A 57,671-nucleotide genomic window follows, 5' to 3' on the forward strand; every position below is an offset into this window, starting at 1 on the left:
TCCCTTAATTAAGGTTTCTAATTTCTCAATGATTTTGTTTTGGGTAGAGATGCGTTCGTCTATCAAATGCAATAAAGTGGCTATCTTTGTTTGTTCTTTTTTCTCCTTGGGTACATGATGATATGTTTGAAAAAAGTCCTGAACAGATATATTGAGTAGTCCATGATTTCGTGCGCCTTCTACTGCTATTTCAGAAACACTTTTGTGCCATTTAGGTGATTCAAAATATTGTAGAATAAAATCTGACTCAACATTATCTTGCGTTGCAAAACAAATATAAAGAGCTGATAATACCCCTTGTTCATAATTATCCAACCTTTTTATAGCACCCCACGGATAATCATTTGAATAACTTTTATTATAAGCAAATTCCCCTTTTTTCAACAAGTAATAGTTTGACATATCTGTGCTTGCTACAATCTTGTTGAAGAATGTAATTTGATCTACTAAACCATATTTAGCAGAAATCGTAAGAGGAAGTTTCGATAAGTTGTACTTATTTTTTCGCTTTACACGTTCTGTGAAATCCCCCAAACGTTTTTTCTCCCACTCTCCCTCAAATTCAGGAAATCTCAGATTTGGGACATTGAGGACTTTTTTATCTTTATTTTCTGCCATAGCCATTATTCTGTAATTTTCTTGATGAGTTCAGTTGCTGCAATGTCGTGCATGAGAGTAAAGCCGAACCACTTTTTACCCAAGTCCTTGATAGAAGCTCCAATATGATATACTTCGTCGTCAATAAGTAGGAAACGGTCATGTGCCTTGCTAAATTGTTTTATCTCAATGAATGGATATTGAGAGTTATGACGGTCGACATCCAACTTAAATTGGTTACTGATACGTTGTGTGTAAATAGTTGCTGTTACCCCATTCTCTCGTTTGTCAAGCAATGTAAGCACGGTGTCATCCACATAATTATCAATAAGTACAATTGAGTGTTTGGCTTTTCGTATCAAGTTAGATACGAAACGGTGTGCATCAAATACTTGACCATCATAGAATATACCTTGTATGGGTAGATTGTTCGCATTTAATCGTTTGAAAACCTCATCAATGCGTTTGTCTATCAGATTTTGGTGTTGCTTCATTTCCAACTGATGATACTCAATTGTTTCAAGCCGTTGGAACAATTGGGCATTGGAAGCTACAAAACGGCGCATGACAACAAAGGCATCCATAATCTTAATACTAACAGCAATAGCTATTTTACTATGAAGCACTGTAGAAAGCATGGATATACCTTGTTCTGTAAAGACATAGGGCATAACCGTGGAATGCTTCAACGTATTAAGGCGGTCGCAATTTGCGACCAGTTTATCAGTTTCTTCCTTTGTCAATTGGAAGCGAAAGCGTTCAGGGAATCGCTCAACGTTACGGCGTACTTGCTCATTAAGGCGTTTGGTTTCAACGCCATAGAGGATAGCCAAGTCTCGGTCAACCATCACTTGTTTACCTCTTATATTCATAATAAGCCGTGCAATATCATCCTGACTAGAATGTTGTTGCTCTATCGCCATAGGTAACTGGTCGCAATTTGCGACTGGTTCAGTTGATTGGCGTTCTGTATTTTCCTTATCTTTCGTCATAACTTCTTATTTTGACATTATAACTTGCGACTCCATATTTTACATTATCCCCAATTCTTTCAAATAACCTTCAATTTCTTTATCAAGGTCGGCACGCTTGGCTTCCAGATCCTTGATTTCCTTCATCACGGCATGAATGTCAATAGGTTCTTCCTCCTCGAAAGTATCAACGTAACGAGGAATGTTGAGGTTGTAATCGTTTTCGGCTATCTCCTCCAAGGTGGCAAGGTGGCTGTATTTCTCAATCTCCTTGCGATCACGGTAGCTCTCAACAATCTTCTGAATATGCTGTGGGCGCAGCTTGTTCTGTGTCTTTATCTTCTCAAAATCCTTGCTGGCATCAATGAAGAGAATACTGTCGTCTTCCTTACGGCATTTCTTAAACACCAGAATACAGGTAGGGATGCTTGTTCCATAGAAGATGTTGGCAGGCAGACCGATGATAGCATCCACATAGTTTTTCTTCTCAATGAGGAAGCGGCGGATTACTCCCTCAGCATTTCCACGGAAGAGAACACCATGAGGAGCAACGCAAGCCATAGTTCCACCCTCGTTTAAGTGATAAAGCATGTGGAGTATGAACGCATAATCAGCTGTCTTGCGTGGAGCAAGCCGTCCTGCCTTGCTGAAACGGTCATCATTGTTGAACTTATCAGCAGCACTCCACTCTGCAGAGAACGGAGGGTTGGCAACAACGGCATCAAACTGAGTGTCACCAAAAGCATCAGCTTCGAGTGTGTCGCCATTCTCAATACGGAAGTTGCTGAATTTGATGCCATGAAGGAGCATATTCATGCGGGCAAGATTGTAGGTCGTGGGATTCTTCTCCTGTCCGAATATCTCATTAGCATGCCCTATACCTGCTGCACGGAGCAGCAAAGAGCCACTACCACAGGTTGGATCATAAACATTGCGAAGGCGTGCATGGCCGAGGGTTACAATTTCAGCCAAGATACGGCTTACTTCCTGCGGAGTGTAAAACTCACCGGCTTTTTTTCCTGCACCGGCGGCAAACTGGCTAATCATATACTCATAGGCATCGCCAAGAATGTCAATCTCTTGTGAGGCCTCCACACCAAAGTCTATATCATCAAGGGCAAGAAGCACGTTGCTTACTAATGTGTTTTTATCGTCTGCAGTCTTGCCTAATTTGGGCGAAGCGAGGTCTATGTCTGAGAACAAACCGCCAAAGTCCTCTTCGCTATCTTGCCCAAGCGTGCTGTCCTCTATACGCTTCAAAGAACGCTCAAGTATCGGCAGAATATTTTCTTTCTTTTTAATACTCTCAATAACGGATGAGAACAAGAAGCTGGGTTCTATGAAATAGCCAATGTTTTCGATACATTCGGTCTTTACGCTCTCTTGTAGCTCTTCTATATCGGTATCTTTTTCCATTGTCCATAATTCTTTGAAGGTTACATCATCATCCACTAAGGCGTCATTGGCATGTTTTTCAATCTTCTCTGACAGATATTTATAAAAGATAAAGCCTAATGTGAAGTACATAAAGTCGCTTGCCGACATGTTTCCACGCAACTTATTGGCTACTTCCCAAAGCTGGTCACGCAATTTCTGTTGTAATTCTTCGCTCATATTATTGTTATTTCTTATTTTCTATTATTAAAATATCTCTCAATGCCACTTTGTATGATTGGGATTTTGTTATGTTATCAAATGGAAATTCTGACTTGCTGTGTATATGTGAAACATCAATTATACAATTCCATGAAGAAAATGTAGGTGCTTCTTCACTGGGGTCTAAGCATAAGATTTTCATAATTGCACCATTCTTATCACAAAATTCGTAGCCAACAGCAAGCATGGCGTGAGCTCCATCAGTAAACACAGTTGATATTATAACCGGTTTGTCCTCATCAAGCGTATCTGCAATGAGACCAATAAGTTTCTCCTTGTCTCGTGGATTTCTCCTTCTGACTCTTATCCCGAAACTTTGCTCGTTAATTTCTTTTCTAAGAGTTGAATAGGAATAGCCAGACCTTACCATTCCTTGCTCATCAAGAAAATGGCTTAAAAATTTTCCTTTGGGTGTTCTTCTGTCAGGCTTGTTGAATATATCCAAGTCTTCCTCGGTGACAGCACCAATGCACAACAGCGCCATAGACAAGGAATAAACAGCGCAAGCCCCATCCATATGTCCTTGACGTCTATGTAATATAACATATTTACCATTTGCATCCTTGACAAGTACACCTTTAGGACTTATCCGTATTGAATCTATTACTTTTATTGAACTCATATATGTTTTTAATTATTCCCAACTGAATGTTCGTATGATAGATTGCAAGCGGTCAAGTATCCTTGTCAATGTTTTGCGTCTTTTTATTAATCCTAAATGCTTTTCTTTCAACGCCTCTTGTATAATTTCTGGTTGTTCCTTTTGCAAGTAGTCATATTCAGACAAGTAATGATTGAGAACAGATACATCCAAGCCCTCTTCTTTTGCAAGTTTATCTACTGCGTTGTTCCGCTCAGTCGTGATGTAATTGTTCAATCGTTCTTCAAGGTCGCTTGTACCGTCAAACTTCTGTTTGCGTGCCATAAAGTTATCTCGGTCATCATCCACGTTCTGCTGTATAAAGCCATCAATTAGTTTTGCCTTGTTACGTAACTCAGCATCTTTAATCATCGTATCAATAATATACGTACGTTTTTCCTTATAATCTGCGCTGTAAGGATTAAGATCAGCGATCAGTTCAAGTATGTAAGTTACATTGATAATATCACTATGCAACAATTCTAAACAGAAATCAATATCATCAATACCTGACCCTGTTGAAGTTTCCGTGGACTCTGTATCTTCGTCAGGCGTTTGATTTTCTTCTGAAGGCTTACAGCTACCGGCAAATGTATCGTAAATATCAAGGTATTTGCTTCGGAAGTCCATAAATTGCTGCTCTGTCATACCAAGATCTGCAGCATCTTCTTCAAATTCATCGTAAACCTGAATCTCTGCATGTTTCTTAATGACATCACGGAATGCAAGGATAAACAGCTTTTTATCTTTCTCGCTCTGCAACAAATCTATGCTGCTGGGAGTTGGGTATTGTTCTAAGAAGTTTGTCGTAAGTTCCTGATAATTCTTCTTGACTTCATTAAAAGGCGGACGGACAATATCTTCAAGATTATTGCTGTTACTGAAAAGCTTGATAGAAGCATCCACATTGCTTTTCAAATCACGGAAGCAAACAATCTTGCCAAAACGTTTCTTTTCATTCAGTACACGGTTTGTACGACTGAATGCTTGTAATAATCCATGATAGTCCATATTCTTATCCACATAGAGTGTATTGAGTTTCTTGCTGTCAAAGCCTGTCAAGAACATGCCGACTACCAGACAAAGGTCAAGTGGCTTCATGTCTGTTTTCTTTTTCTTCATGCGAAGATTGATGTCATCATAATATGCACGGAAGTTTTCTGTAGTGAAACTTGTACCGAACATGTCATTATAGTCATCCATAATAGCCTGTAACTCATCTGCTTCGCCCGTGCTTTCACTCACATAGCTACCAGTATTCATACCTGTAAGGGCGTCGTCCTGACTGCTGTTAGATGCGTATGTAAACACGGCTCCTATTTTAATTTTGGGATCAAGACTCTTGAATATTTTATAATATCGAATAAGTGTTGGCACAGACTGCACGGCAAACAAAGCGTCAAACTCGCCATCAAATGTTGATTTATTGAAATTATTAAGGATAAATTTGGCAATTTCCGTCATACGGTTTTGGCTAGTATTATCTACATCGGCATTGCCATGATAATATTCTACGAGGAAACCAAGTACATTTTCATCTGCAATAGCATCCTTTATCAGATACTTGTGGAGGCAGTTGCCGAAGATTTCCTTTGTTGTATGACCATCCACAGCATTCTCAACGAAGATTGGCGTACCTGTAAATCCGAATATCTGTGTGTTGTCGAAAAACCTGACGATATTCTTATGGCAATCTCCGAAATGACTACGATGACACTCATCAAAAATCATCACGATACGAGAATGACGGATTTCTTCAATCTGCCTGCTATACCACTGCTTACTTACAGCGGCATTGAGCTTCTGGATTGTGGTGATGATAATTTTGGAATTACCATGAAGGCGCTTCACAAGTTCATCTGTGTTGTCGGTACTATCAACAGCACCTGGTTCAAATGCCTCATATTCGGATTGCGTCTGTGTGTCAAGGTCGTGTCTGTCAACTACAAACATAACCTTGTCCACATCGTCCAATTCGGCTACAAGCTGGGCAGCCTTAAATGAAGTCAGCGTTTTTCCCGCACCAGTTGTATGCCATATATAGCCATTGTTATTGGAATTTTTCACACGGTCAAGTAACTTCTCAACGGCATAGAACTGGTAAGGACGCAACACCATTAGGCATTTATCTCCTTCGTGCAGTACGATATACTTGCCTATTATTTTGCCTAACGTGCATTTATCAAAGAAGCTGGTGGCGAACTTTTCCAATTCATTGAAAGGTACATTAGCTGCATCTGTCCAATTGAACGTGAATTTGTAGCCACTATTCGGATTGTTGGCAAAATAACGCGTATTTACTCCGTTGGAGATAACAAACAGCTGCACATAGTCAAACAGTCCATGGAACGAGGTCTTATGATAACGTTGTATCTGGTTGTAAGCCTGTTTCAGCTCTACCCCTCTGCGCTTCAGCTCTATCTGAACCAAAGGTAAACCATTTATAAGTATTGTCACGTCATAACGACACTTCTTTCTTCCTTCAACAGTAATCTGATGGGAAACCTGAAACTCGTTCTGACACCAGTGGGTGCGGTTCAGGAATTCCACCCACAGGCGTTCTCCATCATCCAGTTCAAGTGGAAAGAGGTCACGAAGTTTCTTTGCCTTTTCAAAACGTGTGCCACCCTCAAGATAAATCAAGATTTTATCAAATTCGGCTTCGGTAAACTCGGTACGCCCAATCTCTTCCAGTCTCTTCCTGTTATGTTTCTCAAGTTGACTTTTGAAATTTGTCCGGAGATTTTTCTCTTCTTCAATCTGTACATATTCATAGTTCATTTGCTGAAGAGTAGCAATGAGTCCGTTCTCAAGAGCAGCTTCACTTTGTACTGGCATATTTATTCTTTAGTTATTATTTGTTTAACATATAAGGTTATTCTTCGGTTGACCTAAGTAATTCTCTCACATCAACCTTTAGCACCTTGGCGATTTCAAGAAGGTTCTCAAGGGACGGCTGCACTTTATTAGAGCACCACCGAGAAACGGTATTCTCTGTACGACCTATTTCATTCGCCAGCCATTTGCCAGACAATTGTTTTTCTGCCAAAACAGCTTTAATCCTATTTATCGCCTTTTTCTGTTGATTTATCATTGTATATTGCAGAGTAGGTAAGTACAAAGATACACTTTTAAGGTTGTTTCTCCAACCATATTTAAAAGTAATTGATTTTTCCGTATAAAATTCTTGTTTTAGAATTGTATTTCATCGAAAAACGATTATCTTTGCATTATATAAGGTTAAGTGTTCTTTGAGGCATTGCAGAATAAAGAGAGGGAAAGAAACTCGCTCGTTTCCATCTCGTAACCCATTTACCCTTTATTTATTCTTATTTTATTGACTATCTGAAAGATACAATATTTTTGAATCTTTTGCGGGCGTAATCGGTTGCGATAAGCATCTTCGCCTTTTCCTCACTCTCACTCAGTGGTGCACGTCCCAAGAGTGTGGCATTGCCCGTCTTGGCGAACTCCATCAGTTTGCCGATAAATTCTTCCTGTTCGGGCGTGGGCGGTATGTTGTGTAGTATCTCGTTCTTCTCTGGGCGGTCGATACCGATGTCCTTGGCAGTGCGAAAATCGCAAATCTCCGCATAAAAGTAATAGAAGCGAATGTAATCGGCTGATTACAAAAGGAAAGCATAAATAAGAATAATAAAAGGTGAACGACTTGGAAACGAGCGAGTTTCTTTCTCCTTCTTTCTTTTGCAATGCCTCAAAGAACTCTTTATTCTTGTTTGCAAAGATATAAATTTTTCACAAGAAGATATACGGATTTCAAGAAATTCATAGAAAACTTCACTATATGAAATTGGAAAAATTGGAAAAATTATGAAAATCAGAGAAAAAAGATGCTGAACAATTTGTTGTAAACAATTTGGTTTTATATATTTTCGTCATATTTTCCTGTAATATAAGAAAGATTTTTTGAAGACTTACCTGAGGATCTATTTGAAAGTCTAAAATAAAGACACTAAACACAATAGCTTATGAGAAACTATTACCTATCCTTATGTCTATTCCTGCTATCTTTCCCGCTATATGTGGAAGCCCAGTCGCCAGGTGGCGTTGACGGTGCGGAGCTCTGGCACATGACGGTACCCATGAACACGGATTTAACTGGCAATTACTTCTGGAGGGACTATGCCGGGGATACCGTGCGTTCACGAATCTTGGACAAACAGAGCGGTCGATATGGAAAGGAATTTATACAGTCCCAGCAGCATGTGCGCACGTTTAACTTCCGCCCTGCCCTTAACCTCTCCCAAGTAAATGCTCCCAAGGTTTCCCTGATGAAATACAGTTCATTGGGTCAGGCGACCGTTATCGGACTCTTTTGTCACAAACCTGCGGATGCCAAAAAGGATGCCGTGCTGTATACGTTGAGTGGTCGTCCCGGTAGCGGTGTCCTAATGTCCAAGGACAAAGCTGTTGGTGTCAGTGGCACGAGTACGTTGGATTACGGCAAAGAATACGGACAAGATCTTCTTTACGGTAGTGTGGACACCACAGCCACGGAAACATTTGAGGAAAGTGCCCTCAGGATAGTATCCTATATCAAAGCTAACAAGGCCGTGCGTTCTGTATGGGGTGAGAAATGTGGAGGTTTCTATTCTGTTGGTTCCACCTGTAACGGTCAGGATGTCAATCTCAAAAATGCTTTCAGCACCACCGATATTGGCAATAATATCTTTGATGGCTACAGCCCCGAAGCTATCGTATTCTCTCGCCATCTCACCAATACTGAGCGGCTTAGAATTGAAAGTTACCTTGGTTTAAAGTACGGCGTCACGCTGAAAGGTTCCTACCTTGATCCACGTGGCAATCTCATTTGGGATGCATCAGCTAATGCTGCATACCATCACCGCGTAACGGGCATCGCTCGTGAGGATGTTGAGTTGCTTTTCCAGCCCGTGTCAACGACCTCTTATGAGGAAACACCTCTGTATTCTTCCCTCCATGATACTTATTACAAGTCCAAGCCCTATAACCTTTCCTCCGAATCCCGCTTATTAGTTATCGGGCAGGAACATGGCAGTCCCATTCCGGACGGGTCCTATATGATTTGGCGTGACAATGGGGTTAACACCGCCATCGGCATACCTGAGAAATATTCCTCTTGGCATGTCATGAACCGAAAGTGGCTCACATCCACCAATATACACGAAACGGCTGACACGACGGCCGTATGGGGTGGCAGTGGGTTTTACTTTGAGCGCGACGGACATTTCACCTCGCTCCTACAAAATGACAAGGACATGACAGCCGTAGCATACAGCAAGCCCCTTGTCGGGACAGACGGAAGCATTTCCATGCTTTGCCCTTTCAGTCCTTTTGATGTGGGCTTCACGGACGAAGCGAAGAGCATCACGGTATACGGCTATCGCATAAGAGACGGAAAAGTATATTCCATCATCAAAGGCATTCCACAGACAGAAGCCCTATGTGCCATCAACGTAGGAGAAAGAATGATTATCCGCAAGACAGGCAATGCGCTCCATCTCATCATATCAGCCGAAGGCGATGTGAAGTATACTGTGGATATTCCTGAAAACGAAGTTAAGCGAATTGCTTTCATCCGTCCCATTGACAATGCCTATCGTCTGGAAATCAGAGACGTTCTCGCCAGTGGATTCGGTGTGACAGGTAATGTTATTGAGCTCGCCACGAATTTGCTGAAAGATAAGCAGTTCGTTAAAAACGCATCCAATGCCCTTTTGCTGATTGATGGCACGGGAAAGTGCGAATGGGATCCCGAGACGGTACGTGTTTATCGTTGCAGTGAACAGGATGCCAAGAGAGGTAAGTTTATCTTCCATAACGTATTCTTTGACACTGACGGTAACGGCAGTGATGTATTTACCTTCGGCTATCATGATGGCGTCTTCGCTCGTTTGACGCCAAAGCCAGCCAGCTGCATAGATAGTAAGCCACAGGCAGACGGCAGTATTGATGTGAAAGTTCTCTTCGGCAATCCATCCTATCGCTATGAGGTACGTGCTGAATCTGTTTCAGGTCTAGTTACAGACTCCCTTGTGCAATCGGGCTTGATGACTACTGATCACGCTACCATCAAAAAACTTCTTCCCGGTATCTACCACGTTGATGTCATTCAGACAGGAGGTACCGTGCTCACAGCCAACATGTCTGAAAATAAAGGAGAGTCATATGCTAACTCCCCCGGTAAGTTTCCTGAATCCACTTTCTCGTGGAGTGTCAGCGACATGACATCCGTCTATCATGCAGGTATGAGTTCAGTCATCAGGCTGGGCGGGCTTCCCGACTTCGGTTTCTCTGTGAACGGTTCCACAGTTACGGTCATTGTTAAAGGAAAAGTGGACGAACAAAAGCAGTTTACCGTTGCCAAAGGCGACGTACTGTCCCTAACATACAGTGGCAAGTACTTGGATTACCGTATCAACGGCAAGAGCGTCAATCAGTACAAAGGTTTACTTCTTTCCAGTTGGCATTTCAGTTCTATATTCAACGCCATTCTTCTTTGAGTAATCTCCTGGTCAACGACCAGCCGTGTCCAATACTGACGAAATCTTCGGATGTTTCTGTTGAAACTATTCTGCGCAGCTTATATGACAAGAAGGTAACTATCACCAGTGAGTGCGGAGGTTCGGTTGAATCCCAGCCGATGAAAAGAAGCAGCTGCGAAGATGGGATCGCTATTTCTGACGACAGCGCATTCAAGGTGACTGATAACGGTAATCATTCTTTTACTGCAAAACTTTCCATGAGTAGTTCTCATTCGGGCACATATATCACCTGTCCATTATCTAATTCGTAGGCTATTCCTATTTTTTTCCCTCTGGAACCATCGGCATTACTTTTATCGTTGGACGGTGTATAACGCTCTATTTTTTTACCTTTTTTGGTAATAATCTCCATATTTTCCTTACCTGGATTTTTTACCATCGTAAAATCCTGACTGCTGAACATCTCTGGCATCTTGTACCGTGTTACCAATGCCACCATGAGAGCCACGGCAAAGACCATAGACACGTCAAACAGATTGCCCACCACACTCATGGGATTAAAATCTTCATCGTTTGAAGATGATGCATAACGGCGACGTCTTCTCATACCCTCTCCTTGTTTTCTAAGATTAAATCTGCCAAGAACTCTAATTGCGTGCGCTGCTGCATGAACCAACGCCGCTTAACCTGCATTGTTATCATGCCTACGCCAGCCGAGAATAATCCTACGACGGTTGTGGCAAAAGCCACTTGCATATTGTACGCCATAGAAGCAATGTCGCCTGTTGACAATCCCACAAGAGCAGGTCCCATGGGAATAAGCGTTCCCATAAGTCCCAACTGTGGGCCTAATTTAGCCAACAAGGCAGGCGCGCCTATCTCTTTATTATAATCTATTTCAAATTGTGAAAGCAACCTCTCAATGTGTTGCTCGCTTCCTTTCGCATCTAATATGCGATGCGCGTAAACCAAAAGAGGCGACGTTCTTTGCGTAGGCAGCTGCTCTTTGAGACTGGGCAATCCATCGACGGTAAGAGTGTCGAAATGCTTTTCAATGACACGCACCGTATGTCGCATGCCAAGATACTGTCCGAAGAATGTCCCTAACAAAAGTAATGCTCGGATAAAGAGCAACAATAAAATTACGATGACAGGAATTAAAAGTCCTGTGGTAATCCAAAAAAGAAAATCTGAAATATAAGTCATATTTGTTTTTATTTAGTTTTCAATCAAGATGTTTTTACAATCATGTATTTATCAATGTCCTATTTTATTTTAATGTAACGTATCAATGCCCCTAAGAAAACGCCCAGTGCAAGCAACAAAGTCACTCCAGCCGTAGCGAACCAATTAACTGGCGAATTGCTATTTTGTGGCGTTGATACCCGAACCGTTGCCACGACGGCAATCATTGCCACGATTAAATTTGAAAGGAAAAGCATTTCTAAGCGTACGTCTCTATCGCCTAAAAGTCTTCGCAACAGAAAAGTGAGCAATGGTATGGATACGACAAATACTGCCGCCAATACATATGCTATGAGCGAGAACGAGAGGCCGGGCAAGCCAAAGATGCACTCAACCAGCATGGCAAAAACAACAGGAAAGATTGCAAAGCCTGGCCACCATTGTAATATAGCGTAATATATTTCTTGACGAAACGTAGCAGCCTGTGGCATCTTTGTCTTTTCCCGCGCTGCAACCATACAAAAAAGCAATTGGACAATAATGTCTACTGAGAGTATGACAGCCATATTTTGCATAATCGTCTCAGAAGCTAACCATTCGGCTATATGCGTACGCGATTGGTTAATGGCGATTTTCCATGTACTTATCGTAAACACTGCTATGAGCATGGTGTATACTGCAATTCCTTTCCACGTTCCAAAGGTTTGCTTCAATAGAAAATTGAAGCAAACCAATAACATAAGAATAGCTATGACAGTAACCATTTTATCAATTTCATTGTTTATTTTTTTTGCTCTTTGCTGATTCTGAAAAATATCTATGATGAATTTTTAACATGTTTTTTAAATCAAGATGTACCCTCATATAATCACATTTACTCATAAGATGGTATTTTTCAGAAACAGCCTTTCTTCATTTTTATCGCATTTTACGATTGCGGCGCACAATGAGTGCAACAGCAATTATAGCAATAAGTACGACAATGATGATAACCGTACCGTTTACGGAGTCAGAGGTAGTATTCTGGTTGTCGGACAGAGTTTCCTTCTTCATGGTCATCCCCTGTTTGCCATCAGTAGCCTTCTCTCTTATCTGATTAATGTTTCGGAGATATTGTTGCTGTTGAACGGCATTGTCCGCTCCCTCCTTCTCGATAAACTGACGGAGTTTATTATTGTTACACACAAATCCTGAACATGAGGGTTTAAAGCGGTTCACTAAGTCCATGTGCCGCGAAGCCAAGGTCCTTATTTGTCCGCGCGTAGGTTTCCACATTCCTTTGCGCGCGCCTTCCAGCATCACGGCCGTTATCTCTTCAAGAGCTGCAGGATTTTTTTGTTCAAAATACTTCTGTATTCCTACTTTATATTCGTCTTTGATGTAAACTTGATAAATTTTATTCCAAAACTGTTGGTCAATCACGTTGGTACGCATCACGTTCCAACCAAAAGTGTTTTGTATGGTTTTGGCAAACTCATCAGCACCCTCTTTTCCGCTCTTGATATGCTCTTTGATGTAAGCAGGATTGAAGATAGTAGTCCGGCTCTCTATGCCCACCGCCTCTTTTAAATCTTGCATACGCATATTGTAATGATTGCGCATATCACTAATGTAAGCATCCGGCTCTTTGCCTGTTGCCTTAGTGACGGCTACGTTGAGCCCGCCCATAAACTCATAAACATGGTCTAAGCTTAATGCTCCCCATAAATTACTTTGTCGCGGTTGAACTATGACATCTGTACGAGTAAGAGCAGCTTCGAAGGCATATTGTTTAAAATCCTCCCACTCTTTGTCATCACCATAGAAAGCTCCCATATTATTAAGATAGGTATTCGCTATCTCTAAACGGTTTTCCCATTGGTCGCTACTCATTACCATCGACTGTATGTTGGTGCCATAACTGCCATTTACTCCGCCAAACACCCGTCGTGCAGCCATGCTTCGTGCTTCTTTTGGTGAAACACCTTTCTCTGTCAGCACTCGCTCGGTCTCCTTTACTCCCTCGCTTACCATGTTTTCATACTTATCATCATGAGCAGCGGCGGCCATTTCGACAGCCCTGTTGATTAAGAATAAACGTGATGCGGCTAAGTCTCGCAACTGTCCAGAGGTCTGTACAACTACATCTATGCGTGGACGTCCTAACTCTTTTGACGGAATAAGCTTGATGTCTGATATGCGTCCAAAGAAGTCACGAACGGGTTCTACCCCCAAAAGGTATAAAATCTGGGCAATAGATGCGCCTTGTGTTTCAATAAATTCACTACTCCAAAGCGTAAAGCTCACTTTTCTTGGAATGCTGTCATGGTGATGTTGCCGATACAGGGCAATGGTGTTTTCTGCCAGTTGTTTACCTTGTTCCCATGCAGCTTCGCTGGGAGTTGTTTCGGCATTAATGCTATACATGTTACGCCCTGTTGGCAATGTGTTGGGATTCGTCACAGGATCGCCACCTGGTGAAGGTGATGTGTAGCCACCATTCATTGCATTAAGAATGCTTTTCAATTCCATTGCGGGGCTTTGTATCAGCAATTTGCGGTATTTCGCCACGTTCATAATTGTTCGTTCGGCTTCTATGACAGCAAACGCGAAATCCTTTTCATGAGATGAGAACGAAGGCTTTTGCATTCTCATGCCACCCATTCCCATTCCTTTTGGCATATTTCCTTTCATTGAATTCATGTTCTTTTTCATGCCTTTAGCCATCGGTGACTTTTTGTTCATACCTTGCATCATAGCCATCATACTGGTTGGCGCGTTAAGAGCCTCGCAAAGATGATGTGCTTTTTGCAATTCGGCAGGAGCGATACCTAATACTTGGCACACCATTTTTGGATTACCAAGAGAAGGGTTTGCAAGAAGTTTATCTACTAACTTCTGAGCAGGGTAAAGATAACGTTGTAAGAACAAAGAACGTTGTTTCATCATGACATCAGACGCTCTCCCCTTTTGCTTGTCTACTGCGAATTGCGCATATGCAATAGGATCGGCACACATAGCCATAACCGTAGAGTGCAAGCCTTGGGTATCATAAGGTACTCCCAACGTGTACAAATGCCCACCGATCTTTTCTGTTGCCAATTCTTCAATAAAGTTGTCTACCTGTTGCATCTGCTCTTCATTGTACGGCCGCTTAAGGTTCGCATCTAATTGCAAGTCGCGGTGAATGCCCATTTTTACAACCATCGCCTTCACTTGCAAGGCTGTTTCCGTTATACCAGGAAGTTTTTTAGCAACTTTAGTATGATACACATCCATTTTATCCAATAATGCCTTGTACATAGTGCGTACGTCATTTTTCATATAAGGCTGTGTAAGATAGGTTTGCAAGCAAGCATACGAACGGCGTTTGGCGATGACTCCCTCGCCAACATTGCCAACTGTGTATATATATATATGAGGAATTGAACCCACTAATCTATCGGACCAGTCCTCATTGCCCAAAGCAATTTGCTTTTTGGGCGTAAACTCCATGCTGCCATGTGTGCCAAAATGCACCAACACATCAGCCTTAAAAGCATGTTGCATCCACAAATAAGATGCGATGAAAGCATGAGAGGGAGCCGCATCTGTTCCGTGTACAATCTTGAAGGAGTTACCCTCTGTGCTAACAGCGAGTTGAGGCATGAGAACAATATTGCCCAATTGTATTCGTGGTATAGCCAATTCACCTTTGTCTGTCGCTAAGTAATTACCGGGAAATTCTCCATTCTTCTTTACTACTTCCTTATATTTCTCACCAACAATAGACGCCTTTACCCATTTATCATATTCCTCTTTATTTACCAGTGCAGGATGCCCTGTATGAATGAAATGAGCGATGGTGCCTTTGGCATATGTACCCAAAACCGCTCCTTGTTGTTGAATGAGTTTTTCAAGTCCCTCTGCAGATGACGGAAGGCCTTGCACGTTATACCCCTGTTGCTTCATGGTGGTGAGCAAATTGAACAATGAAGAGCAGACGTCCATACCACTTGCTGTTAAGGCATTTTGGCCAGGCCCCTTGTAATAATAAATGGCAACACGTTTTTTGCTGTTTGGTATATTTTTCAAACGAATATAATTGTTTACCGTTTTCACAAAAGTGTTCAATCTGTCGGGTATCGCATCCACATAATCAAGACCGTCTTTTCCCTTATAATGAGCGAAAAGAGCAAACGGACGGATAGCTCCATCTATCTCTGGCATAGTTACGCTTTGCGATAAAAATCCCCCCATCATTCCCTGTTTGTCATTACGCCAATCCTCCTCTGGTTGGTTTACATTGAGCGGAGCGAACAAGGGAATGTTCTTTTGCTGCAAGAAAGCTACCAAGTTATCACCAACTCGTCCATGTGCCATATTGATAACGGCACGCAGAGGAATGCTGTCAGCATGTCCCTCGTCTATAAATTTTCGAATGTCGTTAACAGGATAAACATTATTTCCTGTTTGTTCCAATCGTTCAATCAACGAGGTAGGTTCTCCCATCGGACCCATGACCACTATTGCCGGTGCGCCTTCGTGCCACAACCCTTGTTTTTTTAAGTAAGCATTGTATTCTTTTACAGAGTTAAACTGCAAATCATCGGCAGCCTTATCCTCTGTTTTCGGACGATGATGCAACAGCCCAAGTATATGTTCTACCACAGGTTGCGGTGTTGGAGCCCTAAAGATTTTAGCATCAATGTATTTGCGTACATACAAGGCGAGATTACGATAGTTTTGTCGTCCACCGTTTCCCAGGTACAGCCGCAAGGTGTCAGCACTAACTTGGTCAATGGTCGTAAAATCGTTTTCGGGAGTTGTAATCATCGTACTTAGTATGGGAGCCCCCTTTTGGGCAGCCGTCGTGATGAGCTTGCGCTGTTCACCAGTAAGTTTCAGCCCCATGGCTTGCACAAACACCATGTCGTACTTGTTGAGCTCGTCAAGATTTTCTGCACTTAAATTTTCTATCTTAATCATTCCATTGTCGTTGGCGCGACTAATTTGAGCAAGTTCAATGGCTTGATAATTTACAAATGCAATACGGGTACGTGAGAACCAATGATTCCAACCCCATGTTGCCAAAATGATGACTATTATTGTAATAGCGGCAATGATAATTTTCTTTTTCATTATGTTCTAATATGATTATAGCTTGAGCATATCTGCAATATTAATAGAAATCGTAGCAACATAAGTACGACCATTTTGTGGATATTGTAATCCTGAATCAACAGCTTTGTCCTTATAGTTCAGCAAATTATCAATCATGACACCGATAGTAATGCCATGGGGTAACTGCGAGCGCAAGTTGAGCGAACAGATAGTGCGTGCATCAAAATCTTCTCGCGTGAAACTCTCAACGACTTTACCTGTCTGCTCATCTTTATTACTTTTGTAAGTGTAGGTAGAGAGAGCCGACACCCAGTTGGTGTAGAGTGACAATGTTTCTGTCGTCTTTCCCCATTTCTTTGAATATACGGCACTTAACTTGGCGCTATGTGGACGCAGCCATGACAGGTTATATCCATTTTTCTTATTATAATCGGTAATATAGGTGTATGCTCCCGCAAGTTGCAGCCCCCAGACAAACTTGTAATTGGCCGTCGCCTCCACCCCAAACGTCCTAACGCTGTCGGCGTTTTCCCATCTCATGTCCATGTTTTTTTCTGGATGAACATACGCATAAGTTATCTTGTTGAGATAATTATTATAGTAAGACGACAGGGAAAGGTTCAACCCATTCTTATCATATTCGACAGATGCGGACAATTGGCTTCCCACTTCAGGTTTCAAGTTAGGATTGCCATACATTTGTATAAGTCCACCCATGGTCCATTCTTGATACAACTCTTTTAAGTTTGGCGCACGATACCCTTGTGAATAGCCTGCGCGGGCAGTAACAAACGCCCAAGGGCGATACATGACTGATAGTTTGGGTGTAAAGTGCAGCTTATATCTTGTAACCTTGTCGGCACGCACGCCCGCCACGATGTTCAGTTGCTGCCACGGTTTCCAGTCTTCCTGCAAACAGCAAGAAAATTGACTTGTGTGCATTTGTGCGGTGTCTGGCAGGAAATAATGTTTCAAGTCTTCGCGAACATAGTCAACACCTGCGCTTATGGTGTGTTTTCCTAACGTACCCGAATAATACAGTCTTCCCGTTGTGTTGATGTTGCGGTACACATGTTCTTTCAGGTCTACCTTGTCAAACACGTTTGTCTTCTGATAGTCGTCACGTATCACGGTCAGCTCTATGTTCTGATTGCTGGATGGTATGTATGACAGTTTTCCGCTCAATGTCAAATCCGTGTAAACCTGATGCAGTTTTTTGTATTCATTGCTCGGACGCCTGTTGTTATAGTACGAGCCCCGAAAATCTGCGCGTAGCTGGTCGTTGAACACATATGACAATTTTTGAGAGACATCCAATATGCTGTATCCGTGAATGGTAGACTGGTAAGCAGGCAGCGTATCACGTTTAACCACCCCGTTAGACAAACGTGTCTCACGCACCTTACCTATACTATCGGCAATGGTATACGACTCACGCTTGCGATACCCGAACGAGGTGAGTGCTGAAAAGTTCTTACGGTTGACACCTGCCGAAACCGAGTACATCTCACCGTTTCGCCCTGCATATCGGGTGGAAACGCGAGCGGTAACGGGACGGAAACCTTTGCGTGTAATGATGTTGATAACACCCCCGATGGCTCTGCTGTCGTATAAGGTGGCAGCAGCTCCGCGCACTATCTCTATCCGTTCAATGTCGTTTACGTTAAACCTGCTGTAATCTATGTTGTTGGCACCACCCTCTCCACTGATTCTCTCACCGTCGAGCAAAAAGAGTACCGCCTTTCCGCCCAGACCCTGGTAAGTGATTTCGGTAGCTTGTGACATGTCATTGTACGAGAATTGCAATCCCGGTAATGCCGTTTGCAGCAGTGTGGTAAGGTCTATGGCGTTTATCGTTTCTATTTCGCGCCGTGAGATAACTCGTGTCAGCACAGGCATGTCTTTTAATGGGCGGTCACTACGGGTGCCGGTTACAACCACTTCGTTCAGGTTGGTGCGCGAGGGGAACAGCGTAATGCTGGCGTTTTGACCGGGGCGTGCGATGACATGTTTGGGCTGAAAGCCTACATACGAAACAGTAATGTCATAATTACGATTTTCGTTGACCGTGATTTCAAACATGCCTTTGCTATTGGTTCCTTGCTTAATGGTAGTGCCAGAAACCGCAATGAGTGCTCCTGGTAGTGGACTGTTGCATTCATCGGTTACCATTCCACGAATGGTATAGCGAGAGGATGCAGCGTCGGCTTTGGCTGAGGTCGTGACAAATTGGAGTATTGCGAATAAGCAGAGCAAGAATATTTTGTTCATGAAAATAATGAAAAAAAATAGATGAGGGTTACCTACCTTTGATGGTTTGTTTGTTTCTCACCTTATTTAATATAAAGTGAGCGATATTGCGGTGAAAGACGTATAGGTGACAACGCTTTTCCGAAGATGGGCGTTCGGTTTGTTGGATTGCTGCCTTGATAAAGCAAAAAAGCCACCTCTCATGCCCTTACCAACGGAATGAAAGGTGGTTATCTTCACAAGGGTTTAATTCTTTTTAACAAACTTGTAGTCGAATGACACTTGTTTCTTCTTTCCTGTCGCATCAGTAATGTCTGTGAACTTGATGGCTGCAAAACTTCCATCCTTGAATTTTACAATAAAGATGCGCCCTTTGTTTGCCATTTCATATTGCCCCATCCCCGCACGACGCATATACTTGTGCAGATTAGGATTAGAAAATCCCTTGCTGTATCCCATTGTCGGAGGCATCTGCATCATACCTGCCATATCTACCAAAATCCATACAGGCTTGTCTGGTGTCCATGTTCCACCCTTGGGAAGTTCAGTGATTTGGTCAAGAGAGGTGGTATCCTTACCTGCAATCATCACCTCACCGCCATTGGTCATGGGGTCATACAAGTGGAAAGCGATGTGCCACTTCTTTGGTTCGTTATTAGCACGCTCGGGTACCTCTTTGGTAATCTGATCCATTTCGCCCGTTTGCCGGTTCATCATGCCATACACCCATGTGCGATAATCTGTCTGGGTTTCAGTCTTGCCACTTTCCAAATCAATGTAAACCCACTTGTCGTAGTTGGTCATTTGTTTTTCTTGCAACAAAATATCGGCATGCTTGCAAATCACACTTTGTTCTTCTTTCTCTTTCTTTTGGGATAAATCCTCCGATTTGTCACACGATGTCCATGTAAAGACCATGGCTGTAAGGCCCAAAAACAGGGCGGTAGTCATTTTTTTCATTTTAATAATTGTTTGAATAATGAGTGTTATAAATTTGGTTGCAAAGGTACGAAAATGAAAAAAAATGCAAAATACCTATTTTTATGTATTTCTATCACTTATCAATAAGCTAATAAAATGATTTTTTTTAGAGAAGTAACAAGTTGTAGGTAGAAGAAAAATGAAGAGCCTTAAAATAAGGTGACAACATAAAGGACATAGATTAATTATTATATAAGTTTCATGTTGAACAAGCTAACAACCTGATAAACAAACTAATACCTTAACAGACTTACATTTATACCTACAAATAGGTATGCCTGAGTAACGTCACAATTAGTAGGTATTGCTCATTATATTGATAAGACGTACTTTTGCAATACAAAAGGCGCCATAACTCAAATATGCGTATCGCATTTGGTTTGCGTACTATCATAGAAATTCATTTAAACTTTTACAAAATAACAATTAACATGAGAAAATTTTTACTACCTGCTCTTTTGGCAGTATTGTGTTTAGGCGTTAACGCCCAAAGTAAGAAAGCACCCAATTATTACAGAGCTATTCCAAAAGTTCACACGCATCGTCTTGCGCAATGGAGTACGTTCGGAGGTTCAGAAGTCTTTAAATATAAATATGATGACTATGGCTTTCTGACAGAAGTAGAATCTACCGAAGATGATAAACTAACAGAAGTCATCAAGTTCGCTTATGATTCGAATGGCTATTTGAAAGAAGAAACACGCTATACCGTCAAGCCAGATGGCGGACAGCGAATAGACCGACGCGACGTTTACGATCGTGACGACAATGGATTCATCAAGACCTATCACAGATATACGTTGAAACCGAATAAAGAGGGTAACCTTGTGTTGATGGAAGACGTACGTTCTACATACGTGTACGATGCGCAGATGCGCGTGATTAAAACCAATGACGTGCAGTTTGACGAGAAAAATCTGAAACTGGAAGATTTCGCAGATCGTCATACCACCATCGCTTATGATGACAAGGGACGTGAGCAGACCTTTAGTTTTATGATGAGCAACGGCAACAATGTATGGAAAGAAGTGTTTGAATACGATAACAACATTGATGACCGCATGGTAGGTTTGAAATATATTCCAGGAGAAGAAGCGACGGATCGCACAACCATGGAGCTAAAGTATGAGTACGATGACAATGGAGACATCAAGAACACAGGAACAGCAGATTTCCCTTACACATTCAGCTATGGCGATGAAGGCGACGAACAGTACGAGGCTGCACATACGTTCATTCCTTTGACGCAATCAGAAGGAGACCGCCTTTACTTAGGTCCGCGCAACTGTTTGTACTTCAACCATCTTCCGCTCAACAAGGCTTTTAAGCATGCTCCCATGAGCGAATCTACGGATGATACCGAATGTAGTTATGAAGAAAACACAGCAGTAGAGAAGAAAACGGATGGCATCGCAGAAATCACCCATGACCAAGCAAACATTAGCTTTAGCAATGGCTGCCTAATCATTGAGGGGGCAACAAACAATGGCACGGAGCAAGTTTGCGTGTACAGCGCAACAGGACAATTGGTGGCAACCCATGCGGTAAGAGGCAACAAGACTATCTTCCTAAACACGCTGCCTGCTGGCGAATATATAGCCAAAATAGGAGGCAAAGTTGTCAAATTTTCAAAATCTTAACACATCGCGACAGTATATGGCAAGGGAACTTATGGCAATGAAGTTGTACCCCCTTGCCGTACTTTATTTCCATACTTACGCAAGCAACGCTCATGTGCTTGCAAAAGAAATCAACAATGAAGAAAACTCTATTATTCGTTTTAATCGCCATTTCCACCTTGGCCAATGCCAATCCCATCGGAAAGCAAGAGGCCATGAAGCTGGCCATGCGATTTTTGAAGCAAAAACAATCAACGACAAGCACTCGTACAACATCTCAGCGCAACCAGTTGAAAATGGTCATGCAGTGTCCCAACGCTTATTATGTTTTCAACAATGGAAACGGGCAAGGCTTTGTCATCACATCGGCAGATGATCGGACCGACGCTGTCTTGGGATATGCCTATACGGGAAAGTTTGACGTAAACAACATTCCCGTGCAATTGAAAGACTTGCTCAGTTTGTATGAACACGAGATAAAAACAGCTGTCCGTCTGCGGTTAAAAAACCTAAAAACCACTTCCGGAACCCGTGCGGGACTAAGCGTGAAACGCTCCATTCGTCCGCTCATCGAAACACGTTGGAATCAAGGAGCACCCTATAATGACGCCTGCCCGATGGGAGCTTTTGAACGAACGGTAACAGGATGCGTCGCAACAGCCATGGCACAAGTGATGTATTATCATCAATGCCCGCGAGGAGAAACCCTCGACACGATACCCGGCTACAAGAGCCCGAAGATAGGAAAGGTTTTGGACACGCTGCCCAAAACGACATTCGACTGGAAAAACATGCTACGAACGTATGACGAGAATGCCAATCGGGAGCAGAAAAACGCTGTGGCGAAATTGATGAAATATTGCGGTGTCTCCACGGAAATGGACTATGCCACCGCCAAGCAAGGGGGCTCGGGAACGGTAGCCGTTGAGTTGCCATACGCACTGACACACTATTTTGGATACAGCAAGGCGGCACGCTATGCCGACCGTAGTGGATATACCTCAAAGACATGGAACAACATGATTTACGAGGAATTGAAAGAAGGTCGCCCCGTTCTGTATGGTGGTGTAACGCCAACTGGAGGTGGACATGAATTCGTTTGCGATGGATATGAGTCGGGCGATTACTTTCACATCAACTGGGGATGGAGCGGCTTGTCTGATGGTTATTTCCGCTTGTCTGTTCTCAATCCAGACCAACAAGGAATAGGATCGTTTGAGGGCGGATATTCATTGAGCCAGTGTGCCATTTTAGGCGTTAAGCCGAATGAAGGTGAAGAGCAGTTGGACGCCATGACGGTAATAGACCTGCACTTGCGCGGACTTAGCCAGATGTCGAGAAAAAGAATTGAGCAAGGTTTTAAAAGCCTCAGTATGTCTTACGAGGTGTTCAATTACATGCTGTTGCCCTTTGAAGGTCAAATGGGCGTGGGCTTATATAAAGACGGTAAGTTGATGAAGGTGGTGCATGAGAGCGATGTTATCTCGTACGAGCCAATCACCCCTAAAAGGACTTTCTATAAGGCAATCTTGAAAAACTTTGGCGCAGGACTGAAAGGCGACTATCAGTTGTTGCCTATGTGCAAGGACAAAAAGTCAAACACCTGGCAACTTTGCCCTGGTGCGGAGAAGTCGGTATGCAACTTACATATTACGGAAACCCAGTTGAACGCTTCCATCATCAACCCTCAAACCATCGACTTGAAATTGGTTTCCATTGACATGCCAAAAGTCATCAAGACGGGCAGAACTTATACGGCTATGGCGAAAATAAAGAATGTCGGTCCCGATTTTACCGGCTCGTTAAGTTTTGTTTTCGGCAACAAACGCTCGGTATTGGGCTTATCCATAGCGCCTGGCGCAACGATAGAAGTACCTTTGAGCTTTCAACCCGACGTAGCAAAGCCGAAAACGCAATATCGCATTAACGTTTGGGACAGCATGCAAGATCGTGACATCGATTTCGTAGGCAAAGGAGAGGTGGACGTCGCAGAAGGAAAGAACGTGCCAGACGCCAAATTAACGGCATCGGTATTCTGCACAAACGGCAGTAGCAAAAAGGCGGATGAACTGTACGGCACCCACATGGAAGGACGGTTTGAGGTTAAAAATACGGCAACAGATGATTACGACCGTGATTTGCTCATCGCGATAGTTGGAGAGAAACAAGATGTACAGATGAAACAGCTAAATGTCATCATTCCCGCAGGAAAGACTATCACACTACCGTTTGCTTTCGACAACTTGATTCCTGGAACAAGATACATCGTAACATTACTGGGATACGAAGGTATCTATCTAAAAGGTAAGGCTATATGCAATGGCGCCATTACATGTAAAGCTGCCGTGATGAAGTACCTGTCAGATGGAACGCCAGTGGCTCTTGAACCAGAAAAGAGTATCGACTTGACGGACGCCATAGCGGTAGACATGCGCGACTTGAACGTGAAGAAAGATACAAAGCTGAGACCGAGCAACAATCCCAACTGTCTATATTATCTACGCGAAGCAAGCACCGTACCCGAGACCTTGAAAGATAAAAATGTTATCTTGGGTGATGAAGCGCCGAAGATAACCTTACAAACCAACCAGCCCATAAAGATGTTGAGCAATTTTACCGCAAGAGAAATTACATGCCAGCGTCCGTTGGTTGCCAATGGTAAGGATGCAGGAAGCGCATGGACTACCGTCTCTTTGCCTTTTGTTCCCGATGACATGAAGATAAACGGCCAACCCGCTGAGTTTCATGTTTATAATTTCGTTCATGAGCAGGAGAACAAACTTTATTTTAACACAACTCAGCATATAGAGGCTTATTGTCCTTATCTTCTGGAAATAAAACACATTCATAACGCAACAGCAAACATGATGCTGACCATTCATGGCAAGGATGTAGAAGTAAATCAGCAAGCCAAGAGTGTTCTCGGCTCTGACAATTATAACTTTGTTGGAACGATTGAACAACATCAGCCAGCCTCGGCTTATCTCTATAATGCAGAAACAAATTGCTTTGAGCTGTCTCAAGCACCAACCGTTGAGTGTTTCTCTGCTTTTGTGGTGCCTAATCATAACAATGACGACAATGCCATGAGGTCGCTGGCTGTTGTGTTGGATGACGTAGAGTTGGGTATTCCTGCCCATACAATGGAAAATGCTTCCCGGTATGCCATCTACAACCTTCAAGGGGTTAAAGTTGGAGAGGGCAAAGAGGGCATCGCCCGTTTGCCTAAAGGTGTGTATGTTGTCAATGGAAAGAAGGTGATTAAATGACGTGGGCAGCATGATGTGACACGCGAGGGGTAGCCCTCCTTCATCAACACCTGGCATCCCATGCTTTTACAATGGGATGGTGATTTACAAACGCTCTGTTAATTTTAACCAATTGTATTAAAATTTTGTCAGAAACAGTGCATGCTGTTGTAGTCTGATAAGAAGTTGGGAATAAGTTTCAAGTTTGCCGAGCAGTTGTTGAGAAGTGGCTACAGAATGATAAGTATTGAGGACGTTCACGACTTCGTTGTACAGCACGCCTATCTTATGAGTCATGGTGACGATTTCGGAGAGTTTCTCCAAGTAAGGCTCTTTTGCAGGGTCTTGGGTGATGATCTTAAAGGCTTCACCAAGAAGCCTTGCTCGGACAAAATCACTTTTAGTTTTTGCTCCCGACTTGCGGTAGAATCTGATAAGTTTCTGCTGGTCTTCGAAATTAGGTATCCTGATGTGCCATCTGTCCCATCGTGGGCAGGTGGCACATCTGCCGTCTGGCTTCTTTTGTTTTTGCTTCTTCACTGCTTTCTAATCACGACTTTGGAGTGATTTAATCCCCTTTCGGGGCAAGGGTCTTTGTGGTACAAATAGCAATTTGTGGTACAAAGACACACCTTGCTGATGTAGAAAATGGGATTATAAGCCCATGCCGTGTTACTGCATTCACTGAATACAGTAACTCAGCGTAGGCTTGCATTCGAGGAATGCAGTACTTCAGAGTTTCCGCCATCTTTCCACATCATCTTTGTATTGGTTGAGATGTTCTCGAAGCACCTGCTCCACATAGCCTGAAACGCTTGCTCCCTGCTCACCGATTTTCCTCACCACGAAGTCCAACTTTCGTTGAGTTTCCTCTGATACATACACGGCTTTGCGGTGGCTGTTGCGAAAGGGCTGGAGATATTTCCCCTGAAACTCGGATAATTGCTTCCTTTCCCTTGTTTTTCCCATTCGTTGATGATTCTCTTCGGTAGAAGTAGCCCTTTCCGTTGGTGACAACTCTGTTTCTTGATAGGACGGTTGAGAATAGTCCTTGTGACTCTCCTTGTCATTTTGTTCCTCAACTTTAACAGGCTCAAATCTTTTCTTTTCCTCTTCATAATCTACGGGCTGGTCAAAATCGGGCAACTCTTCGGGCTTGCGGAGTTTAACGCCATAATTGCCCATATCTCGAAGGGCTTGTTCCAGACGTTGTTTCCTTTGTTCATCTATTCTTGCCATAATTTCTTGGGTATTGCGTTATAATGTCTTTCAAGCATTGTTTGTATGTCGCTCTGTTTGTAAAGTATCTTCCCTCCGATTTTGTAGAAAGGAAGCGTTCCTAAGTTTCTGTACTCTTGGAGCGTGCGTGTACTGAACCGTAATTGGCTACAAACCTCCTCGCCAGTGAGGTAAACCTCTCCGCCCAGCATCGGACGGGCGGTAGCGCAATACCGCTCCAATTTCTTCAATATTCCTTCCATCAGTTGTGAAAACAACTGCATCTGAGGGTCTTCCTGCGTAATGATTTCATTCTCTTCCATAGTTCATTCATTGTTTGAGTTCATTCATTGTTTGCGTTCAGTAACTCTGCGATGTCGCTCTCCTTATAATAGCATTTATGCCCAATGATGGAGAAGGGTATTTTACCCGTGTCGCGATAGGATTGCAGGGTGCGTTTGCTGATGCCGAGCCTGCGGCATACGGCTTCATTGTCGAGCCATTCGTCCGTTTCGGGCGGATTGCCGATAAGCTGTTCAATACTGTGGATAAAATCTGCAAATTCGGAGCAGTGCCGCTCCCACGCCTTGCGGTCGATGATAATGAGTTTCATTGCCTTGATTTTGTTTTGATTACTTTATTGTTACTCGGCAAACAAACTGTTATGCAGTCCATTGCCGTACTTATCGAGTGCAAAAGTAAACCCTCGGAAGCACCGCTGCAAGAAATGAGGATAAGCAGGGAAATAGAGAGAAAACAAGAGAAAAGACCAAAGGAGATCCATCTGTGTTATTGCGGTAATGAGATGAGGTGCCGGCTCTTTCCTTTTATCACATAGCAATTATTCTCTCGACAGTTCGATAGTTCGACAAATCGATATGTAGAACTATCAATAGATAGTTTTATCGATAGATTATTTTGACGATATATAGTTTTGACAACAGATAGTCATGACAACAGATAGTCATGACAATAAATTGTACAAACAACAGATAGTCCGTATTATAGTCAGTCCTATCTATTGTTGGCTGTTACGCCTTGCGTCCAAAGAGCCTGAGTATGCCGTATTCTTGTCGTGCCTATACTCTCTACGGCAGCCCAGCCCTGCAAGGTTGGGAGAGATGAATACGACCGCACGAATATTGAAAATGGCAATACCAACTTGAAAAGAAAAATCCTGCGGTGGAGATTCTTCTCTCCATCCGCAGGACTTGACCTTGTCAGGGCAGATTGGCTGCCGTTGTACCTTTGCACGATAAGAAACGGCATCAGGGACTTTGCGTGTGCCTTTGCTTACAACGCCTTTGGGCTTACCCCTCCGTCTGACCGATTATTGGCAAATGATTGCTCTTGGTAAGCAGCACTACCGTGCCTGTGAGTTCGGTGTAAAGACGGCCGTATTGCTCGTCAGAAGCCAATGTGTCCGTCAAACCGAATTTGTCGAATGTGGCTTGAATAGCCTTATTCGACAACAAGATGGTTGCGAGTCTTTCAGGAAGCGATGCAGGCAGTTTCCTTTCAAACTCGTTTTCCAATACAGATACAAGCGTGTCATACTTGGAAAAATGCAAGCCATAATACAAAACCTCGCTTGCCATGCTTTCCGCTTCGGGGTGAGTGAAACCTTGCGCCACGGCATCGCAGTAAGCAGTGAGAGCCATGTCTGCTCGTGTGGTGATAAACTCCGTATCTTGCAACTTCTCAGGGAGATGCTCACTCATGTAACTTCTTAATTTCAATCGAAAGTAAGAAAGTTCCAGCTTGTTGTTCTCTTTCATTTTTATTTTTATTTAGCGTTGATGTTCAATGATGGTTGCTTTGCGGTCAAAGGACAAGTTACTTGTCCTCCGCTTGGCTTTCTTGGTGGACAGACACGCAAAGCCTTTCGCAGTTCCCTTGTGGTATTGCCGCCCATGAGTGGCTGCATCTCACGGGCAATTTTACTCTTGCTGACCTTTGCGTAAAGTTCGGTGGTGGAAATGAAACGGTGTCCGAGCATCTTACTGACGGTTTCTATCGGCAAACCGTTCTCCAAACAGATGGTCGTGGCAAAGGTATGCCGTGCCGTATGCGAGGTGGCTTCGGTATGAGGTGGGAGTCCTGCCTTGATGATAATGTCCCTTATCTTGCGGTTGAAATGGCTATTCGTGGGGAATTCACGAAAGAGCAAACCCTCCTTTCGTCCGTCGCTGACAATGGTGAGTATCTCTTCGGCAATGGGCAATAAAGGAATAATGCTCCTGTTCTGTGTCTTTGTGCGACAGAGCGATATGTACCTACGCCCATCCCCGAATGTGTAAACATCGTCCATTCGGAGTTTCTTCAAGTCTGAGAATGCCAGCCCCGTGAAACAGCCCAAGAGGAAGATGAGCCTGCAATGGTTGTCCACCGAGCGGTGTGGGCGATATGAGAGAAGTTTGTGTAAATCGTCAGAAGTGAGGGCATTGCGCTCGTAGGTGGGCGTTTCAATGTCTATCTGCTCAAAAGGGTCTTCACGGATATATCGCTCTTGCAGTGCTTTTCGGATGACTTGATGCAGGTGGCGCAGACGATTGGAAACAGTGCTTTCCTTGTTTCCCAAGTCCCGCAGCATAAATAGGCGGTAATGTTCTATGAGGTCCTTGTCTGCCTCTTTGGGAAGACAGTCCCCATTTCCCCTTGTTTTTAGAAAAAGTGCAAAATTCTTCCTACTGTCCCTGAAAGCCCTGACGGTAGCCTTTCCTATCGTCTTGCCCTGCAATGCCTCCTTGCTTTCACAGACGGATTGGTAAATCTCTATGAGTGTCGGGGTGGGTTTGTTTTGGTGCTGGTACTGCTCTTTGAGGTATTCAGCCGTAATGTAGTTCTCTTCTCTTAACGTGAGTTCATAGAGTGCGTGAAGTTGGTCTTCTATTGAGTTCAGTTGCAGATTGACGGCATTCGCTCTGTTTGCCACCACTTTTATGCGCCCTTTCTTTGATTGCCAATCATCGGGAGAGGTGTATAAACCTGTTGAGAATGAAGAAGACGCACCATTGCAGGTGATACGGCAGCGGATAATGCATTCATTCCTTTCGCTTGTCTTGCTTCTGTCTATATAGAATAGAATTGAAAATGTACTTTTCATTGTTCTTGGACTTTTAGTTGATTAAACGATATTGTGCGATGAGAGGGAGAATCTTCTCCACATCCCGAAAGACACGCTCTGGAGAAGTCTCTGCATACACCTGTGTGGTCTTTATCTGGCTGTGTCCGAGCATTTTCGATACGCTTTCGATGGACACGCCTTCTGAAAGCGTCATCTGCGATGCGAAGGTATGCCTTGCCATGTGATAGGTCAGCGTTTTCTGAATACCGCAAAGCCGTGCTATCTTTTTGAGGTGTATGTTCAACGTGTCACAGCCCGGTATGGGCAGCAGATACCCTTTTGGGGGTTCGTGGCGGAACGCCCTCGTATGAATGCCCCTGTACCGCTCAATGATGGCGGATGCTTCGGGTAATAATGGAATGTGACATACATTGCCCGTCTTCACTCTCGGCTTGCGTATCCAATCCATATCAGACTCGTGGATGATATGCTCTACCGTGAGGTGGTACACATCCGTGTAGGAAAGCCCTGTATAGCACGAAAAGAGAAACGTATCCCTTGACACCTGCTCGTAGCCTTGCAGTTCGTTATCGGTTAATGCCGCAATCTTGTTTACTTCCTCCCTTGTAATGTATCGGGGTGTTCCAACGTCCCAGCGGATGGAATGACCGATAAAAGGATAGGAGTCTATGATGTGCCGTTTGTGCAGGTCTTTGAGCAGGGATGCCAGCATAGTAAGATAACCAGCCGAAGTGTTGAGTTTAAAACCCTTTTCTTTGGCAAAATACTCCTCCAAGTCCTTGATAAGGGCTGTATCGGCTTTTTGCACGGGAATATCGTCCACATGGTAGCGGCATCTCAGAAATTCAGACAGATGCTTGCGGAAGAGCAGCAGACATTTCAGTCTTCTTTCGCTGCGATCTATGCCAACTCGTTCACGGAAGCGGTCGATATACTCGTCCGCATGATGAAGCAGCCCCTGCGACTCGCTGTTTAACCCGAATACAAGTTCCCTTATCTTCCCTGCCGTGACAGTGTTGTTCAACTTGCCCGAAAGCGATTCATAAATTTGATGGACACTTACTTGCAGTCGGTCAAGTTCCCTGTTCACTGATACGGCTTCGGAACTCTTACCCACAAGTCGCTGTTTACGACTATCCCAAATTTTTGGCGTACAGGCGCATTTGCAACTGAACTGAACCATTGAGCGACCGATACTGATGCGTCCCATGATGGGACTTTTTCCGTTTTTGTCCTGCGTACCTCTTTTGAGGTAGAAAAGCAGCTTGATTTTTTCTTTTTCCATTGTTTTTTTGCTTACAAAATTATACTTCCCAGAGGAACTTTGAGCGATGCAAAACATTGATAATAAAAGAGAAAACACCGTTTTAGTTACCACTTTTAGCTGTTCTTTTCCTTTCATCGTTTCTCGAACGATTTGGTAACTGAACTCTTGCTTTTTCACTCCATTTTTCGCCTATTTACCTTGATGCAACCCAATGAGAAAGCAGGCAATATATCTTGTGTTTCAATCAGATACGCATTTTTCTCCTTTTCTTGCTTCCAACTCCTATACTTCCGCATAGAACGAAGCCAGCTCAGGCACTTTGATGAATGTTCTGAAGCGTTCCTTCTGAATAATCTCATTGGTGATGGAAAACTCATAGTCGGTGGACTTCTTGGCAAATACCGCTGCCCATGCGTCAAAACTGTTGATGCCCTGCTTTTCCAAGGCTTGCGGGCGCAAGTACTTGAACAAAAGATATAGTTCAGTCAAGCTATTGGAAATAGTAGTTCCCGAAAGGAAGGTTGCCCCCAAGTCCTTGCCCGACCGCTCTTGTATAGTGCGAATAGCAAAAAGCATATTGAGCGCACGTTGTGAGCCGTCAGGATTGCCCAAGCCCGACACTCTGTCATGGCGGGTGTTGAACATCAAGTTCTTGAATTGATGGCTTTCATCTACAAAAAGGTGGTCAATGCCCATCATTTTGAAGTCCACGGCGTCGTCCTTTCGCTCGGCAATGCTGTCTTGAATGCCCTGCAACTTGGCTTCCAAGGTCTGCTTACGTTTTTCTAAGCCTTTGAGCATGGCACGGGAAATGTCCGCTCCCTGCATACGGAGTACTTCAAGGTTTTCCTCCACAGAATCTTTTTCTTTCTGCAAAATCGCTTCTTGTATCTCCAAAGCCTGCGGTATCATGCCAAACTGCTCATGCGTGAGGATAATACAATCCCAATCGTTGTTCTTGATGTCATTGAAGATGCGCTGGCGATTTTGCTTACTGAAGTCGTTCTTTCCCGGATAGAGTATCTTGGCATTGGGATAAGCCTTGCGGAAGGTATCGGCAATGTCAAAGACATTTGCCTTTAGTCCGATAATCATCGGCTTGTTTGCCAGTCCCAATCGCTTCATCTCATAGGCAGCCGTACACATGATAAGCGTCTTGCCCGCTCCCACCTCGTGATCGCAGATGCCGCCACCGTTGGTTTTGAGCATCCACACGGCATCCTTCTGACTCTTGTAAAGGTCGAATATGCCCAGCCGTTTGAGGTCAAGGTCGGGAAACGTCTGGTGCGTACCGTCAAAGTTGGGTCGCACAAAACAGTTGAACAGACGATTATACCTGTCGGAGAGTTGCTGCTTGAACGTGTCGGGTGTGCGTCCGAGCCAATCAACAAAACCCTGCCTGATTTCCTCAATCTTGGCATTTGCCATCTGGATGGCATGTCCGTCCCTTACTTTAATGGTTTTGGTCTCTCCCGTAACCTTATCTGTCACCTCCTTGCTCTTGTTGATGTCGGGAATGGTATTGTGCAGGGCGTGCTTCAGGAGATTGATGCCGTCATAGCGGCGGAACTCACCTTGTACGGCATACTTGTGCCAGATATTGGCATTCTTTTGGTCGCAGACAATGCTGTACTCATCCATGTTGGAGTGGTAGGATACACTAATATCCGTTCCGAAGAACTCTGAAGCGAATCTGCCATAGACTTTGGCAGGTATCCAGCGTTCACCGAGATTGAAGTCAAGGTCTGCAAATGGAATGAGTGTCGGCGTGGCTGCACGCAGGGCAGCAAGACTCTGCTTTGCCTCTTCGTGGTCGGGATGTTCCAAGAGCCATGACTCAATACGCTCCGCCTTTTCTATTACATTGCCCGAAATGAACTTGTCCGCAACCTCATAAGCATTCTCTTCGGGATTATAATAGATGCGACCTTCTAAGGAAGAAATGATGTCGCTTTCCTCCATATCAGGTAAAAGCGAACTCATATAGTCAAGTTCCACCGTACCGTACTTGTTGAGCGATGCACCCAGTGCCTCCATCGGGTCTGCGGCAACGGTCAGCTCTGTGGTAGAAAAAGCTGTTGGATGGTCAAAGATGTCCGCCTTGACGTACCTGCCGTTCTCGGAGCGTTCCAAGAAGAGCATTTCCACGCCTGTGGCATCCATCTTGATGATGTCGGTGTTCGCCTTCTGGTTAAAGTAGCCCCAGCGTGCAACATAGTCATCATACAGATGATTGAGCCTGTTTCTATCTTCCCTGTCTTCTGCATGGTTCTCTGCCTCGTAGTCATAGAGACGATGATAGCACTCCCGTATCTCGATATAGCTTTTTAGTCGGGAAAGCTGGGCATACGGCAAGTCCATCGGATTAAAGGTTGGATGTCGCTTTAAGTCAGAAAGAAACCCCACCTGACCTTTCTGCACGACAATGGAACCATCTCTTAGGTGAGAGTCCGGCAATGATAGAAAAGGGCGTGGGGAAGCGTCAAATACCTTTCTGACTTCCGCTATCGGCTGCGGCTTGCGCTCCTCGGCTTCATTCATAAAATCAAAGAGAGACGGTTCACGATATGACTGAGAGGAAGTCTTCTTGCTGCTTCTGCCCTTGGTTCTGTGCTGCGTTGCAGTTGTTGGCTGTTTCTCCTTATTCTCGTTTCTTCCTTTATTTCCCGTCAGCCTTTGTTCTTCGGAAGCCTGTATCTGTGGTTTAGGGACTTCCTTAATCTCGCCGTTCACGCGCTTTACTTCCTGCGTCCAGAGATTGTATTCCTCCGGAGCGAACAGTGAAGGCTGCTCCGTTTCCTGTCGCTCGTCCAAGCCGTCCATCACTGGGTGGTGGTCATCATCGAAATAGACAGTCTGCCCGTTCATCTCCCGTGGGGCTTCCACATCGGTGCGGATTTCTTTCACTTCCTGCTCATATTGGCGGTGAAGGTTAAGCACAGGTACTCCCTCTGGGGCTGATTCTTCAATAGTAGAGTCTGCCTCTTGTATCTGTACTGTCTGCTCACCGCCCGTTTTATCAACTTGCTCACTGATTTTTTCAACTTGAACTTCCTCTTTGGGTTCTTCCGTGGAAAGGTTATCTTCCATTGTCGAAGTCTGAACTTCGGGTGCAGCCTTTTCCTTGATTTCCTCTGTCACCACTTCTTCTTTGGTATATTGTCCCCTGACGATTTCTTCCAGTTCGGCTATCTCGTGCAATTTCTTAGGAGAGAAGTACAGGTCGCGCTCGATGCCCAGCCCATGAATCTTCACTTCCTCCATCTCGTCAAGCGACATATTGCCCAACTCCCAGCCGTAGCCCATCGTGACAGCACCGAAACCAATGCGGCTCTTAGGGTCGTACTCCAAAAGATAAGCCGTGTAAGCTCCCATCGGGAAGAAATAGCGTGCGTAGGCGACCTTATCACCAATAAGTTCCTTTTCCGTGCTGTACAGTTTAGGTAGTCGCTTTCTGATGCTGTCGGGCATCAGATTATAGGCGTTATCTGCCTCCTTGTGCACTTTGGGATCCTCTTTGGGTAAATTTACCGTTATACCTAACTTTCTCAGTTGTTTTTCGGCTTCTTTCTGCCGTTCCTCCTCCGTCATAGGTATGCCTGTTTCATAGAGTTTTCGATCAAAGCGTTGCTCAACTTCCAAGGAGAGCTGTGTCCTGATACTCTTCGCCATATCATCAATGCTGCCATCGAAGCGATACTCCCATGCAGGCTTGCCGTAGGGGTCTGTACCCATCGTGCGCTCCGTGGCGATGATACGGTGAGCAATGTCTTTCCAATCTCCTGCGAAAAGTGAGTTGTGCTTGAAGACGACAGAAGAGCCTTCTTCTTTGGGAACGGAAAGAGTTTCTACAAACTGCTGTTCAATCCCCTCGCTGATTTCTTTACCTGTCTGCTTCTGCAGGACGATGAGGTCACTGCCTACGTCTGTTCCTGCATTGTCTGAAAACATACCTGATGGCAGTCGGAGAGCGGAGATAAGGCGGCTGTTCTGCATCAGATAACGACGTATGGCTTCATTGCGGGGACTGTCCAATACACCCTGCGAGGTGATGAATGCCAGTAAGCCACCTTCCTTGATGCAGTCCAGACCTTTCACGAAGAAGTAATTGTGGATGGCACGTGTGGACTCACGTTTAAGAATGTCCTTGCCCTTGCTGTACTCACGGTCATAGACCATAAAATCCCCGAAAGGAATGTTACTTGTAATAAGGTCGTATTTTTCCTTATCTTCCAACTCTCCGATGGCTTCAAAGGGTTCTTGGCGGACAATGATGTTGCCTTGCCCATAAGGATGAATGGATTGTGAGATACGGGCAGTGAGCAAATCTTTTTCCATTGCATCGACCATTCCAGCCCTTTTAGCAAAAGTCTCGGTAAAGGCTCCCATGCCTGCCGAAGGGTCCAAGCAGCGACGTATGGGTACATCTACAGAAGTAAGCGCATCGGAAATGGCGGCAACGATACGGGTATCGGTATAGAAAGAGGTCAGTACGCTTGCCTTGATGCTCTCCCAGTACCGCTTGGCGGTATTGGCATCGACGGCATCACGGTAAATCATCTGTTTGAGCCTTTGCGTAGGCTCGAAGAGCTGTTGCTCCGACTTGCTCCAATAACGGAGGTCGTCGGGGCTGTCACATCGGTTCAGTACGCATTTCAAGCCACCGAAGCCCTGATAGTTCCGTAAGATACTTTTCTCTGCTTCGGTGGCTTCGCGGCGTTCTTTTTCCAAGCGAAGCACAACACGGATGGCTTCCGTGTTGGCTTCAAGGACGTTTTTCTTATTATATGCCATAGTGTTTCTTTTTTAATTAAGGAGGAGGAAAAAAGTCGGAAGATATAAAGTATATTACCTCCCGACCAATTCCGTTCCTCTTTATTTCTGTCGGGATTATCTCCCTCTTGATTTTCCTTTCCGGCTTTCAAATTCAAAGGATGTGGTATAGTCTTCATTCAGTACCAGACGGGCGTTGAACTTCTTGCCTGCCTTGCTGGTTAATCCTTTGAGAATGGGTGTACGTCCTATGGTTAGCAAATCCCGGATGTAGTCCTCGGTGAGAAGCGTTCCACAAACCTCACGGAAGATATGAAAGTCACAGTCCTCATGCCTACACTTGGCGACCTTGGCATAGATGCCCACGCTCTCATTGCTACATTTGGGGCAGCGATAGGTGGAATAAGACTTCTGTTTGGGAGCCAGCGAGAGGAGTTCCTCGCAGATGGTACCAACGTAGGAGTTGATGCCTTGCGCGAACTTTTCGGGCGGCATTTGTCCTGCTTCAATGGCGGCAAGTGTCAGTTCCCAGCTCCCTGTCATCTCCGCATTGGCGATTCGCTTGTCCTTGACAATCTCATAGACAGCCAAGCCTTTTTCGGTCGGTATAATTGCTTTCTTGTCCCTTCGGATATAGTCACGCAGGATAAGTGTTTCGATGATGTTGGCACGGGTAGCTGGTGTTCCTATACCGCATTCTGCCATAGCTTTTTTGCTTTCTGCATCCTCGACCTCTTTCCCAGCATTCTCCATTGCTGAAAGTAAAGTAGCTTCCGTATAGAGTGGTTTTGGCTTGGTCTTATCCTCGGTGATTTCTGCATCAAGTACAGGCAAGTTTTCTCCCTCTATCAGGTTTGGCAATGAAGACAAAACCTGTTCTTCACCCCCTTCTTTCTTTTCAGCTTCCGCTTCTTTACCTTTCTGCACGGCTTTCCAACCCAAGGAGATTTGTCGGCACGCTTTCCAAGCAAAAGTGCTGTTGCCGTCCGTGAAACGAACCAGCATACGCTCTTCCTCTGAATCGGGAGAAAATGCTTCGATGAAACGATTGACCACCATTTGATAGATAGTTGTTTCATCTGCCGACATTCCTGAAGGCGTTTCCCCAGTAGGAATAATGGCGTGGTGGTCAGTTATCTTTGCATTGTCTACCGAATGGCGATTAAGTGGATTTGATAGTGAGATGCCTATCTTGTGCAGCAGGGCGGGTACTTCCTCGAAAACATCCTCACTGATGTATCGGCTGCCTGTGCGGGGATAGTTCATAGAATAATGACAATGAAAGAAGAAAGGGCAAACACGAACGGAAACACTTGAACAATAACAACTTATGCACTTTTCTGCATTTTGTGATATGGCAAGATTGAGCGAAAAACGGCAATAGTTCCGTTACCAACTCGTAACCCATAGGGCACAAAGCAAAAAGGGGTTACGAATTGAATATAAACAACTGTGGCATAGGTTTTTATTCCTCATCTTTCATTTTTCTGCATAGCTCAAGAACTCTTGTTCGTATGTACCTTTGCAAGCAAAGGAAATTAGAAAAAAATGACAGAAAAATGAAAGAAAACAAACTGAAAGTCTCGTTTTTCACACAGGCTAAACGAGCGGACAAAAAAGGCATGGTGCCGCTTATCGGACGGATAGAACTGGGCAGGAAGCATTCCGCCTTTTCCGCCAAAAAGAAAGTCCCATTATCTCTTTGGGATAGCAGAAAGCAACGTCTTCTCGGCAAGAGTGCCATCGCAAATTCTATCAACCGGTATTTGAATGAATGCACTGCACTCATTCATGCACGCTATCGGGAACTTTGCGAAAGTGGAGAGTCATTCACGGCTACGGATGTGCGCAATGCCTATCAGGGACAGCTTTGTCAAAGCGCAATGCTTTTAGAGTGCTATGCTGAGTACCTCACACAGATTCATGAAAGAGTGGGCATAGACCGGGCAATGAAAACACTGGAGCTGCGTACCTATCAGCAAACTCTTCTTCGGGAGTATGTGCGTAGGAAATACAAGTTAAGTGATATTCCGCTCATGGAGCTGGATATTTCCTTTATAGAAGGCTATGAATACTTTCTGACAATAGACCGAAAACTGAAACGTGGCAGTATATGCAGTGCCTTGGCTGCATTGAAGGCGGTTGTGAACAAGGCTGTCAAAAATGGCATGATAGACATGTATCCGTTCATTGGTTACAGTTACGAAAAGACGAAAGGAACGCCGAGAAACATCACGCAGGACGACCTGCAAAAGATTATCGACCTGCCCATCAAATGGGAGAAATATCGTGTCGTCCGTGATTTGTTCGTGTTCTCCTGCTTCAGCGGTCTTGCCATTTCGGATATACGCAATCTCAAAGAGGAAAACATCATCATTGAGGAAGGAAAGCTATGTATTAAAAGCAAGCGTGTCAAGACGAAGACCCCTTTTCGCGTAGTAGTTCTCTCCCCAGCCAAGACCATTATGGAAAGATATAGGGGCAGACGTGCGGGATATGTATTTGACGTTCCCCCAAGAGACGTGGTTTACAATGCGATGCACCACATACAGAGAAGTATCGGTATGAAAACCCCTCTGACCTTTCACATGGCTCGCCATACTTTTGCTTCGGTCATTACCCTGTCGGCTGGTGTTCCAATAGAAACCGTAAGCGGTATGTTGGGACATACCAATTTGAGAACGACACAAGTGTATGCAGCGGTCAATTCAGAAAGAATAAGACAGGATATGCAGAAGATTCAACAACGGATAGAACACACTTTCACCTTAAAATTATAGCTTATGGCACGCAGTACATTCAAGACATTGTTTTACATCAACCGTTCCAAACTGAAGAAGAACGGCAAATGCCCGATAATGGGACGAATCACGATAGACGGACAACAAGTACAATACAGTATGGGGTTGGATATCAATCCAAACAATTGGGACGCAAAGCATGGCAGATGCAAAGGCGACATTGACGAAATGAAGAACATCAACCGCATACTGACAGAAAAGGAAGGACAGATACAAACCAAATACAATGAGCTGGTTTGGCAAAAGGGGTATGTAAGTGCAGAACTGCTCAAAAATTGTCTGACGGAGGATTCACAAAGCAATGGAATGCTCATGGAAGAGGCAGACCGTTTTATAGAGGAAAAACGCCCTTGTGTGGGAATTTCCATCGCCCAATCCACTTTCCGCAACTACATCTATGACAAGCAGCTCATAGTATCCTTCCTGCTGGAAAAATACGGAATGTCCGATATTGGTTATTCACGGTTGGACTATGGCTTTGTCGAAGAATTGGATTTCTATCTTAAAAGCAAGCGCAGATTATCACCTGCCACCATTCAAATGACGGTTATTTTCTTGAGAAAGCTCATCAGCATCGGACAACAGAAAAAATACATCCGCCGAGACCCGTTTGTGGATTTTAAGGCGGAAAAACCACGTGGCACGAGAAGGTATCTCACAACGGAAGAACTCAAGCGCATTTTGCAAACGCCCATCTTAAACAAGCAGTTCGAGCGAGCAAGGCAACTCTTCATTTTCTGTGCCTTTACGGGACTGGCTCGTGTGGATATGTTGCGACTGACACCTAAACATATCCACCATTATGATGACGGAACTTGTGAGATACGTATCAAGCGACAGAAAACGGACGTGGAAGCCATCATTCCACTTCTGCCCATCGCAAAGGAGATACTTGACATTCATATAAAAGGGAAACAACACGATGATTTGATATTTCCAACATTGAACGTTAGCAAGGCATCTTTCGCCTGTATAAACATTGGTCAGATATGCCAAATTGAGAAGGGCTTGACCTTTCACATGGCTCGCCATACTTTCGCCACGACCATCTGCCTTTCCAATGGTATAGCAATGGAAACGCTCTGCAAGATGCTCGGACACAGCGACATTGGAACGACACAGATTTATGGAAAAATTACCGACCTGAAAATCAGAGAGGACATGAACCGTTTGCAAGAACATAAAAGTAAGGCTTTTTCTGACTATACGGAAGCTATCGAAAAGCAAAACGCAACAATATTTTAGAAATCAGCAAAAATTTATGTATGAAAACAGATAATAGCAAAAAGGAACTTTCCTATTTTCGATTGAAGTTGGAAAGCTATATGAGTGAACATCACCCCGAGCGATTGGGAGACAAGGAGTTTATCACGGCAAGAGCCGACATAGCACTGACCGCCTACTGCGATGCCGTGGCGCAAGGTTTTAATCATTTAGAAGCAGAAAGAATAGCAAGTGAAGTGCTTTTCAGTGGACTGCATTTCTCAAAGTACGATACCCTTGTTTCTGTCTTGGAGGACGAGTTTGAGAGGAAACTCCCTGCACCGCTCCCCGAGAGGCTTTCGTTTTTATTGTTGGCGAACAAGGCTGTTCAAGCCACATTCGCTGGGTACGAACTGACGGACGAATTTGCCGCAAGCGAACAATACGACCGTCTTTACACCGAACTGACAGGCACGATAGTACTGCTCATCGAGAGCAACAACCTGCCAACGGTCAAACAGACGGAGGAAGCAAGCCCGAAGGCGTTGTAGGCAAAGGCGCACGCAAAGTTCCTGATGCCGTTTCTTATCGTGCAAAGGTACAACGGCAGCCTGTCTGCCCTGAAAGGTCAAGTCCTGCGGATGGAGAGTAGAATCTCCACCGCAGGATTTTTCTTTTTCAAGGCGGTACTACAATCCTCAATATCCGTGCGGTCGTATTCATCTCTCCCAACCTTGCAGGGCAGGGCTGCCGTAGAGAGTATAGGCACTACAAGAATACGGCATACTCAGGCTCTTTGGACGCAAAAGCGAATGATAGAAACAATAGTTAGAACTAACGATTGTCTTGACAATCTTATTATATGACAAGCCATTTTTTATACAACTTATTGTCTGTACAATTTGTTGTCATAACAATTTATTGTCAAGACTATCTATTGTCAAGACAAACTATCGTCATAACAAACTATCATCAAAACAAACTATCGTCAAAACAAAACTATCGTCAAAACAAACTATCGTCAAAACAAACTATTGATAGTTCGACATCTCGATTTGTCGAACTATCGAACTGTTGATAGACCAACAAATATGCAATAAAAGGAAAGAACCGGCACCTCATCTCATTACCGCAATAACGCTGAGGGATTTTCTCGTGGTCTTTTCTCTTGTCTTCCTGACATTTCCCTGCTTTTCCTCATCCCTTGTAGCGATGCTCTTGACCACTTACTTTTGCACCCGATAAGTACGGCAACGGGCAGCATAACAGCTCCATTGCCGAGTAACAATATAGTAATCAAAACAATATCAAAGCAATGAAACTCATTATCATCGACCGCAAAGCGTGGGAGCGGCATCGCTCCGAATTTGCAGACTTTATCCACCGTGTGGAAAAACTCATTGGTAATCCTCCTAAGAACGAGCAATGGCTCGACAACGAAGCCGTGTGCAAGCGTTTGGGCATAAGCAAGCGTACCCTGCAATCATACCGAGATACGGGAAAAATCCCTTTCTCCATGATTGGGCACAAGTGTTATTACAAACAGACCGACATCAGCGAAATGCTGAATGAAGTCAAAAAATGAATGAATTATGGCAGAGAATGAAATCATTACGCAGGAAGACCCTCAGATGCAGTTATTTTCACAACTGATGGAAGGTACTTTGAAGAAGTTGGAGCGGTATTGTGCCACAGCTCGTCCGATGTTAGATGGCGAGGTTTACCTTTCGAGCGAGGAAGTGTGCAGCCACTTACGGCTCAGCACACGCACGCTCCAAGAGTATAAAAATGCAAGAATACTTCCATTCTACAAAATCGGAGGGAAGATACTTTACAAACAGAGCGACATACAAACAATGCTTGAAAAGTATTATAATCCAATACCGCAAACAGGTAAGTTATGAGTTAAGTTAAGAAATCAGTCGCGACTTAAGTAAAATGGTCAGTTATGACTTTGGTCAAAAAATTAGTTTCGACCTAAGTCAAAATTAACTTTAGTCAAAAATATGTCAGCTCATAAAGTCAGTAAGTCAAGAAATTAGTCAAAACTTATCTCTTGACTTACTTTTTGAACTTTGAACTCTCGTCTATCAAAAGCACCCCAGAAAGGTTGCTTTATGGAACATAACAAACTATCTCTTTCTTTATACTGGCAAGGTGTGTCTTTGTACCACAAATTATCATTTGTACCACAAAGACCCTTGCCCCAAAAGGGGATTAAATCACTCCAAAGTCGTGATTAGATAACAGAATAAAACATAAGATTAGGCTAAAATTAGAAGTAGCCAACAACAATCGTTACGGACACAGAGAGACAGAGGAAGTGCCATGCTGGGATAGATGGGACACCCGTATGCCCGACGTGAAGGATCAGCTATGAGCCATCGACCTGTACAACAAATCGGGTGCGGTAAGCAAGTCCGATATTGTCCGTGCCCGAATCCTCGGGGAGAATTTCAAGGTAATCATGGTGGACAAGTTTGCCGTGGAATATAACCGCAAACTGTCCGAACTTACTACGAATGTTCACGGAATAGGCGAAACTACAATCAGATGGCGAAACTCTTGCACCTTATGACTGATAAGAACGTACAAAATCTTTTCCGTGAACTTATAAGTTTCACGGAAAAGTTCAAGTTACTTCAGTAACAAACTGTGGAGTTAACAGAGGTCTATCGTCATATTCATATAACAACCCGTTGGCGGAATTAATTTAGTGCATATTTAATTCTGCCAATGGGCCTGTTGTTAATGAAGTTTACGTATAGCAGAATGGTGAGTGCACTAATCTTGCCAATGATTCTGGCAAACAAACCATTCGTTATGCAAGTTCCAAAACGAAGTGCAATAAAAGAGTAACCCTCGCCGAGAGATGCAGACGTTCTCGAAGCGTAGCGAGAGGTTGTCTGCATCTCTCGGCGAGGAAAAAAACAACCAGCAATACAAATAAAAAAGGGAGACCTCTGTCTCCCCAAGATTAATTAACTTTGTATTGTGAAATATCATCAATTAACCTCGGAGCAAAGGTCGCAAATTTTCGCCTTACTCCAAAAGAAAACAGGGAGAAAAGAGATTGCCGCAATCGTCGGCATCAGTCAGTCAACACTATCACGTGAAATTAAACGCAACAGCACGCCATCAGGAAAGTATATCTGGACAAAGGCGCACGATATGGCTATGCAGCGCAGAAAGAGAACGGTAAAGAACGCCAGGCTCTCTAACGAATTAGTCTGGAGAATTAAGGAATATATCACCAATGACCAGTGGTCTCCACGACAAATATCAGGTTATCTGCGCAAGAATGAGAGAATAAGGGTGTCCCACCAATCCATTTATAATATCATTCATAATGATACAACAGGGGAACTTGCCAAACACACAAGGCATAAGATGAAATACAGACATCGTCCCAAGGGCAGACATCTTCCAATTAAAGACAGGTTGAGTATCCATGAAAGAAGTAAGGAAGTTGACGGGAAGAGATTTGGAGATTTTGAGATGGACTTGATCGTAGACCCTGACCAGCATGCCATACTCACACTGGTAGAGAAATCCACCAATATGCTGCTTATGCAGAAACTGCCATTTGGAAAGCAGTCAAAGCCTCTGGCAAAGGTAGTTAGGAAACTGCTGCTACCATACAAGGATATTCTGAAGACCATTACAACAGACAACGGACCTGAATTTGCAGCACATAAGGACATTACCAAGTTCTTAGGCGTGCCCGTGTACTTCGCTGATCCATATTGTTCTTGGCAAAAGGGAGCTATTGAGAATACAAATAAACTAATCAGACAATATATACCGAAAAAGGATTCGTTTGAGCATTATACAGAAAAGAGAATTATGTCGATACAAAAAAAATTGAACGAAAGACCGAGAGAAAAATTAAACTTTTCTACTCCAAAGTGTGAATTCTTCAAATACGTTTTATAATTTTGCACTTGCTGGTTGACTCTGCGGTTATTTTCGCATGAAGATTCGTTGACGAGATTTTCAGAGAATTGCTTGCATATCTCAAGTTTTTTGACGAATTTTGTATAAAAGTTGTACACACGACGGTTTGAACTTAACGTATTGAATACTACTAAGTTACTAAAAATCGACGACATGTGCAACTTTTTATTCATGTTTATCAACTTAAATTAATTCCGCCAACGGGTAGACTTATGAAAAAGCTTATATTTTTAAATAGTTTGTTGTTGCTCTTGCTTGGTTGTAAAGACGAATCGAACATGATTAAATGTAAAGGAATACCCGATGTAAATCAAACGTTTTCTTATATGTATTTCAAAACAGATAACGAAGGATATTTGTTTGGGACATATACAGAATATGGTGAATTATCGGAAAAGGAATTAGAAAATCCAAATAATATTCCAAGATTAATAGACGAAGCAAATATTTATAAAACCACCGATGGAGGAAGAAATTGGATTAAAATAAATTCAAGTTTAAATTACAGTTATTTTAATATATGTACTCAACTAAATGGTTATGTTTATATTTTACGAAATGATGTGAGAAAAGATTATAATTTTAGCATTGCAGTTTTTAGTATAAAAAAAGGATATATTGAAAAAATCATAAAAACAAAACCGATATCTGAAATTTGGAATAATAATAGTAAAGTTTTTTATACAAATAACAGAGGTCCAATAAAGTTATATTCATTAGATAAAAATCAAAATATAGATAGTATTGATATTGAAAATTATGCCTTGCAAGGAATAGGCATAAACGAAAAGTCATATGCAATTTTTAGTAGTGGTAAAACCTCGTATTTTGGAAGTGCAGAAAAAGTGAATAACGAAATAAAACTTTCTATAATGCCCAAAAGTATAGTAAGCCAAGAAAATAATACTGTAATAATTGCTGGCAATAGTTTATCGGATGCAAAAGAAATTTCTTTAATAAGCTATGAACCCTATGCACACCGTTTGAGAGTTATAAAAAAAATCAAGAACTATTCTATTATCGAAAATTTACAATCTAATGATAAAGCAACAATAGGATTTATTGGTAATATAAAAGGTGCTTTTATAGAATACGATTTGCTTTATAGTTTAGATAAAGGCAAAACTTGGCAAATCAAAAAGCTAGAAGAGCCTAACTATATACGCCCCAGTTGTCTAATTAATAACATTGTTTATATATACAGCGGTGGTGCTAGAATGCAAAAAATCGTATTAGAGTAGTGGTTGCATCTTATAAGATGCATAGAAGGCTGGCAATGCTCCAAATTGGGAATTATGAAGACTATCAAGATTACCTGATAAGAAAAAATGTGAAGGTATGGATCAACGTTCTGCCTTCACATTATTGCAATTACTACATGAACACATTCTTTACCCGTTGGCGGAATTAATTTAGTGCATATTTAATTCTGCCAATGGGCCTGTTGTTAATGAAGTTTACGTATTGCAGAATGATGAGTGAACTAATTTTGCCAATGATTCTGGCAAACAAACCATTCGTTATTTTCGCATGAAGATTCGTTGACGAGATTTTCAGAGAATTGCTTGCATATCTCAAGTATTTTGACGAATTTTGTATAAAGGTTGTACACACGACGGTTTGAACTTAACGTTTTGAATACTAATAAGTTACTAAAAATCGACGATATGTGCAACTTTTTATTCATGTTTATCAACTTAAATTAATTCCGCCAACGGGTTGAAATCATATTATGATAGTTATAATCACACCATAAGTGAGCAAGTATCATCTTGAACCATAAATAATCATTAACTTTGCAGACAAAAGACAATAAATATGTTGACACCAATAGCACTTAGAGTATTATCAGATGATAGTGTCGGTAAAAGGAAACTAGAGACACATAAAATATATTATTTGTTAGATGGTTTTAAAATTACAAATGAAGGACATTTATATGTTTCTTCTTATCGCCTTGAAAAGGATATAATTTTTCAGAACTTATTTGCGGATGTAAATAGTCCAGATATATGTATTTCTGCGATTGTCGGTGAAAATGGTTCTGGGAAAAGTTCTTTAGTTGAATTTTATATGCGGTTAGTGAATAATTTTGCAGCAGCCACATTAGGTGAATACCAAACTAACCCTGGATCTCAACATTTACATTACATAAATAACATTGTAGGTGAATATTATTATATGATAGATGCTATTCCGTATAGATTAAAAGTTGTAAGCCGAAATGTAATACTGGAGAGCTATTCCCCAACAGGGAAAATATTAAATGAAATGCACGAATTTGTCTTACATAATACAGCAGACATTTTTGATAATGAAATGAATAAATCATTCACAGAAGACGATATGAGCGAATCACCGATGCAAGAATGGAGATTTCCCAAATTTGCATCGAAACCCAAAAATGATAGTCTGTTAAACAAGCTATATAGTCATTTTTTTTATACTTATATATCGAACTATAGTATTTACGCATATAATACAACTGACTATCATCAAGAAAGTAATAGTGATAGATTAGAAGAATTAATTAGGCGAGAAAAGAAAAAGACGTATGATGTGGAATATAGGAATTGGTTGAATGGTATATTCCATAAAAATGATGGGTATCAAACTCCTATTGTATTGTCCCCATTTAGAACCAAAGGCAATATAAATATCAATACAGAAAATACACTCTCAAGAGAACGGTTAATCACTCTATTAATTATGCCAGAATCTCAATTCCGTGTTATTAATAGTCATCTTGAGGTTACGGGACTTAAATTGTCCAATCGAATGATCGATTATAACGCAAAGTACTTAAATCGACATCTTGGATTTATGAGACTTCAGCAACGAGGTTTTGATAAATTTAAAGACTTAATAGTGAAATATTGGGGAGAGATGATTGCTGAAAATTTATCTAATTTTTCCAATGTGCGTAAAAATTATGAAACTGCTATTGGTTATTTGGTTTATAAAACTTTAAAAATATCCAAACAATATAAACAGTACAACCGTTTCTTCCGAGATCATCAAAATATAGCATATAAGATTGATGAAGAATCTCTTCGTAAGTTAATCATACGTATGAGCATTGATCATTCTCATATTACAAGAAAAATACATCAGACATTAGCATATATAGTTTATGGGAAGTATGATTACAATGGTGATTGTTGTTTCTTTGACATCAATAAAACGTCTATCAATACATCAGACATAATAAAAAGCGAAAAGAAGAAAGAAGAAATTGGTATTGGGAAAATTTTTATTTATTCTGTTGAGGAATTAGTTCCACCCCCATTTTACAATATTCAGATAGAACTTAGAGATAAGGATAGTGGAAATCCAGTATTATTTGAAACTCTCAGTTCTGGAGAAAGGCAACAAGCATATTCTATTAGTGCTTTTCTGTATCACCTTTCCAACCTTGACTCGGTTTGGAATGATTCAAACAAGCAACGAATTGCTTATAAGCATATTAATGTTGTGATGGAGGAAATAGAATTATATTTTCATCCCGAATTGCAACGAACTTATATTAAAAATCTCCTTGAAGGAATCAAACAAATCCAGATTCCTAATATTAGAAGTATTCATATTTCCTTTGTAACGCATTCACCCTTTATCCTATCCGATATACCGAGCCGTAATATCTTGGCATTAAAGATTAATAGTACAGATGTAATGGAAAAAACTCACTTAAGTACATTTGGAGCAAATATTCATGATATACTTAAAGATAGTTTCTTTCTGACAAAGGGAGCCATTGGCGCTTATGCAGAGCTTACCATAAAAAGCATTATTCAAGAAATGGAAGATGCAAAGAAAAATAGAAAAGCTGATGATACAAGGATTCATGAGAAGATTATGCTAATTGATGAGCCCATTATTAGAAATGTCCTTTTAGGTGAATATCATAGAGTTTTTTCTGAAGCAGATAAAGAACAGAAGATAAAAGAATTGCAACGTCAAATAGATGAATTAAAAAACAACTAATATGTGGAATTTAAAAGCGCCGTCATCTGAATTAATCACATGGTATAAAAATACCATGCTTAATGGATTATACTTGCGAATTAAGCAAAGAGATAATGGGGACCCCGTTTTAGAACAAAAGATACAAGATGTGCTTATACCTAAAGTTGAAGATGGCTCAGATGACAAATCAATACTGGAGCACCTATTGCTTTATAAACCTCAAGAATCACACGAACTATGTAATAACTTAATGGGACAAATTATTCCTAATTACGATGAAAATGAATTTCCATTATATCTTGAAGCAAAAAACAAAGGGAACTATCGCGATGTGGCTCAAAAACCTTTATTCCAAAAATATTTTGGAACACTAAAAAAAATACTTGATATATTTGATTACGACGGACAACTATCCAGAAATAAATCACGCTCATATAAGTTGTCCATGGGGCAAGGTCGTAACACTTGTACATATTGTAATCGCCAATATGTTATCACTGTTAATGGAAAAAATGATAAGGAACGAATCGCACGTCCACAATTAGATCACTGGTTTTCCAAAGAATTATATCCTTTGTTGTCTCTAAATATATATAATTTAATTCCCTGCTGTTCAATATGTAATAGTTCAATAAAAAGGAATACTATTTTCAGCCTTGATACCCACATACATCCATATCATGATTTAACCTCTGAAGAACCAGTTTTTCAGTTCAATTATAAATTGGAAAAAGATATGACATATTCGGTAATTTGTGTAAACACAACCGATATAAAGGAACAACATATGCTTAATGATTTTGAAATTGAGAAGCTCTATACATACCACGGAGAACTTGAAGTTAAAGACATACTGTTATTTTTTAAGAAAAATCCAAGTTCATATCTTTCACATTTGCTAAATGACACCTTGAAAGAATATGGCTATACAGAACGTGATATATATAGAATGTTTTTTGGCACAGAATTAGATTCAACAGAAAATCTTAATCGGCCATTTAGCAAATTAAAACGAGATATCCTTACTCAACTTGGTGTACTTGAAAACGGACACATTAAAATTATAAGATAACGTGAGTTCGACGAATTTAGAACAGAGCAAGCTGTGTGTCAATAGTCCTTTGTACATTGATACACGGCTTTTGGGGGAACAGGCAATAGGCTGCAATAGCGCCTAATAAATTGACGATAAAATTGTCAAAGCATCTATGTCTGGAGTGCTCCACCTGTGCAATATTCTTAAGCTCATCATTCACAGTTTCTATAATGGATCTTTTTCTGAGTAAGAGTCTGTCAGAAACGCTCATCAAAGCTCCTTTCATGTTACTATTCAATTTGGTAATAAGTTGTCTTCCATCCACAAACAGCCTTTGGAAGAGATATTTGCCGATGTGCCCCTTGTCGCCGACCAGCTTGCCATATATGAAATCTACAAACACTTTGTATTCCAACGGCTTACGGTCATCAACATCTCCCGGTGTTATCATAAAGTTGAGAAGTTCTCCTTTCTCATTACAAATCAAATGCAATTTGAAACCGAAGAACCAACCCATGGAGCATTTTCCTCTTTGGGCTATACCTTTGAAAACCTTATGAATATGTATTCTTTGGTTCTTGCAGACACGCAGTGGTGTGCTGTCAACAAAACTTATGCCCGTGCATTTTCCTAACAAGACTTTCTTGATAAACAAAGCGAGTGGAATGACAACCTCCCTTTCCAATTCTACTATACGGTTGTATGAGACAACTTTAGGAAACAAATTACGCAGATGCTTACATACTTTTTCAAGATAGAAATGTTTAAAGCAGCGATAACCAGAGTCGTGAAAAAGAATCATTATTAGCATGACTTCTGCCTTTGACATCGAGGAATCTCGATGATACTTTCTTTTTCCAGTAGGCTTTAGCGTATATTTTGCTGTCATTGCATCAAAAAACTTGCAGAAATCATCTGCCATACAAAATATTTCAGTAACTTTGTCTCGGTAATCATAGCGATTTTTGTTTGTAATTGTTTGTAAATCAATACCTAAAAGTTACAACAAATTTCACTAATCACCAAATTTATAGACACTTATAATTCATCGAACTCACGTTAAGATAACATTGCCATCTTTTAATGTTTTTACGGATATGGCTTCTACTTCTGAACGGATTTGTTGCTCCAACGCCGTATATTTTTCTTTTTTCATTCGCAATTTTTCTCGGAACCGTAACAATTGGGGTCAGTCGTAAAACCCAGTTGCATCCCTCCTCTCTTCATGCACATAATTTCATAAGTATTTGTTATCTTTGCATCATGAAGACCGAGCAATTGTTGCGTTGTATCTTTCCAGAGATACTCGCAGATTATTTTGATGTGATAGATATCCAAGAGAACATTTCCCAGATAGACTTCTGGTTGGATGAGCGTAACTTTATGGAAAAAGCAGACCGCAAGGCCGGCACGGTAAGCAGTTACGGCTTTACCGCCGAACGGGTTGTCCAAGACTTTCCCCTTCGTGGCAAACCCGTTTACCTTCATGTCCGCCGTCGAAAATGGCATGACAGTTCCACGGGTGAGATATTCAGTTATTCTTACGATGACCTGACGGCTGAGGGCAGCAAACTATCCCCTGAGTTCGTTTCTTTTTTAAAAGAATAGAATTGAGTCTACTGCGGAGAGCATTACAGGTATCGGCTCTCATTATGGCGTAGACGGTAAGCAGCTTTCCACCCAATACAAGGAGCATTTCAGCGATTATCGCCGGTGGGAGCAGTTGTCGCATGCGGGAGACTGGCTGCTGTTTGATGAGAACCTGGGAGAGAGCCTGAGTATCGATGAGACTTGTCTGAGCAGCGGTGAGGTCTATACGTTTCTGACCAACAAGGCTGGCAAAGGTGGCAGGGGTACTCTGGTAGCTGTGGTCAGGGGAACAAAAGCCGAGGATGTAATCCGTGTTCTGGAAAAGATTGACCTTTCCAAAAGAAAGACTGTCAAGGAGATAACGCTCGACTTGTCTTCCTCTATGATGATCATTGCGCGCACGGTGTTCCCCAAGGCACTCATCACCAGTGACAGGTTTCATGTGCAGAAACTTTACTATGACGCTTTGGACGACATGCGCATAGCCTACCGGTGGATGGCAAGGGACAGAGAAAATGAGGAGATGAAGGAAGCCAAAGCCAAGAATGAAACCTACAAGCCATTCAGATATAGCAACGGTGACACACGCAAGCAACTACTTGCCAGGGCGAAGTTTATACTGACTAAACACAAGTCCAAGTGGACGGAATCGCAAAGGCTAAGGGCGAAAATAATCTTTGAAAACTACCCGGAACTCAAAAAAGCTTATGATCTGGCCATGGAACTTACCGATATTTATAATGCAAGAAGCATCAAGGACGCGGCAAGGCTGAAACTGGCTAAGTGGTTTAACGAGGTAGAGAAGTTGGGGGTGGACAACTTCTATACGGTGATTGACACCTTTAAGAACCATTATGATACCATACTCAATTTCTTTGTCAACAGAGCCACAAATGCCAATGCTGAATCCTTCAACGCAAAAGTCAAAGCCTTCAGGGCACAGTTCAGGGGAGTAACGGATATTCCTTTCTTCCTTTACATGCTTATGAAATTATGTGCATGAGAGGAGGGGTGCAACTGGGTTTTACGACTGACCCAACAATTGCCCGTTCGTGGTTTCATCGAAGAAAAGGTTGTTTGCACGTTGGTATTCTGAGACCTCTGCAAAACCTTCATTTATAGAAATAAAACATTCTTTTCTATGAATCCCATGAAATGGGGGCAATGAAAAAAAATATATAAATAACCTTTTCAGTGACTATCCTGCAGTTTTAGACTATTAATTAGGTAGTTTAGAATTCGAGAATCGAAGAAATTTCATGTCTACAAAGGATTTTTCTAACTTTAATTCTTTTCGTAAGTCCCTCCTAAGCTGATTCAATAATTCTAATGCTGAACTAGAATGGTTTCTTGCTATTTCTTCTATAAACTTCTGTGCTAGTTCAATCTGTCGTGTTGTCCCAAAGAGTTGAATATTAGCAATTGCTATTTCTACATCTGTATTATATCTATTATCTTCTCTACAAGATGCTCTTTCTAACATTTTCCATGCTTCAATTAAGTATTTTATTGTTACTTCTTTCTTCTTAAAAGTAATATTTTTATAAATTGCTAAGAAGTAGGTTACTACTGCGCTAAGAATTACAATTGTAATTTGGGGTACTAAAGTCTCATTCATACTTTATTTGTGTTTGTTTTAAAATAATACCTTAATTCAGCAGCATAAATTCTTGTGAGAACTTCAAGTGTCTGAGAAACAAAGTTTTCAAAACACTTGGATATGTCAGAAATTTCACCTATCTTGCTGCTGCAAACATAACAAGTAAGCAAAAAAAAATGACATGGCAAAGGTAGCAATTAAAAACGAGAATATCACTTCTTTCGGTGGAATTTATCATATTATGGACGTTTTCTCAAAGTTGCATACCGTATTATCCGTTTAGTTGTTATCAAATTATATACTTTAACAGCCCCATCTCGCATATATAGACAAGTAATCCTAAACCTATATATAAGAATTTCTCATAAGGCATATCAACAACTATTAACCAACTATATATATATACTAATAGAAATACTATGCTAAATATGATATACAGAATCTTATTTACTTTACCATATCCATAGGACAAAAAAGTCATGATAAAACCTACTATATATAACATATCATTATAAAGATATAGGATGCCTGAAGCTATATCATGCTTGCCTCGAAATAGTATATGGAATATGTTTGAGATAACAATGTAGGCAAATAATCCTACACTAATAGAAATTATTTTTTTTACAATCATATCCTTTTATTTCCTATTTCCTTTTTTTATTGTATATACTCGCATATTATTAGGTGAATAATCATTCTTTCCAACACCAATTTCATATTGCCCATTAGGCATACGAATTGGTTTTAGTGAATACCTATTTTTCGCCCAATCTACAGAGCGTTTTATAATAGCATTATCATAACTATTACTATTATCTGGGGATGGGAAAAATATATTTAATAAACTACCATTCCCGAATCGCTTGCCCATATCAATCGTTTCTCCTGCCGCCTTTTCTGAGTTTTTGGTCCTTCCTAATACATTTCTATATTCATTCAATGTAAATGGTATTTGACCTATGGCATCTGCCCAATATGGAACCCCTTCTACTTCAACCATTAGATACCCATTTCCAGGATTACCTTCAGCTTTCCAATCTCCACTACCTCCAGTACGATAACTCAACATAGATCTATCAACTTCAGAAAAAGAAATGATATCATCCCATGAAAAATGTGTAAAACTATCAGATTCTCTAATGTTAGTACTTACAAAAAGTAATGGCATATAATTATCTGCAGAAGATTCAAACCATTGAACACCTTCAGCATACAAATCTTTCGCTGTGATATTAGTTCGATTGGCTTGATGATTATCTAATGTAAATAAATAAGTACCTCTTGAATTTATAACATCCAATGTATCACCATTTATATCCGTAAATTTTAAAGGATTACCAAGACAATATGCATAAGGTGTCGAGTTTGGATATTTCTCTGCAAATCTATCCGTACTCATCCAAACACTCAACCTCGGCTCATAGTACCTCGCACCATAGTAGTACATGCCCGTCTCCTCATCAAACTCCTTGGCATTGAAAAGATAAGGCGTGTTCCATGTGTTGTTGCGCTCCTCGATGAACACCTCGCCATACGGTACATATTCAATGTGCTGCATGACCTCACCATCCAAGTTGGTGATGTAGCTACTGCTGCCCAAGTGGTCAGGGTGATAGTAGAACTGCATCCGCTCGTTTGTACCAGCTTCCCCAGCTCTTGTCTTGACCATCGCCCTTGCCTGTGCTGCCTCTGGCGTGTCGTCATCACTACTAAAGCCTTTGCCATTGACATAATCGGGATTGTCCACACCGTTGTATGGCAAATCGAATGTCTTGTAATTGTCCTTGATGGATTGCAACTGCTGATTGTACTTATCCTTGTAATTGATAGTCACACCATCAGCTTCATTGCCTGCATACGGTATTCGTCTTGGGTCTGCGCCATAAGAAGCTAAGTTGCCCAATTTGCTGACAATACGCTGCGAACCTACATAGATGTGCTTGGTGTACTTGCCGCCTTGCCCTGCCACCAAGTATGGGCTGACATAGAGCGAGAAGCGAGCCGTACCAGTGTTACCACCCGAGAACTCGGAGTTGACAAAGATAGCTTCGTTCTCACCGCAGGTCTTCACCGTGCGCTCACCGTCGGCATCATACCAATAGTTGCTCACAAAACCGTTCTCATCAGCTGCCAACAAGCGGTTTTCCTCGTCCCACTTGTACTTCTGCTCGTTTGCCTTTTCATCTTCCTTGCCATCATGCTTTACACGAGAGGTGTTGATGTAGACAAGGTTTCCGTTGGCATCATAGGTGTACTTGTGTCCGTTGTTGATGTTCGTGCTGTCCGTCGGGGTCTCTTCCGTGCGGTAATTGATGTCGCAGACATTGGCCAGTTGGAACTTTTTGCCGTCTTTTTTTTTCCATTGTTTTTGGTTGTAAGATGACAGGAGTTGGAGCTTCTATCCCTGCCTCTATGTCGAGTCTTTAAAAATCTTTGATAATTAGACAGTTATCTTGTTAATAGCTATTCCAAGGAAATACCCTATTACCTTTCAAAATATCTTTTTAAAAAGAATCGTAACATTTTTAACAATAAAATTATCGCATGAATAGATGTAAATAATACCAAATAGAACCACCATGTAAAAGCAGCTCCTCCAAATCCTTTATAGGTTATTAAGTAGTACAGAGGAAATGAATAAGCAACGAGCACAATAGCATTTTTAAAGTTTTTTACCGCTAATAAAAATCCATTTCCATTCTATAAGTAGCAGTATTATGCATACTAAAGAAAGGATGTATGCGATTATATCATCATTCATATTCTGGGTTTATGACATATCTATTTGTTTTTTATCCTTACCACATTACCATTGTATCTTCTTAAATACAGAATTGTTGTCAAACCCCATTACTAATAAATTATATTCATATGGATAATAGATGAAATTTCCATATACAATATATGGCATAGGGGCATTTGACGGTAGCTTCATCTTTTTTTTCGTAATTGTATCTTCAATTTGTTTCTCATACAACCAAGGACCAAATTCTTTTTCAACAAGTTTACATCTTCCTGTAAAATCAATTAGTGCTGATGGATGATAGTCTTCTTTTAAAATCTTTATGTTTATTATTGACAATGTATCTTGAATTTCTTTATTCATATTGCAATATAAAACATCTGTAAAATTCTTTGTGTTTAGACTACATGATGAATTCAAAATAATCATAAAAAGGCAACAAATGTATTTCATAAGATAAACATTTAATAAAATGTATGGCAAGTTTTGTACTTACCATACATTTAAATAATTTATTCATTTTTCCAATCTTGTACTCTGTTGTGAGAGTTATGAAAATCACCCAAAACAGGATAAGATTGATTTGAAGCAGGATTTTGTTCCCAGTGATCAATCAATCCTTGTGGATTATTAACTTCAATATTTTTCGCATTTTTGAATTGTCGCCCAGCTTTGCCAACCTCTATTATTTTTCCTGTAAAAGGAATTCTCGTTTTCCCTCCAGAAACCTGTACCGGATCAAGAGGATCATAAACATTTATATGCTTAACTCTTTTTGTAGCTTGTGAAGATAATTGGTAATCATCTCTGACAGGAGTGTTGATAGTCAAAAGGTTTATTTTTATATTTTTGAATTCGGGCATATCAACCATCATGTTTATAGCCTCAATATCAACATTCCCACCATGACTATGGCCTACCAATGTTAAAGGTTCGTTAACTGGAACATTTTTTCGTAGTTTAAGTATATAATTAACTAACGATTTAGCAGCTTCAGTACGTGCTGATTTACTATTGTCACCAGACCAATTAAAAAGAAAGTTCTTCCTACTGTTGTTAAATGCTTTACGTGCATAGTTAAAAATAGCTTCTTGACTCTTCCACGTATTTGCATCACTCCATGTTCCGTGAACTGCTACAACTTGCTTTCCATTAGGATCAAGTAATTTGATAGGATTACCATAGCAATATAAATAACAATTAAGATTTCTATTATTAAAGACTCCACCATTATGCTCACCGTCAAGATAATTTTCACTATTTCTTGGCTCATAATTGGAAATAGGATCTACACTCATCCACAAACTCAGCCTTGGCTCATAATACCTCGCACCATAGTAGTACATACCTGTCTCCTCATCAAACTCCTTGGCGTTGAAGAGGTAAGGGGTGTTCCAAGTGTTATTACGCTCCTCTATGAACACTTCACCGAACGGCACATACTCAATATGTTGCATGACCTCACCATCCAAGTTGGTGATGTAACTACTGCTGCCCAAGTGGTCGGGGTGATAGTAGAACTGCATCCGCTCGTTTGTACCAGCTTCCCCAGCTCTTGTCTTGACCATCGCCCTTGCCTGTGCTGCCTCTAGCATGTCGTCATCACTGCTAAAGCCTTTGCCATTGACATAGTCGGTATTGTCCACACCGTTGTATGGCAAATCGAATGTCTTGTAATTGTCCTTGATGGATTGCAACTGCTGATAGTACTTATCCTTGTAATTGACAGTCACACCGTCAGCTTCATTGCCTGCGTATGGTATTCGTCTTGGGTCTCCACCATAAGAAGCCAAGTCGCCAAGTTTGCTGACGATTCTTTGTGAGCCAATGTAAATGTGCTTGGTGTACTTGCCACCTTGCCCCACTACGAGGTATGGGCTGACATAGAGCGAGAACCTTGCCGTACCCGTGTTACCACCCGAGAACTCGGAGTTCACAAAGATAGCTTCGTTTTCTCCGCTGGTCTTCACCGTGCGCTCACCGTCGGCATCGTACCAATAGTTGCTCACAAAGCCATTCTCATCGGCTGCAAGGAGTCGGTTTTCTTCGTCCCACTTGTACTTCTGCTCGGTTGCCTTTTCATCTTCCCTGCCATCATGCTTTACACGGCTGGTGTTGATGTAAACAAGGTTTCCGTTGAGGTCATACTCGTACTTGTGTCCGTTGTTGATGTTCGTGCTGTCTGTCGGCGCTTCTTCCGTGCGGTAGTTGATGTCACGGACACTAGCCAGTTGGAACTTCTTGCCCTCATCATTATTATATGTGTAGGTGAGGTCGTAGCCTGCGTTGAGCGTGCCGTTGAACTGTACGTTACTTTGCGTGAGGTGCTGCTTCTTGCTTGTGATACGGTGCATGTTGTCGTAGCCCATGGCAAGGGTGTAAGATGCCGTCTTATTGTCCGCACCTTTGTACGTTCCACTGGCTGTGCTTAGACGATACAGTGGGTCATAAGTGTAGCTGTGGCTCATCTGTCCGCCTACCTTGCCCTTTTCCGGAATTGCCGCCTTATTGACAACAGAAAGTACGTTGCTCACCACGTCATAGCCGTAGGCATTGTCCATGATGGTCTTGCCACCTGCATTGACCGCAAGGTTTTGTAGTCTGCGACGTTGTGGGTCGTAACTGTAGAACGTTTCCGCTCCGTTGCAGTATTTCAAGTAGGTGCGCTGCTCGAACTTATCATAGCCTATCTTATTCACATAATCGTAGCCGTAAGACTTGTAGCCACGCACATGGTCCACCTGTCCACCGAGGTTGTAGCCGTAGGTAACTTTCTCCTCATCGGGGTAAATCATTTCCAAGAGGCGGTTGTGGCTGTCATACTTCCATTGTGTGACGTAGGTTGCCACTGCCTGGTTGGGCACTATCAGCGTGCGCACGGTCTTCAATACTTCGCCCAAATTGCCGTAGTAGTATTCGATGGCACCGCTACCGTCCTCACGGAGCATCAGCCTACCGATACGGTTGTAGGAAGAGTGAATGCCACCATAGTGGTACTTCACGTTGTTTTCCGGATGGTCGGGATAGTTGATGGCTACCAACCTGCCGTAGTCGTACTCATAGTTGATAGTCTTGCCCTCTTTTTTAAGGTTGGCAGTCTGCTTGGTGAGTACGTTGCCGAGATTGTCGTAGGTAAAGGTGGTGATACCACTGGCAGGGTGATTGACCTCCGTGCAGCGGTCGCCCATGTCATAGACGGACGTGGTGATATTGCCCTCGGTGTCTGTTACCTTGACCAATCGATCGATGCCGTCATACTCGAATGAGGTGGTATGTAATCGGACTCCTATGAAATGAACAAAGCTGCTATTTTGCTTGAAATACAAGGAATCCATATCTTCAAAAGTTTTAGTTTCTGGCCATATTTTAGTACATCGCCATTACCTACCAATTTTCATTGAAAGATAAAAGCTGGACGTACTTTCCTGATAAGAAAAAAATCATTGTATTTTTATGTCATTGAAGAACTGCTCGTAACATGACAATCTTGTTTCTTCGACATTATCATAGACAATGGTAATACCATATCTAAAATAATTATCTTCTCTGAAATATTTTTTTCTTTTATTTATCATTTGGTATCCTCTTATACTACGAAGCTCTTTATCCAATACAAATTCACTACAGATTATTTTTTTTGTTAAATCTGTCAAAGGTAAATTAACCATGCTACCACAATGTATTGTTATTATAGCTGTGTCTAAAACACAAT

At 42.0% G+C, this 57,671-nt stretch carries 42 protein-coding genes and 8 pseudogenes (1 of these 50 only partly in view); 16 read left to right on the forward strand and 34 right to left on the reverse strand.

Translation table 11 applies throughout. From position 1 onward, the window contains the following. The 7 genes and pseudogenes from BN35_RS13685 to BN35_RS14345 form a co-directional block, all read right to left on the reverse strand. Positions 1–618, reverse strand: a 618-nt coding sequence (locus tag BN35_RS13685; RefSeq protein ID WP_044071280.1) for a restriction endonuclease subunit S, incomplete at its 3' end; no start/stop codon positions are given. Positions 619–623: 5 nt separating this feature from the next. Then, positions 624–1,589, reverse strand: coding sequence for an ORF6N domain-containing protein (locus BN35_RS05600; protein WP_025072684.1), 966 nt, complete (start codon positions 1,587–1,589; stop codon positions 624–626). Positions 1,590–1,628: 39 nt separating this feature from the next. Next, positions 1,629–3,182 (reverse strand): type I restriction-modification system subunit M, encoded by a 1,554-nt coding sequence (locus tag BN35_RS05605; protein ID WP_028901335.1) that lies wholly within the window; start codon positions 3,180–3,182, stop codon positions 1,629–1,631. 7 nt (positions 3,183–3,189) lie between these two features. Beyond that, positions 3,190–3,846, reverse strand: coding sequence for a cysteine peptidase family C39 domain-containing protein (locus BN35_RS05610; protein ID WP_018911431.1), 657 nt, complete (start codon positions 3,844–3,846; stop codon positions 3,190–3,192). Between the two features lie 12 nt (positions 3,847–3,858). Continuing rightward, on the reverse strand, positions 3,859–6,702 hold the full coding sequence (locus BN35_RS05615) for a type I restriction endonuclease subunit R (protein ID WP_025072683.1): 2,844 nt from the start codon (positions 6,700–6,702) through the stop codon (positions 3,859–3,861). 37 nt (positions 6,703–6,739) lie between these two features. Next, positions 6,740–6,958: a helix-turn-helix domain-containing protein gene (locus BN35_RS05620; protein ID WP_023057853.1), complete on the reverse strand. Its 219-nt coding sequence runs from the start codon at positions 6,956–6,958 to the stop codon at positions 6,740–6,742. 247 nt (positions 6,959–7,205) lie between these two features. Then, positions 7,206–7,463, reverse strand: a pseudogene (locus tag BN35_RS14345) (helicase); the annotation flags it as partial. 390 nt (positions 7,464–7,853) lie between these two features. Between BN35_RS14345 and BN35_RS12785 the strand changes: the two are divergent. Continuing rightward, positions 7,854–10,367 (forward strand): hypothetical protein, encoded by a 2,514-nt coding sequence (locus BN35_RS12785; RefSeq protein ID WP_145992940.1) that lies wholly within the window; start codon positions 7,854–7,856, stop codon positions 10,365–10,367. Positions 10,368–10,447: 80 nt separating this feature from the next. On the opposite strand, the gene BN35_RS13800 is transcribed toward BN35_RS12785, so the two are convergent. The 7 genes from BN35_RS13800 to BN35_RS05660 all read right to left on the reverse strand — a co-directional run bounded on the left by BN35_RS13800 (position 10,448) and on the right by BN35_RS05660 (position 19,826). Further along, entirely contained in the window at positions 10,448–10,621 is a 174-nt protein-coding gene (locus BN35_RS13800; RefSeq protein WP_154653955.1) for a hypothetical protein, read from the reverse strand. Further along, positions 10,618–10,956: a DUF2149 domain-containing protein gene (locus BN35_RS05635; RefSeq protein WP_025072679.1), complete on the reverse strand. Its 339-nt coding sequence runs from the start codon at positions 10,954–10,956 to the stop codon at positions 10,618–10,620. The genes BN35_RS13800 and BN35_RS05635 overlap by 4 nt, the downstream gene beginning before the upstream one ends. Next, entirely contained in the window at positions 10,953–11,555 is a 603-nt protein-coding gene (locus tag BN35_RS05640) for a MotA/TolQ/ExbB proton channel family protein (protein WP_025072678.1), read from the reverse strand. The genes BN35_RS05635 and BN35_RS05640 overlap by 4 nt, the downstream gene beginning before the upstream one ends. Positions 11,556–11,614: 59 nt before the next feature. Further along, a complete protein-coding gene (locus tag BN35_RS05645; RefSeq protein ID WP_025072677.1) occupies positions 11,615–12,298 on the reverse strand; it encodes a hypothetical protein in 684 nt (227 codons plus the stop codon). 154 nt (positions 12,299–12,452) lie between these two features. Further along, entirely contained in the window at positions 12,453–16,634 is a 4,182-nt protein-coding gene (locus tag BN35_RS05650; RefSeq protein ID WP_028901175.1) for a cobaltochelatase subunit CobN, read from the reverse strand. A 15-nt stretch (positions 16,635–16,649) separates the two neighbouring features. Further along, the gene (locus BN35_RS05655) at positions 16,650–18,887 is read right to left on the reverse strand and encodes a TonB-dependent receptor (RefSeq protein WP_025072676.1); all 2,238 of its coding nucleotides are present in this window, start codon (positions 18,885–18,887) and stop codon (positions 16,650–16,652) included. A gap of 225 nt (positions 18,888–19,112) precedes the next feature. After that, positions 19,113–19,826, reverse strand: coding sequence for an HmuY family protein (locus BN35_RS05660; RefSeq protein ID WP_028901176.1), 714 nt, complete (start codon positions 19,824–19,826; stop codon positions 19,113–19,115). A gap of 452 nt (positions 19,827–20,278) precedes the next feature. On the opposite strand from BN35_RS05660, the gene BN35_RS05665 reads away from it, so the two are divergent. Continuing rightward, entirely contained in the window at positions 20,279–21,487 is a 1,209-nt protein-coding gene (locus tag BN35_RS05665) for a T9SS type A sorting domain-containing protein (RefSeq protein ID WP_234396752.1), read from the forward strand. A 116-nt stretch (positions 21,488–21,603) separates the two neighbouring features. After that, positions 21,604–24,735 (forward strand): C10 family peptidase, encoded by a 3,132-nt coding sequence (locus BN35_RS05670; protein ID WP_234396751.1) that lies wholly within the window; start codon positions 21,604–21,606, stop codon positions 24,733–24,735. Positions 24,736–24,852: 117 nt separating this feature from the next. On the opposite strand, the gene BN35_RS05675 is transcribed toward BN35_RS05670, so the two are convergent. The 4 genes from BN35_RS05675 to BN35_RS13115 all read right to left on the reverse strand — a co-directional run bounded on the left by BN35_RS05675 (position 24,853) and on the right by BN35_RS13115 (position 26,545). After that, positions 24,853–25,254, reverse strand: a complete 402-nt coding sequence (locus tag BN35_RS05675; protein ID WP_028901177.1) for a plasmid mobilization protein — start codon at positions 25,252–25,254, stop codon at positions 24,853–24,855. A gap of 192 nt (positions 25,255–25,446) precedes the next feature. Continuing rightward, positions 25,447–25,953 carry a DUF3408 domain-containing protein gene (locus tag BN35_RS05680; protein WP_025072672.1) on the reverse strand — a complete coding sequence of 169 codons (507 nt, stop codon included), beginning with the start codon at positions 25,951–25,953 and terminating at the stop codon, positions 25,447–25,449. Further along, the gene (locus tag BN35_RS05685; protein WP_025072671.1) at positions 25,941–26,255 is read right to left on the reverse strand and encodes a helix-turn-helix domain-containing protein; all 315 of its coding nucleotides are present in this window, start codon (positions 26,253–26,255) and stop codon (positions 25,941–25,943) included. The genes BN35_RS05680 and BN35_RS05685 overlap by 13 nt, the downstream gene beginning before the upstream one ends. 20 nt (positions 26,256–26,275) lie before the next feature. Beyond that, a complete protein-coding gene (locus BN35_RS13115; protein ID WP_004348461.1) occupies positions 26,276–26,545 on the reverse strand; it encodes a helix-turn-helix domain-containing protein in 270 nt (89 codons plus the stop codon). 337 nt (positions 26,546–26,882) lie between these two features. Between BN35_RS13115 and BN35_RS13690 the strand changes: the two genes are divergently transcribed. Further along, the gene (locus BN35_RS13690) at positions 26,883–27,098 is read left to right on the forward strand and encodes a hypothetical protein (protein WP_159099998.1); all 216 of its coding nucleotides are present in this window, start codon (positions 26,883–26,885) and stop codon (positions 27,096–27,098) included. 144 nt (positions 27,099–27,242) lie between these two features. Here BN35_RS13690 and BN35_RS05695 read toward each other — a convergent pair whose 3' ends face one another. From BN35_RS05695 to BN35_RS05715, 5 genes and pseudogenes are all read right to left on the reverse strand, one after another. Then, positions 27,243–27,710, reverse strand: a complete 468-nt coding sequence (locus tag BN35_RS05695; RefSeq protein ID WP_044071265.1) for a DUF1896 domain-containing protein — start codon at positions 27,708–27,710, stop codon at positions 27,243–27,245. 8 nt (positions 27,711–27,718) lie between these two features. Beyond that, positions 27,719–29,038: a site-specific integrase gene (locus tag BN35_RS05700; RefSeq protein ID WP_044071267.1), complete on the reverse strand. Its 1,320-nt coding sequence runs from the start codon at positions 29,036–29,038 to the stop codon at positions 27,719–27,721. Between the two features lie 13 nt (positions 29,039–29,051). Next, positions 29,052–30,305 (reverse strand): site-specific integrase, encoded by a 1,254-nt coding sequence (locus tag BN35_RS05705; protein WP_044071269.1) that lies wholly within the window; start codon positions 30,303–30,305, stop codon positions 29,052–29,054. Between the two features lie 264 nt (positions 30,306–30,569). Continuing rightward, positions 30,570–35,081, reverse strand: coding sequence for a DUF2958 domain-containing protein (locus BN35_RS05710; RefSeq protein WP_025073048.1), 4,512 nt, complete (start codon positions 35,079–35,081; stop codon positions 30,570–30,572). 96 nt (positions 35,082–35,177) lie between these two features. Then, positions 35,178–36,320: pseudogene (locus BN35_RS05715) on the reverse strand (type IA DNA topoisomerase); the annotation flags it as partial. 299 nt (positions 36,321–36,619) lie between these two features. Between BN35_RS05715 and BN35_RS05720 the strand changes: the two are divergent. From BN35_RS05720 to BN35_RS05730, 3 genes are read left to right on the forward strand one after another with little or no spacing between them, the layout of a single operon-like run. After that, entirely contained in the window at positions 36,620–37,840 is a 1,221-nt protein-coding gene (locus BN35_RS05720) for a site-specific integrase (protein WP_025073049.1), read from the forward strand. Positions 37,841–37,843: 3 nt separating this feature from the next. Then, positions 37,844–39,106, forward strand: a complete 1,263-nt coding sequence (locus BN35_RS05725; RefSeq protein WP_025073050.1) for a site-specific integrase — start codon at positions 37,844–37,846, stop codon at positions 39,104–39,106. A 20-nt stretch (positions 39,107–39,126) separates the two neighbouring features. Next, complete coding sequence (locus BN35_RS05730) at positions 39,127–39,615, forward strand: DUF1896 domain-containing protein (protein WP_025064882.1); 489 nt, start codon at positions 39,127–39,129, stop codon at positions 39,613–39,615. Positions 39,616–39,692: 77 nt separating this feature from the next. On the opposite strand, the gene BN35_RS13810 is transcribed toward BN35_RS05730, so the two are convergent. After that, a complete protein-coding gene (locus BN35_RS13810; protein WP_169337607.1) occupies positions 39,693–39,833 on the reverse strand; it encodes a hypothetical protein in 141 nt (46 codons plus the stop codon). A gap of 546 nt (positions 39,834–40,379) precedes the next feature. Here BN35_RS13810 and BN35_RS05740 point away from each other — a divergent pair. The 3 genes and pseudogenes from BN35_RS05740 to BN35_RS14115 all read left to right on the forward strand — a co-directional run bounded on the left by BN35_RS05740 (position 40,380) and on the right by BN35_RS14115 (position 41,713). Next, entirely contained in the window at positions 40,380–40,649 is a 270-nt protein-coding gene (locus tag BN35_RS05740; RefSeq protein WP_025064883.1) for a helix-turn-helix domain-containing protein, read from the forward strand. A gap of 7 nt (positions 40,650–40,656) precedes the next feature. Next, positions 40,657–40,968 carry a helix-turn-helix domain-containing protein gene (locus tag BN35_RS05745; RefSeq protein WP_021670260.1) on the forward strand — a complete coding sequence of 104 codons (312 nt, stop codon included), beginning with the start codon at positions 40,657–40,659 and terminating at the stop codon, positions 40,966–40,968. 449 nt (positions 40,969–41,417) lie between these two features. After that, positions 41,418–41,713 (forward strand): annotated as a pseudogene (locus tag BN35_RS14115) (plasmid mobilization protein). A gap of 59 nt (positions 41,714–41,772) precedes the next feature. Here BN35_RS14115 and BN35_RS13490 read toward each other — a convergent pair. Then, a pseudogene (locus BN35_RS13490) lies at positions 41,773–41,886 on the reverse strand (IS982 family transposase); the annotation flags it as partial. Between the two features lie 172 nt (positions 41,887–42,058). Between BN35_RS13490 and BN35_RS05755 the strand changes: the two are divergent. Continuing rightward, entirely contained in the window at positions 42,059–43,000 is a 942-nt protein-coding gene (locus tag BN35_RS05755) for an IS30 family transposase (protein ID WP_044071271.1), read from the forward strand. Positions 43,001–43,041: 41 nt separating this feature from the next. On the opposite strand, the pseudogene BN35_RS13495 reads toward BN35_RS05755, so the two are convergent. Next, positions 43,042–43,194 (reverse strand): annotated as a pseudogene (locus BN35_RS13495) (IS982 family transposase); the annotation flags it as partial. A 39-nt stretch (positions 43,195–43,233) separates the two neighbouring features. On the opposite strand from BN35_RS13495, the gene BN35_RS05760 reads away from it, so the two are divergent. Continuing rightward, positions 43,234–44,262 (forward strand): beta propeller repeat protein, encoded by a 1,029-nt coding sequence (locus BN35_RS05760; RefSeq protein ID WP_028901348.1) that lies wholly within the window; start codon positions 43,234–43,236, stop codon positions 44,260–44,262. Between the two features lie 166 nt (positions 44,263–44,428). Here BN35_RS05760 and BN35_RS13500 read toward each other — a convergent pair. Together BN35_RS13500 and BN35_RS14410 are read right to left on the reverse strand one after the other, a co-directional pair. Continuing rightward, positions 44,429–44,554: pseudogene (locus BN35_RS13500) on the reverse strand (IS982 family transposase); the annotation flags it as partial. A 1-nt stretch (position 44,555) separates the two neighbouring features. Continuing rightward, a pseudogene (locus BN35_RS14410) lies at positions 44,556–44,708 on the reverse strand (IS982 family transposase); the annotation flags it as partial. 131 nt (positions 44,709–44,839) lie between these two features. On the opposite strand from BN35_RS14410, the gene BN35_RS05765 reads away from it, so the two are divergent. Beyond that, complete coding sequence (locus tag BN35_RS05765; protein WP_028901349.1) at positions 44,840–47,005, forward strand: hypothetical protein; 2,166 nt, start codon at positions 44,840–44,842, stop codon at positions 47,003–47,005. A gap of 1 nt (position 47,006) precedes the next feature. Continuing rightward, positions 47,007–48,059, forward strand: a complete 1,053-nt coding sequence (locus tag BN35_RS05770) for a hypothetical protein (RefSeq protein ID WP_025072852.1) — start codon at positions 47,007–47,009, stop codon at positions 48,057–48,059. A 16-nt stretch (positions 48,060–48,075) separates the two neighbouring features. Here the strand turns inward: BN35_RS05770 and BN35_RS05775 are convergent, their stop codons facing one another. Beyond that, positions 48,076–48,945, reverse strand: a complete 870-nt coding sequence (locus BN35_RS05775; protein ID WP_025072853.1) for an IS982 family transposase — start codon at positions 48,943–48,945, stop codon at positions 48,076–48,078. A gap of 341 nt (positions 48,946–49,286) precedes the next feature. On the opposite strand from BN35_RS05775, the gene BN35_RS05780 reads away from it, so the two are divergent. Beyond that, positions 49,287–49,631 (forward strand): ISAon1 family transposase N-terminal region protein, encoded by a 345-nt coding sequence (locus tag BN35_RS05780; RefSeq protein WP_025072854.1) that lies wholly within the window; start codon positions 49,287–49,289, stop codon positions 49,629–49,631. A 1-nt stretch (position 49,632) separates the two neighbouring features. Then, a complete protein-coding gene (locus BN35_RS05785; protein ID WP_458692667.1) occupies positions 49,633–50,616 on the forward strand; it encodes an ISAon1 family transposase in 984 nt (327 codons plus the stop codon). 216 nt (positions 50,617–50,832) lie between these two features. Here the strand turns inward: BN35_RS05785 and BN35_RS05790 are convergent, their stop codons facing one another. The 5 genes and pseudogenes from BN35_RS05790 to BN35_RS05815 form a co-directional block, all read right to left on the reverse strand. Continuing rightward, positions 50,833–51,231, reverse strand: coding sequence for a hypothetical protein (locus BN35_RS05790; RefSeq protein WP_025072856.1), 399 nt, complete (start codon positions 51,229–51,231; stop codon positions 50,833–50,835). 1,267 nt (positions 51,232–52,498) lie between these two features. Further along, a pseudogene (locus tag BN35_RS05800) lies at positions 52,499–53,572 on the reverse strand (RHS repeat domain-containing protein); the annotation flags it as partial. Between the two features lie 450 nt (positions 53,573–54,022). Next, positions 54,023–54,322, reverse strand: a complete 300-nt coding sequence (locus BN35_RS05805) for a hypothetical protein (protein WP_025072860.1) — start codon at positions 54,320–54,322, stop codon at positions 54,023–54,025. Between the two features lie 149 nt (positions 54,323–54,471). Further along, positions 54,472–57,294, reverse strand: coding sequence for an RHS repeat-associated core domain-containing protein (locus BN35_RS13145; protein WP_025072861.1), 2,823 nt, complete (start codon positions 57,292–57,294; stop codon positions 54,472–54,474). Positions 57,295–57,399: 105 nt separating this feature from the next. Then, positions 57,400–57,671, reverse strand: partial view of a hypothetical protein gene (locus tag BN35_RS05815; protein ID WP_025072862.1) — the 3' portion only. It continues 190 nt past the right edge of the window; only the last 272 of its 462 coding nucleotides appear in the window; its start codon lies beyond the right edge, outside the window — the gene reads right to left on this strand; its stop codon occupies positions 57,400–57,402.

The sequence above is a fragment of the Hoylesella timonensis 4401737 = DSM 22865 = JCM 15640 genome, from assembly GCF_000455445.1.
GTDB lineage: Bacteria > Bacteroidota > Bacteroidia > Bacteroidales > Bacteroidaceae > Prevotella > Prevotella timonensis.

Coding starts and splice junctions, on each gene's coding strand:
- BN35_RS05780 (WP_025072854.1), top strand. CDS start 49,287: ATGAAGACCGAGCAATTGTTGCGTTGTATCTTTCCAGAGATACTCGCA.
- BN35_RS05670 (WP_234396751.1), top strand. CDS start 21,604: ATGAAGAAAACTCTATTATTCGTTTTAATCGCCATTTCCACCTTGGCC.
- BN35_RS05665 (WP_234396752.1), top strand. CDS start 20,279: ATGAGAAAATTTTTACTACCTGCTCTTTTGGCAGTATTGTGTTTAGGC.
- BN35_RS05775 (WP_025072853.1), bottom strand. CDS start 48,945: ATGGCAGATGATTTCTGCAAGTTTTTTGATGCAATGACAGCAAAATAT.
- BN35_RS05640 (WP_025072678.1), bottom strand. CDS start 11,555: ATGACTTATATTTCAGATTTTCTTTTTTGGATTACCACAGGACTTTTA.
- BN35_RS05680 (WP_025072672.1), bottom strand. CDS start 25,953: ATGGCAAGAATAGATGAACAAAGGAAACAACGTCTGGAACAAGCCCTT.
- BN35_RS05600 (WP_025072684.1), bottom strand. CDS start 1,589: ATGACGAAAGATAAGGAAAATACAGAACGCCAATCAACTGAACCAGTC.
- BN35_RS05760 (WP_028901348.1), top strand. CDS start 43,234: ATGAAAAAGCTTATATTTTTAAATAGTTTGTTGTTGCTCTTGCTTGGT.
- BN35_RS13690 (WP_159099998.1), top strand. CDS start 26,883: ATGACAACAGATAGTCATGACAATAAATTGTACAAACAACAGATAGTC.
- BN35_RS05610 (WP_018911431.1), bottom strand. CDS start 3,846: ATGAGTTCAATAAAAGTAATAGATTCAATACGGATAAGTCCTAAAGGT.
- BN35_RS12785 (WP_145992940.1), top strand. CDS start 7,854: ATGAGAAACTATTACCTATCCTTATGTCTATTCCTGCTATCTTTCCCG.
- BN35_RS05710 (WP_025073048.1), bottom strand. CDS start 35,081: ATGGCATATAATAAGAAAAACGTCCTTGAAGCCAACACGGAAGCCATC.
- BN35_RS05695 (WP_044071265.1), bottom strand. CDS start 27,710: ATGAAAGAGAACAACAAGCTGGAACTTTCTTACTTTCGATTGAAATTA.
- BN35_RS05635 (WP_025072679.1), bottom strand. CDS start 10,956: ATGAGAAGACGTCGCCGTTATGCATCATCTTCAAACGATGAAGATTTT.
- BN35_RS05720 (WP_025073049.1), top strand. CDS start 36,620: ATGAAAGAAAACAAACTGAAAGTCTCGTTTTTCACACAGGCTAAACGA.
- BN35_RS05730 (WP_025064882.1), top strand. CDS start 39,127: ATGAAAACAGATAATAGCAAAAAGGAACTTTCCTATTTTCGATTGAAG.
- BN35_RS05615 (WP_025072683.1), bottom strand. CDS start 6,702: ATGCCAGTACAAAGTGAAGCTGCTCTTGAGAACGGACTCATTGCTACT.
- BN35_RS13800 (WP_154653955.1), bottom strand. CDS start 10,621: ATGAGAACTACTCATGGAAAGTTTTGCAGTAAAAGAATGATTACCGTT.
- BN35_RS05745 (WP_021670260.1), top strand. CDS start 40,657: ATGGCAGAGAATGAAATCATTACGCAGGAAGACCCTCAGATGCAGTTA.
- BN35_RS05740 (WP_025064883.1), top strand. CDS start 40,380: ATGAAACTCATTATCATCGACCGCAAAGCGTGGGAGCGGCATCGCTCC.
- BN35_RS05660 (WP_028901176.1), bottom strand. CDS start 19,826: ATGAAAAAAATGACTACCGCCCTGTTTTTGGGCCTTACAGCCATGGTC.
- BN35_RS05685 (WP_025072671.1), bottom strand. CDS start 26,255: ATGGAAGAGAATGAAATCATTACGCAGGAAGACCCTCAGATGCAGTTG.
- BN35_RS05620 (WP_023057853.1), bottom strand. CDS start 6,958: ATGATAAATCAACAGAAAAAGGCGATAAATAGGATTAAAGCTGTTTTG.
- BN35_RS13115 (WP_004348461.1), bottom strand. CDS start 26,545: ATGAAACTCATTATCATCGACCGCAAGGCGTGGGAGCGGCACTGCTCC.
- BN35_RS05605 (WP_028901335.1), bottom strand. CDS start 3,182: ATGAGCGAAGAATTACAACAGAAATTGCGTGACCAGCTTTGGGAAGTA.
- BN35_RS13145 (WP_025072861.1), bottom strand. CDS start 57,294: ATGGATTCCTTGTATTTCAAGCAAAATAGCAGCTTTGTTCATTTCATA.
- BN35_RS05705 (WP_044071269.1), bottom strand. CDS start 30,305: ATGGAAAAAGAAAAAATCAAGCTGCTTTTCTACCTCAAAAGAGGTACG.
- BN35_RS05725 (WP_025073050.1), top strand. CDS start 37,844: ATGGCACGCAGTACATTCAAGACATTGTTTTACATCAACCGTTCCAAA.
- BN35_RS05700 (WP_044071267.1), bottom strand. CDS start 29,038: ATGAAAAGTACATTTTCAATTCTATTCTATATAGACAGAAGCAAGACA.
- BN35_RS05790 (WP_025072856.1), bottom strand. CDS start 51,231: ATGAATGAGACTTTAGTACCCCAAATTACAATTGTAATTCTTAGCGCA.
- BN35_RS05765 (WP_028901349.1), top strand. CDS start 44,840: ATGTTGACACCAATAGCACTTAGAGTATTATCAGATGATAGTGTCGGT.
- BN35_RS05645 (WP_025072677.1), bottom strand. CDS start 12,298: ATGGTTACTGTCATAGCTATTCTTATGTTATTGGTTTGCTTCAATTTT.
- BN35_RS05805 (WP_025072860.1), bottom strand. CDS start 54,322: ATGAATAAAGAAATTCAAGATACATTGTCAATAATAAACATAAAGATT.
- BN35_RS05770 (WP_025072852.1), top strand. CDS start 47,007: ATGTGGAATTTAAAAGCGCCGTCATCTGAATTAATCACATGGTATAAA.
- BN35_RS05650 (WP_028901175.1), bottom strand. CDS start 16,634: ATGAAAAAGAAAATTATCATTGCCGCTATTACAATAATAGTCATCATT.
- BN35_RS05655 (WP_025072676.1), bottom strand. CDS start 18,887: ATGAACAAAATATTCTTGCTCTGCTTATTCGCAATACTCCAATTTGTC.